Source organism: Nitrospirota bacterium (assembly GCA_013388455.1).
Taxonomy (GTDB): Bacteria; Nitrospirota; Thermodesulfovibrionia; order Thermodesulfovibrionales; family SM23-35; genus JACAFF01.
Genome location: JACAFF010000017.1, coordinates 57672 through 106004 on the forward strand (window position 1 = coordinate 57672; position 48333 = coordinate 106004).

The window sequence follows — 48333 nt, forward strand, 5'->3', positions numbered from 1 at the left end:
CGATGAGCACCTCCGAGAGGTTCAGGGATAATACCATCTATAATTTTGAAATTCAGCAGGTCATTTGCGGTCATCTTGAGTGTTTCTGCTGCCTTTGAAAAATCTTCAGGTCCGAGTTCTCCATTCTTCTTCCATAATATCGCTGCACAACCTTCGGGAGAAATGACAGAATAAACAGAATGCTCGAGCATGTATATCCTATCAGCAACACTAAGTGCCAATGCTCCTCCACTTCCACCTTCACCGATAACAATAGATATAATCGGTATCCTCAGTTTCGACATCTCTGCGAGATTCACCGCAATTGCTTCTGCCTGTCCCCTTTCCTCAGCACCAATTCCAGGGTAGGCTCCGGGTGTATCGATAAAAGTTATAACTGGCTTTTTGAATTTTTCAGCAAGCTTCATAACCCTGAGAGCTTTCCTATAACCTTCTGGATGAGGTTGCCCAAAATTTCTAAAAATCCTCTCCTTGGTACCGCGCCCTTTCTGATGTCCGATAATAATTACTGGAATGTCATTGATTTTTGCTATTCCTGCTACAATTGCAGGATCGTCAGAGAATCTCCTGTCTCCATGAATTTCTATAAAGTCACTTGTCAAAAGGTTAATGTAATCTAATGTATAAGGTCTTTCAGGATGTCTTGCTATTAAAGTCTTTTGCCAGGGTGTAAGTGAAGAATATATTTCGGAACATAAATCTTTTACCTTCTTTTCAAGCTTCTTGATCTCTCCTGAAATATCTATCTCTCTTCCATCTGATAACCTTTTGAGTTCTTCTATTTTAATTTCGAGTTCTTCGAGAGGTCGTTCAAATTCAAGATAATATCTGATCATTGACAGAATACCGCTCCTTTACCGGTTATTTCTTCTATTTTATGAATTGTATCATTATCTGGAGATATACTGAAACCAGTTGCTATTATCGCTTCAAAATCTCTTAAATGTATTCTCAGATACAGTGGATATTTCCCCTCATTCTGCGATAACAGAATATCTCTCAGTCTGATGAGGTCTGTACTATCAGGATCAGGATTTCTCAGGCTTATTTCGACTTTATGTTTAGCTTTTGTGTCTAATGTATCTATTGTTGATATCTCCGTAGATTTAATTTTTATTCCTTTTTCTGTCTTATCAAGAGTCCCTTTTACAAGTAGAGGCAAATCTTTCTGCAATATCTGTATACATGACCTGTATAATTCAGGAAAAACAATAACTTCAACATGTCCCTCTGGGTCCTCAATGGTAACATATGCCATTATTTCTGCCTTTGATTTTGTTGGAAATTTTTTTATACCTGTCACAATACCAATTATTTTAACTTCTCTTCCATCTTCAAGATTGTCGAGAGCGGATATCTTTGTCGTCCCCATCTTTTTCAACAGTTTATCGTATTTCGTCAATGGATGACCAGTTATATAAAAACCAAGTGCTTCCTTTTCATATTTAAGAATTTCATCTGTACTCCATTGTGCAACAAATTCTTCAGGTTCATCTCTATATGTATCGAAAATACTCTGTTGACCAGAAAATCTTGCAGCATAAATCTTTGAACTGCCATTCAGCATTCTATTCATGTATTCAAGAACTCTGGGTCTTGAAGTATCCAGTGAATCAAAGGCTCCAGCTTTAACAAGGCTTTCTATAACTTTTTTATTCACTCTTCTCTGGTCAACTTTTTCAAGGAAATCTGAAATTGAAGAAAAGGCTCCACCTTTATCTCTTGATTCCAATATTGAATCTATCGCTGCTGAACCAACTCCCTTGACTGCTTCAAGGCCAAAGCGTATTGAATTCCCGATCACTTTAAATTCTCTTCCGGATTGATTAATATCAGGAGGAAGTATAGATATCCCCATTTCACGACAATCTGCAATAAATCTGACAACCTTGTCTGTATTGTCCATATCTGCAGATAGAGTAGCAGCCATAAATTCGACAGGGAAGTGTGCCTTCAGATAAGCTGTTTGATAGGCAACATAAGCATATGCAGCAGAATGAGATTTGTTAAATCCATACTGTGCAAAAGATGCCATCAAATCGAATATAGTTATTGCCTTTTTTTCTGATATATTATTAGCTTTTGCTCCCTTAATAAATGCCTCTTTGAGCTTCTCCATCTCCTCAGGCATCTTTTTTCCCATCGCCTTTCTTAGAATATCTGCCTGTCCCATCGTAAAGTTTGCAAGTTTATTAGCTATTGTCATCACCTGCTCCTGATAGAGAATTATTCCATATGTCTCGTCAAGGATATCCTTTAATTGTGGAAGAGGATGTTTTACTGAAATCTTTCCCTTCTTTCTTTTGATAAAGTCATCGATCATTCCACTCGCCATCGGACCAGGTCTGTGCAATGCTACGATAGCTATTAAATCCTCAAATCTATTTGGATTGATCCTCACCAGGAGGTCTCGCATTCCCGCGCTTTCAAGCTGGAATATACCGGTTGTATTTCCTGAACTTAAAAGGTCATATGTCTTTTTATCTTCAAAAGATATATCCTTCAATGAAAATTCTTTACCATTTTCTCTGAGATACTTCAACGTCTTATCTATAACTGTGAGTGTCTTAAGTCCAAGAAAATCGAATTTGAGCAACCCGATTTTTTCAACTGAATTCATATCAAATTGGGTCATAATACTACCATCAGTAGGGTTCTTATATAGAGGCGTATACTCTGTTAAAGGCACGGGTGAAATAACAACTCCAGCAGCATGAGTTGATGCATGTCTGCAGAGCCCTTCAAGTCTTATTGCAGTATTGATGAGTTCCTGTATCCTGGAATTCGTTTCATAAAGTACCTTTAACTGAGGCTCAATCTTTAGAGTTTCTTCGATCGTAATATTTGGAGTAGCGGGAATTAGCTTTGCGATTCTATCAACCTCTCCATATGAGAAGTCAAGCGCTCTGCCGACATCTCTAATTGCTGCCTTAGCAGCCATTGTACCAAATGTAATAATCTGTGCAACATGATCCTGTCCGTATTTTTCAGCAACATAAGATATAACTTCTGACCTCCTGTCTTTACAAAAGTCAACATCTATATCTGGCATATTTACTCTTTCAGGATTCAAGAATCTCTCAAAAAGAAGATTATATTTAACTGGATCAATATCTGTAATACCAAGAAAATATGACACAAGACTTCCCGCTGCAGAGCCTCTCCCTGGACCTACAGGAATTCCCTTCTTTTTAGCAAAACTAATAAAATCCCAGACTATCAGGAAGTATGAAGAATAATCCATCTTCTTTATCATCTCTAACTCTCTCTTAAGTCTCTCTTTATATTCAGCAGGCGGTTCATTCCCAAGTTTAGTTTTCATTCCTTCAAAGGCAATTTTTTCCAGCAAATCATTTGCAGATTGACCGTTTGGCAGCTCATATCGAGGAAGCAGATTAAATCCTAACTTGAATTCAACATTGCACATCTCTGCGATTAATCTCGTATTCATTATAGCTTCTGGAATATCCTTAAAAGCTTCTTTCATTTCATGTGGAGACTTAAAATAGAATCCATCCGATTGGAACTGAAGTCTTCCTTTGTCTTTGACAGTTTTACCTGTCTGTATGCAAAGAAGAATATCATGTGCCTTTGCATCATCCCGCCTCATATAATGACAGTCATTTGTTGCCACTACTCTTATCTGTAAATCCCTGGCAAGCTCCACCAGTTTTTTGTTCACTTCTTCCTGTTCAGGGATTCCGTTGTGTTGTAACTCAATATAAAAATTCTCAGGGCCAAAAATCTCTTTGTATTCACATGCCTTCTCACGTGCTTTATCAATCATGCCCCTCTGTAAATAAAATGGCACTTCTCCTTTCAAACATGAGGTTAACCCAATCAACCCATTACAATATTGCTTGAGAAGATCTATGTCTATTCGCGGCTTGTAATAAAATCCCTCTGTATATGCCCTGGTTACAAGTGAAACAAGATTCCTGTATCCATGATTATCTTTTGCAAGAAGAATAAGATGAAAAGATGCTTCCTCAATATCCTGGGCAGGTCTTTTTTCAAACCGGCTTCCGGGTGCAACATATACCTCGCATCCGATTATGGGTTTTATTCCTGCTTTTGTGGTATTCCTGTAAAACTCTACCGCTCCGAATAGGTTTCCGTGGTCCGTAATAGCTACCGCTGGCATTTTATAAGTAACTGCCTGTTCTACAAGTTCCTTTATTCTTATTGCTCCATCAAGCAGGCTATACTCAGTATGCAGATGCAGGGGAACATAATCAGAGTGTTGACGCATAATTATGATATTAAACTTATAAACAGGTTCAAGTCAATGTAATGGAAAACTCTTTTTGACACACCCTTTGAATCAAAAGTATAATTGAGCAATGAGGTTTAGATACATTTTAATCATTGCAGCCTTAGCCATCATTATTGGCACTACAGTAGGAGCATACCTTGCATTCACTCATGGTATCCCATCCATTGAAGAGATTAAGGAATATAAACCTGAAGTAGGCACGAGGATATATTCAGATGATGATGTTCTTATTGGTGAACTTAAAGCTGAAAAAGGGATATTTGTACCAATCGAGAAAATACCACTGCATATGATTAACGCTGTTATTGCTGTTGAAGACTCCAGATACTGGAAACATAAAGGTGTTGATTATCTTGCTATCTTAAGGGCATTAGTAAAAGATATCCTTTACATAGAACTGAAAGAAGGAGGAAGCACTATTACACAACAGCTTGCGAAAGTTATATTTCTAACTCCTGAGAAGACGCTGAAAAGGAAGATCAGGGAAGCGGCTCTTGCGTTCAAGATCGAAAAAAACCTCGATAAAAAGGAAATACTTGAACTCTATCTGAATAAAATCTATTTCGGCCATGGTGCTTATGGTGTTGAGATGGCATCAAAAACTTATTTCGGGAAATCAGTCAGAAATATTTCACTGTCTGAAGCTGCAGTCATAGCAGGTCTCATAAGAGCTCCTGCTATTTACTCCCCTTACAATGACATTACAAAAGCAAGAGAACGTCAGCTTACAGTGCTTTCACGTATGGAGGACGAAGGATATATCAAAAAATCTGATAAAGATGCTGCTTTAAAACAACCCCTTTATCTCTCAAGCACACGTAAATATATAGAAGCAAATAATTATTTTATTGAATATATAAAAAGATATCTTGAAGAAAAGTATGGTGAAGAAAAAGTCTACAAGGAAAACCTTAAAGTATATACAACTTTAGATAGAAGAGCTCAGATAATTGCTGCAAAGGCAATACAGCAGGGGCTACGGGAACTTGATAAAAGAAGAGGATGGCGAGGTCCCATAGAGCATAAAAGTGACATCGATATTGAAAAAGAGTTGAAAATGAAAGATATTGTTAACACAGTTGTCACTAATTCCGGAGATATATCTTCTGGCCTTGTTCTCAAGGTAAGTAATAAAGAAGCGATTATTAAGACAAGGGGAATACTCGGAAAACTTTCTATAGATGATGCTAAATGGGCTTCAAAGGTTATTGACTCAAAAAGTGGCAAAGTCAAGTTCATGAAAGAATTCTCTCTAATAAATATTCTCCAGCCAGGAGATGTTGTTAAAGTTAGTATTAAAAACAGGAGCGGGGATGCTGTGCATCTCAGACTTGAACAAGAACCGGAAGTAGAAGGAGCTTTAATTGCAATTGAACAGGAAACAGGCTTTATACGTGCAATGATCGGTGGATACGATTTCATAAAGAGCAGTTATAACAGAGCTGCTTATGCAAAAAGACAACCGGGTTCTGCATTTAAACCAATAATTTATGCTGCTGCATTGGATCATGGATTTACACCTGCAAGTATATTCATTGATGAACCAGTAACTTATCCAGGAGGTCCCGGAGGCAACTGGACCCCTGAAAACGCAGACCGTGAATACTACGGCCCTATTACTCTCAGAGAAGCATTGACTTATTCAAGAAATGTCGTTACAGTAAAATTAGCCGAGGAAATAGGAATACAGAATTTGATAGATTTTGCAAGGAATATGGGGATAAAAGCCGATATGCCGCATGATCTTACAATAGCATTAGGTTCTCTCAGCCTGACTCCACTCGATCTTGCACTCTCTTACTGTGTTTTTGCAAATGGTGGGATGAAAATTAATCCTATTGCAATCAAGTATATTACTGATTCAAAAGGAAGAATTATAGAAAGTAATGAACCAGAGGCAGAAGAGATTTTGAACCCCCAAACAGCATTCCTCATCACTTCAATAATGGAAGACGTGGTAAAAAAAGGCACTGGCTGGCGTGCTAAATCACTCGGAAGGCCTGTTGCTGGGAAAACAGGTACTACAAACGACTATAGAGATGCCTGGTTTGTCGGTTATTCCCCTCATCTGGTTGCTGCTGTTTGGGTAGGATTTGACGACATGAGGCCGTTGGGTCATCACGAGACAGGCGCTCAAGCAGCATCTCCTATTTGGGTATCTTTTATGAAAAATTTTCTGACAGAAGAACCAGAAGAATTTCCTATTCCTGAAGGCATTATTAGTTGTACAATAGACCCTACAACAGGGCTTTTAGTAAAAGATGATTCAAAAGGGATGAAAGAATATTTCATAGAAGGCACTGAGCCTAAAAAATACACAGCATCACCTTCTATCCATCCGACGAAGGAAAAAAATATAAACCTTAATTTTGATTAGGAGGTAATTATGAAAATTTTAATCTTTGTATTGGCAATTATAGTTTTCATGAGCACTTTCGCTTATGCAGATGAGGTAAGTTATGAAAAAGCCTTTCTATCTTATAAGAAAGGAGACTATAAAACTGCTATTAGTCTATTGAAACAATACGTAGAAAAAAAACCTGATCCTTATGCTTATTATTTGATCGGTTATGCATCTTACAAGTTAAAAAAACATAAGGAATCAGTAAAATACTTTAATGAGGCATATGTAATAGATCCAAATTTTTCTCCGCAAACTGTTTTTGTAAAGGGTGAGTAAATATTACTTTATTTTACCTCTTGACTTTTCACTATTAAGCATGTAATATAAGCTACTTTTTCAATCAGGAGGCACATATGGAGGGTTTACACGAGACACTATTAATGGATGCTATCATTAATCCCGAAGTAGTACCACATAATGTCAGTCATGCAATTTTAGTATCAATACTTTTAATAGTTATAGCTCTTGCTGTAAAAGGTTCTATGCGTTTGATTCCAAAAGGACTACAGAACTTTATTGAGTTAATTCTTGAGCAGATATTTAAATTGGTAGATGATACTATAGGCCACCACTGGAGCAAAACTTTATTCCCTTTTATCTGTACAATTTTTTTGTTTATTCTTCTGGCAAATCTCATGAGTTTAGTTCCTGGCTTTACTGCTGCAACCGCAAATGTCAATACAAATGCAGCTATGGCAATCCCTGTTTTTTTACTTTACCATTTTTTTGGCTTTAAGGTTCATGGACTTAGTTATATAAATCACTTCGTCGGACCTATTCGTTCACTAAAAGGGCTTCCTCTTATGATTTTAATGTTTCCGGTAGAGGTTATTGGTCATTTTGTTCGTCCATTAACACTTACTGTCCGACTTTTTGGCAATATGACAGGAAAACATATATTACTTCTTGTTCTCGGAATCATCGCACCATGGATAATTCCGTGTGTTATTTTAGGACTTGGTTTACTTGTTAGTGTTATTCAGGCACTTGTTTTTACACTTTTGACAATCTGCTATTTCGCTGGTGCCGTCGAAGAGGCACATTAATTTCATTTCTTTAATGAAAGGAGGAAGTCAGTAATGAAAAAGACTGTTGTTGTTCTTCTTCTTGCCCTCACTATGATCTGGGTTACAGCTCCTTTATGTTTTGCCGAGGAGGCAGCAGCTACAGGAGCAAAAAGTTCTAATATCTTTTATTACGCTCTTGCTGCCCTTGGATGTGGTATTGCTATGGGCCTCGCTGCATTCGGTACAGGCATTGGGATGGGTACAGGTCTTGGTTCTGCTTGCGAAGGCGTTGCAAGAAATCCAGGTGCTTCCGGTAAGATCACTACAACACTCATCATCGGTCTTGCTATGATCGAGTCTCTTGCAATTTATGCTCTCGTTGTTGTCTTAATTCTCATCTTCGTGAACCCGTTTGGAAAGCTCCTTCAATAGTAGTACAATATAATCTAAAAAGGCAGACATTTTGTCTGCCTTTTTTTGTGCCTGCCTCCAGTTAATTTATACCCAAGTCCAGCGATAACTTTGTTAACCCAAAAAATGCAGTTGAATAATGCAGATGTTGTGAAAAAATTTATTTTTCGATTCCTTAGTGTTCCTTTAACTAATGGGTTTACGAATATTTTTGTCCATAAAACAATTAAAATAAATCCGATAATTCATTGAGTTAAAGAAATTTTTGAGCAATGTCTGCATTATTCGGCTTAAAGAGCTTTCTCCCAGAGCAAGCTTAGGATAGAAATAATAAACCTTTGGAATAGCGCTCGTTATGAATACTCAGGGTTAAATATTTGCTGCTATTTTTTATGAAAAAGTCTTTTTTTAAGAATATGACTTATTAGATAGGATGCGAGACCCCTGTGCCAGTCAAAGTCTGACTTTTTAATAAAAGGAAGAACTCCATCTCTCCTTGCAAAATCAATAATATTATCAATCTGATGATCTGAAAACTTAGAAAAAATGCTCCTCAAAATCAAACCAGACTTCAATTCGATATCAATTTTCTTTTTCCATAAAATTTCGTATTGCTTGAATAATCGCTCACTGTAATCATTGGTTTGAAAAGCCTTATAAATAGTATCTGCAGCAATCTCGGAACAGAGCATGCCAAAATAAATACCACCTCCTGTTGTTGTCTTAACCTGACCAGCTGCTTCTCCAACAATGAGAAGCCTTTGTGCATAACTCTTAGAAATCGAACCAAGCGGGATAGGACTGCACTTTATTTTATAGTCACTATACATCAGTCTGTCTAATATGTTAGGAGTTTGGAGAAATTTTTTTAAATACTCTAAAGGTTTATCCTTTACGATAAGTCCTATCCTGACAGTTTTTCCAGCGGTTGGCACTATCCATGCAAATGAACCTGGAGCAATATTTCTACCAAAATAAACCTCAACATCATCTATATCTTCCATTATTCCTTCTGTTTGTATTCCATAAAGATACTCAGAAGGTTTTTTTAGTGCGCTCTTTAGAGATGTAAACTCAAACCCTGTTGCAATCACTCCAACTCTCGAGGAGATTTCTTTCTCACTTTCTTCAGTCATAACACGAAGAACAAACCCTTTTTTGTCAATAATGGCTTCTTTTGCCTTAGTATTAAGGTACAAAGTTGCCCCTTCTTCCTGAGCCATACGGTTTATTTCAGTATCAAATAATTCACGTTCGATAGCATATGCAAATGGGATATCAGCCTCGTATCTCAAAAACACTCCTGATGGTGAAAATGCTTTAATTGAACGGATAGGTTTAAGGATTACATCCTTCTTAAATTGGAATTTCTTCAGGCATTCATTGCTTATTATTCCTGTGCAGTTGATATTTTTGGCAATAACATTATTCCTTTCGATGATACCAACATCTAAACCTTTTTTAGCTAAAAGATATGCTGTATAACTGCCTATAGGTCCTGCTCCAACAATAATAACATCATGTAAGATATCTCTTGTCATGATTTACTTAAAACCCTATTCATAATGATGTTTTATAGAACCTCTTCATCGGGTTAATATAATAATTAAATGTCTATTATTTTATCAAATTCACTTTTAAAATATTTAGCAGTCACTTCATCAAATATACAGAACTCAATCAATGTAAGACAACTTCGGGGATTTTTTCTGATGTAATCCAATGCAGTTCTGACAAGAATCATTGCACATCTGTCCTTCGGAAATCCGAATATACCTGAACTTATTGCTGGCATTGATATACTCTTTATTCCCTTCTTATCTGCAAGCTGTAAGCTGTTAATTATAGCTTCCTTCAGTTTATTATCCTCATCTCCTTCTCCCATTCTTGGCCCCACTGCATGAATTACATACTTCGCTGGCAACCTGCCTGCACTTGTAATCGCAGCATTTCCTACGGGAACAAAACCTATCCTATCGCTTTCCTCCTGTATAATATGCCCACCTTTTTTTACTATTGCACCCGCAACCCCACCTCCATGTTGTAGATAAGAATTCGCTGCATTCACTATTGCATCTACGTCTCTTTCAGTAATGTCCCCCAGCACAAGACGTAATAACTTTCCCTCAATTTTTTTCTCAGATATAACTTTCATAAAATTACCCCCTTGTTCATTATGATATAATAAATATAAAAAAATGGAGGTCTTAAATACCAGCACTTCACGGAAATCTATCAGGTCTTAAGACAAGTTACCTTCACTTACTCGAAAGAATTTACAGGAGAAAAGCATATCGTGAAGTAATAACACCTGAACTCGCCAGATTTATTACTGAAATCTCTTACGAGATAAACCGTCAGATAGGTATTCTCATTGATAGAAACGGTTCTATCACACATGTGATTATCGGTGATGCAAAAAGCATTTATATCCCGGAGCTTGCGGATTATCGTTTAGGGAGAAAACCTCTAAGAGGGCTGAGGCTGATCCATACACATCTGAATGAAGAAGCACTCACTCAGGATGACTTAACAGATCTTGCCCTTTTAAGATTAGATCTAATAGCATCAATAGGGGTTAGAAAAGGTTTCCCAGGGAATATCTATATCGCTTATTTATTACCAGATGGCACAAAACCTTTCGAGATTCTTCATTACCAAAATTTCCATGCTTTTGAACTCGAATTTTTACCTTTCATAACATCACTCGAAAGTGAAATGGAGAGGCATAGACTCTTCAGTTCGGATGATAGCAGAGAGCGCGCTATACTTGTAAGTGTTTCAACAAGACCTAAATTTGAACAGGAAGATTCAATTGAGGAATTGAAGGACCTTGCACGCTCAAGTAACGTGCTCGTTCTCGATACTTTAATTCAGAGACCCAGACAAATAAACCCAAGATATCTTATGGGTGAAGGTAAGATAAAAGAAATGATAATCAATGCTCTGAGCAAAGGAGCTACACTTCTTATCTTCGATCAAGAGCTCAGCCCCTCACAGGTAAAATCTATCAGCGAGCTTACAGAGCTAAAGGTTATTGATCGTTCACAGTTAATACTCGATATCTTCGCACGCCGTGCACATAGCAGAGATGGTAAAGTCCAGGTTGAACTAGCTCAGTTAAAATACCGCCTTCCGAGATTAACCGGTAAAGGAACTGCTATGTCACGTTTAATGGGCGGTATCGGTGGCAGAGGGCCAGGTGAAATGAAATTGGAGATTGACAGAAGGCGTGTTCGTGATAGAATTGCTCTCCTTGATAAAGAGCTGAGAACACTCAGTGAAGCAAGAAAGCAGAGGAAACAACGGAGGGTTGAACAGGGGATACCGATCATTTCAATTATTGGATATACCAATGCAGGGAAATCCACTTTGTTAAATTCGCTTACAAAAAGTTCTGTATTTGTTGAGGATAAACTTTTTGCAACTCTCGATACCTCAAGCAGACGCCTGCGTTTTCCAAAGGAACGCGATGTTATAATTACTGATACAGTTGGATTCATTAGAGATCTACCCAAGGATCTTATGTCTGCTTTCAGGTCAACTCTTGAAGAACTTGAGGATGCTGATCTGTTTCTGCATCTTGTTGATGTATCTAATCCCCGCTTTGAACAACATATCGAATCTGTTGAGAACATTTTAAAGGATCTTAATTTAAATCTGAAACCTCGTCTTCTCGTTTTTAATAAAATTGATAAATTGAATTACGAAGAAGCAAGAAATTTATCAATGCGATATAATGCAATATCCATCTCTGCACTCGATCCAGGAACATTCTCTTCCCTGCTTAATGCAATACAGCATCATATATGGGACATTAAAACTCAATCCGAATCTTATGCTGAAGTCATACAGAATGACTATGTCACAAGTAAATAGGGGATATAGATGATTATAGAATTCACACCAAAATGGATAGCATGGGAAATAACCAGAAGATGTAATCTAAAATGCATCCACTGTAGATCTTCATCAGAAATAGAAGTCAATGCACATCCTGATTTTTCCACAGAAGAAGCATTTAGAATCATAAATGATATCACAAGTTATGCAAAACCTGTTATAGTGCTTTCAGGAGGCGAACCTCTGCTCAGAAAAGATGTATTTGAGATTGCACGCTATGGTACGGATAAAGGACTAAGGATGTGTCTTGCTACAAATGGAACTCTTGTTGATGATTCGGTCTGTGATAAGATTAAGTCTTCAGGAATGAAGATTGTATCCCTTAGCCTCGATGGTTCAAATGAAAAAACTCATGATGATTTCAGAAATCAGAAAGGTGCATTCGAAGGAACTATTCATGCCGCAACACTATTCCGTAAATACGGCATCGAATTTATTATCAATTCATCTTTTACAAAAAGAAATCAGGAAGAAATACCAAAGGTATATAAACTTGCAAAGAACATCGGTGCCACTGCATGGTATATGTTTATGATCGTCCCAACTGGCAGGGGTGAGGAGATAATGAACGAGCTTATATCAAAGGAGGATTATGAAGAGATTCTCGAATGGCATTATCACATGGAAAAAGACGAAAAGGATATACTTGTAAGACCTACTTGTGCACCACATTATTACAGAGTAGTCCTTCAGAAATCGAAAGAAGAAGGGACTAAATTCGAAAGGAGGACTTTAAAATTTTCTACAGGCGGTGCAAAGGGCTGCATTGCTGGACAGCTCATAGCACTTATTGATGTTGATGAAAATGTTCTTCCATGCAGCTATTTCCCGAAATCAGCAGGAAATCTTAAAAATCAATCTTTCAAGGATGTTTGGGAAAATTCACAACTTTTCAAAGAACTTAGAGATTTTAAAAGTTATAAAGGCAAGTGTGGATCATGCGAATACATTACAGTATGTGGCGGGTGCCGGGCAAGGGCATATTCAATATATGGAGACTATCTGGAAGAAGAGCCTTTTTGCAGTCATATTCCTCTAAAAATGAAAATTAAGAAAAATGGAGGGAATCATGAATGATACATTTCTAAAAGCCTGTCGAGGCGAAAAAGTGGAGTATACACCTGTATGGCTCATGCGTCAGGCAGGAAGGTACCTTCCTGAATACCAGGCTATCCGATCACATATCGATTTTCTCACTCTCTGTAAAACTCCCAGTCTTGCAGCTGAAGTTACATTACAGCCAGTCAATCTTCTTGGAGTTGATGCTGCAATATTATTTTCCGACATCCTTATCCCAGTAGAATCTATGGGCATGAAGCTTGAGTTTTCTGAAAAAGAAGGTCCTTTACTTAGCGAACCAATCAGGAATAAATTATCAGTAGAGCGATTGGTTATTCCAGACATCGAGGAAGATCTCTCTTTTGTTTTAGAGACTATCAGAATTCTCAGAAAAGAGCTTAAAAATAAAGTCCCTTTAATAGGATTTTCTGGTGCACCTTTTACGCTCGCTACTTATATGATCGAGGGTGGGACATCAAGGAATTTCCTTCATACAAAAAAATTGATGTTTCAGCATAGTAACGTATTTGATTATCTTATGGAAAAAATTGCTACAACCATTACTGCTTATCTCTCTGCACAGATACATTCTGGTGTTCAGGCGGTACAGATTTTTGATACATGGGCAGGGATTCTGTCTCCTGTCGATTACAAGACATATGCTCTTCCATATGTAAAAAAAGTTATTTCCGAGATTAAAAAAGAAGGAGTACCGATAATCTATTTTGTAAATGACTGTGCGGGAATTCTCAGGGAAGTTAAGAAAGCAGGCGCTGATGTTATAGGCATAGACTGGAGGATTGATATTGCTGATGCAATCAAAAAACTCGGTAAAAAGCTTGTTGTGCAGGGAAACCTCGATCCATGTTCATTATTCCTTTCAAGAGAAAAACTTGAAGACAGAATAAAAGATATTTTATGGAAAGGTGAAAATGCAAAAGGTCATATATTCAATTTAGGACATGGTGTATTACCTCAAACGCCTGCAGAAAATGTGATTGCGATGGTAGAGATGGTCCATTATTATGGAAGGAAAAGTTAATAATATTAAAAAAGAAACTATAGGTGTCATGCTACTTAATCTTGGCGGTCCTGATTCTCTTCAGGCTATTAAGCCCTTTCTCTATAACCTTTTTTCAGATAGACAGATTATACGGCTTGGGCCTTCCTTCATGCAAAAACCATTAGCATGGCTAATATCTTCAATAAGGTCCAAAAAAACCGAAAAGATGTATCGCATGATAGGTGGTAAATCACCAATACTTGATATAACAATGGCTCAAGCAAAAGCACTTGAGGAAACACTGAATAAGAAATCTTCAAACAATCAACTATCAACTATCAAAACTCAAATTTCTTTTAAGGTATATGTAGGAATGCGATACTGGCATCCACTGATTGAGGATATCATCTCTGAAATTCATAGAGATGGTATAAGGAAAATAATCGCTCTAAGCCTTTATCCTCAATATTCTATAGCTACATCGGGTTCTTCTCTATCAAAATTTGATGAGGCAACAAAATTTTTTAATATGGATACAATGACCATTCCATACTGGAATAAACATCCGCTATATATTGAGGCTCTTATAGATATGATAAAAAAAGGGATAGAATCATTCAGCCCATCCTTCCCCCCTAAAGGGAGAGGGATTGATGAGGAAGATATCCATGTTCTTTTCAGTGCACATAGTCTACCCAAAAAGATTATCGAGCAGGGGGATCCTTATGAGCAACAAACTAAAGAAACCATTCAAGAAATAACAAAACTGATACCTCTGAAATGGCATCTCAGCTACCAGTCTAAAAGTGGACCTGTTGAATGGCTTGGACCTTCTACCAAAGAGAAATTACAGGAACTTGCCCAAAAAAAAATTAAGAATATACTTGTCGTTCCAATAAGTTTTGTTTCTGACCATATCGAGACTCTCTTCGAAATAGATATCCTTTATAGAAATTTAGCTGAAAAACTTGGTATGAATTTCAGAAGAATAGATTCACTAAATACTTATCCTAAATTTATAGACGCACTTGCTGGAATCATAATTAAAAAATTGATTGATTCTGGCTAAATTCAGCCTATACTTACCTTGACTTTAGTTAAATATCTATGGTAAATGGTAAAAATCGAAATTTATTTTTTTATTACCTATCTGCTTCAATTTTGTAGGAGAAAGCTCTGTAAATATAAAGGCTTTTAAAGGTGGCATACATCCTCAAGATAAAAAAGGATTTACATCAAATAAACCTATAGAAGAACCAAACCAACCAGAGAGAGTTGTTATTCCGCTGACACAGCATCTTGGTGCATCGTGCAAACCACTTGTGTCAATAAATCAGGAAGTAAAAAAGGCGATTTAATCGGAGAACCTGGAGGTTTTGTCTCAGCTCCTGTCCATTCATCAGTATCAGGAAGAGTATTAGCAATAGGAACATCTTTTGCAATATATGAAGCTGTCCGGTATGGAAAACCTTTGATAGAGCGAACTATTACTATAACAGGAGAAGGTATAAACAACCCAAAAAATCTTTTAGTAAAACCAGGTACTCTCAGCTCTCATCTTATCGAAAATTGCGGTGGCTTAAAAGATAAAAATGTGAAAGTCATATCAGGTGGCCCAATGATGGGTTTTGCCTTAGCTTCACTTGAAGTGCCTGTTACAAAAGGCGCATCAGGCATAGTTGCTTTAACAGCCAGTGATATTATACATACAAGAGATTTTGGACCATGCATAAGATGTGGTAGATGTATTGAAGCTTGCCCTATGGGACTCATGCCTTCAATGATGAGTATTTATGCTGAAAAAGGATTCTATGAAGGAGCAAAGGAATATAATCTCTTTGATTGTTTCGAATGCGGTACATGTGCATTTGTATGCCCTTCGAAAAGACCAATTGTCCACTTATAGACAGAGGGTTTAAAACCGAGATATTTGGTATTCAAAAGAAAAAGCCAATTAAAACATGACAATCAGGGATATCATAAAAATAACATTGAATCTCGTCATAGTATATATTATCGGTGGTATAATCCTTGCTGCTGTTTATGCCCGAACTTCTCCAATTATATATAGGAATACTGTAAAGGAAAAAGAAACAGCATTGAAAAAACTTATGCCCCGGGCTGATTCGATACAAAGGATGGGTGAATGGATTACTCATGAAAAACATGCTGAATATTTTATTGCAAAAAAAGATAAACAGATTATCGGATACATTATTGAATCTTTTGGTAAAGGTTACTCAAGCTATATTGATACACTCATTGCTGTTGATACAGACTTAAGGGTTTTAAACATAAGTATCCTCGGCCATGCTGAAACCCCTGGACTTGGAGACGAGATTGAGTCAGAAAGTTTTAGAAACCAGTTTGCAGGAAAAGATATAGAACATTTGAAAGTATTAAAGACAGATACAAAAGATTACATTCAGGCAATATCAGGAGCAACTATCTCAACCAGAGCTGTTGCAGAAGACGCTGTAACGAATGGAGTAAATTTTTTAAAAAAAACATTAAATGAATAGAGTAGAAAAAATAAACTATATTGAACTTCTGAAAAATGGAATATTTAAAGAGAATACAATCTTTAAACTTGCACTCAGTCTATGTCCTTCTATTGCAGTAACAAATAATCTCAGAAATGGCTTTTTAATGGGGACCGCTGTTCTTTTTGTCCAGGTGATGGTAAACATCACAATATCCCTCATGAGGAATATTATTCATCCAAGGATACGTCTTCCTGTTTTTATGCTTGTGATTTCAGGTTGGGTGACTGTAACTGATATGACAATGGCAGCATTTACACCTGAAGCTTACAAACAGATGGGGCTTTATATACAATTAATAGTTGCCTTTGCCTCAATACTGGCTCGCGCTGAGATGTTTGCAAGTAAAAACAAGTTTGTTCCTTCCATGTTTGATGGAATAGGTATGGGACTAGGATTTCTATTTGCACTCACTATAATAAGCCTATTCAGAGAACTCCTTGGAAAGGGCTCAATATGGGGTTATTCTGTAATAAGCGGAAAACCATTATTGATAATGATACTGCCTGCAGGAGGTTTTTTTGCTGTTGGTTTTCTTATGGGTTTATATAACTGGATAGACATAAAATACGGTAAAAAATATGAACGCTGATACTGGAAAAATCTTTGAACTTATTGTTTCAGCATCTCTGATTAATAATTTTGTCTTCACCCGTTTCCTCGGCCTCTGTATCTTCTTTGGGGTTTCAAAAAGAATGGAAACAGCAATCGGCATGAGCATCACTTTCACTGCTGTTATGATGATCAGTGCTGCTTTGAGCTGGCTTGTCTTCAATTATGTGATGCTACCTCTTGATATTACTTTTTTAAAAATCATTATATTCATCGGAATCGTTGCTGGTTTTGTCCAGGCATCAGATACTATCATGAGAAAAGTTTCTCCTGTGCTTTATTATAAACTCGGAATCTATCTCGCTCTAATATCAACGAACTGCATTATTTTAGCTGTTCCTTTAATCAACGCTGGAGAAAGATATAACTTAATCGAAAGTCTTTCATTTGCACTCGGTTCAAGTCTTGGCTTTGCTCTTGCACTTATCATCATGGCCAGCATTCGTGAAAAGCTTGAGCTTTCAGATATACCGGCACCATTCAGAGGACTTCCGATTGCATTTATAGTAACAGGATTGATCGCCCTTGCATTTGCAGGGTTTTCGGGTTTAATAAAAGTCTAATATGATTTTACAACTGTAAGGCTATGACAAAAATCCAGGATGTTTTCACATATGTATTTCAGTTCTTGCAGCTTGCTGATATATTTAATTCAGCTATTCCACTTGTTGGCGTTGGTGGTGGTATTGAAGCTAAAGAGCATGTTCATTTTATACAAGTTCTGAAATCATCTTTAATTTTTCTTGGAGGGATCAGCCTTTTATTCGGACTTGGACTTGCTTTGGCTACAAAAAAATTTTCTGTCAAGATTAATCCACTTGTCGAACAGGTAAAAGATGTTCTTGCAAAAACACACTGTGGTGCTTGTGGTTTCGCAGGTTGCGAACAATATGCAGAAGCTGTAGTAAATAATCCTGATGTTCCACCAAATCTTTGCACACCAGGTGGAAAGAAAACTGCAGAAGCAGTTGCTCTTATAACAGGAAAGAAACCAATAATGAGGGAGCCTGTATATGCAAGAGTATTATGTAAGGGTGGTTTGAGTAAATCTAAAAAAAGATTTATTTATGAAGGAGTTCAGGATTGCAGAGCTGCAATCCTTGCAGGAGGTGGTGACAAGGCATGTATATACGGATGCCTCGGTTATGGGACATGTGTAAAGGTATGTCCCTTCGGAGCTATAACTATGACCAATGATCAACTCCCGCAAGTTGATATTAGTAAATGCACTGGTTGCAGAAAATGCGAAGCAGCCTGTCCAGTCAAAGTAATTGAAGTAATACCTGCATCAAAAAGTGTTCTTGTAACCTGTCATTCCCATGACAAAGGCCCTGTTATAAGAAGTAATTGTCAAACAGGCTGCATTACATGCGGTATTTGCGTAAAAGTATGCCCTTTTGAAGCCTTATCCATAGAATCCAACCTTTCGAAAATTAATCTCGATAGATGTAAAGTTTGTGGATTATGTGTTCGGAAGTGCCCGACAAAAGCTATTTCAGACTTTATTCCTGAAAGACCAAAGGCTAACATAAATGATAATTGTAATGGTTGCCATATCTGTTATGACATATGTCCTGTTGATGCAGTTTGTGGAGAACCAGGCAAAAAACATTCTATTGACCGGGCTAAATGTATAGGGTGCGGAATCTGCAGCGGTAACTGTCCGGTTCAGGCAATAGAAGGAACATTCAATTCCCCAGTAGTGTCAGATGTAGTTGGGAAAATTTCCCGGGCAGCATAAGAAACCCTCCTGGTGATATTGAAGAAAACCTCATTCTTTGATATAGTGTAAATAGCCATTCAAACGTTTTCAAAAATAAAAAAATTATGATTAATAAATTATTAAATTATCTTAGATCTAATCATATTATCAAGAAATATAACTTCTCTGATGAAGAAATATATGAATTTGCAGATTATATTAAGAATGAAATCACATCCCAGCTCGAAAATATCGTTAGAACAGTTGAGGACGTCATAAGTATTGAACCTACCCTCGACTGGAAAGAGATTTTAGCTAAAGCAACAAAAATTATTGTGAATTTTCTACATGCAGATGCAGCGTCAATCCGAATTTTTGACCCAGAGACTGATAGGCTTCTTGCATTAGGCTCGTATCAGTATTCTGAGACAGGAAGATTAAAGAGTATTCCTGTTGAACAATCTGTTGCAGGTAAAGTTATAAAAAGCGGAAAAAGTTATCTTGTACCAAATATAATGACGGAGCCTGATTATAAGAACAAGGATATTGTTAAAGAGTATGGATTTAATTCTCTAATGGCTATTCCAATCAATATTCCCGGCTTTCTTTTTCGTGAAAAAAATATACAGGGAACAATACAAATTTACTATAAACAAATCAATAAAGATTTTGATCCCCTCGAAGTTGTTAATGCAGAAATGCTTGCAAGAAGAATAAGTCACGTTCTTGCAAGAAAACGCATCCTTTATCTTCAGAAACTGAACATGCAAAAAGAAAAAATCGTTGAAAAGATTTTTGTCAAGCTCAGCCACAGGGAAGGGATTAAGATGAAAGATGTCTTCACAATGATGATTCCAGAACTGGTCGACATCCTACAGATTCAGAGCTGCTCTCTATTTTCAATTTCATCGGATAGAAAATATGTTCAGTTAGAACTTGAATATCCACATGGCCAGGAAAGTTATGATATTAGCCGTTTATACTCAATAAAAGATCATCCATATTTTTCTGCATTAATCAATGAAACAGAAAAAAGAGGGGATTACATGTATGATAGAATCGATTCATCATACATCCTTATTAAGGATCCCTTGAAGAGCAGACTATCTAATGACGAATTAAAAAGATACGCTTCAAAATATAATGTAAATTCAGTGCTTTTAATACCACTAAGAGCAAAAGATGAGATAAATTATTTCCTTTTATTCTATGCAAAAGACCGACGACAGGAATTTACCGAGCACGAGATTGAACTTCTCAGCTTTTTCGGTAAAGAGATTATGAAAGCTCTCAGGATCGAAAAACTGGATGATGTTCTTCATGATTTTAAGAATCCAAGTATCGCTATAGCTGGCTTTGCAAAAAGGGCAAAAAAACTTTTAGAAGAAAAAGATATAAGCAGTGTAAAAGATAGAATTGCCGAGTATTTGGACATTGTTATTCAAGAGGGTATTAGAATGCAGGAACTTGCTATCTTACCAACCATTGAAGGTCGTGAACGCACTGTTGATCTTACTGAAATTTTACTTATTCGTTTCAGGATAAATGAAGAAGCTATCAATGAACAGAAAAGGAAAAATATCAGACTTGTTAAGGATGAATTACAATCAGGATTATATATTTACTGTTTTCCATTCGGATTAGAGAGGGTTCTCGATAATCTGCTCGATAATGCAACAAAAGCCATACCAGAGCAAGGCGGTGAATTATCGATTAAGACTTATAAAAATGGTGATATGGCATGTTTCGAGATTCGCAACACCGGAAAGATACCAGAAGAAAGCATCGAACAGATTAGAAAAGGTGAAGTGAAAGGCAGAGGTTTAAATATTATATACCGATTTATTAATGCAATTCATGGCGAACTTGAAGTTTTTACAGACGATAATACCACTACTTTCCGGGCATCAATCCCAATGTACAAAAAATAACAATATTAGGGCGTGGATGTAGAGAAGGGAGTAGCGAGAGCAATGAAAATAATCGAAAAAAAGACAATTTTTGAGGGCAAGTTTCTTAGATTTGTAATTAACACTTATATTGACGCTTCTGGTGTGCAAAGGAAGTGGGAGTCTTTTGAACGCGTTAATTGTGCAGGTATTGTTGTCATAGTCCCGATAACAGACGACAAACAATTCTTACTTACGAAACAGTTCAGACCTCCTATTAATGGATACGTTATAGAATTTCCTGCTGGGCTGAATGATAAAGGAGGCCATCTTGAAGACGCAGCTCGCAGAGAATTGCTCGAAGAAACAGGATATGATGCAAAAGAATTGATTTTTCTCACTGACGGCCCCATGTCATCAGGTGCTTCTGGAGAAATACTTACTGCATATCTTGCGCGAGGACTGGAATATAAAGGCATACAAGGCAGGGATGAGGCTGAAGATATTGAAATTATTAAAGTGCATATGAGTGAGCTTGATAAACGATTATCTGAATTTAGGGCAGAAGGAATTTATATTGACCTCAAAATCTATGGTTTAGTTGAACTTGCAAAAAAGTTTTTGCCAATTCATTAACAATAGAGAATTGCATACGGGCATCAAAAGCCACAAATAATTGTGTTATTATAAAATTCATGCATCCTATACTAATAAAATTTGGCCCGGTAACTATACATACCTATGGTTTTTTCGTAGCCCTCGGGTTTCTGTTAGGTCTATTATTAGCGGTTAAGGAAGCAAAAAGACATGGTATCTCTGAGAATAAAATCATAGATCTTGGCTTTTATATCCTGCTTGCTTCAATCCTCGGATCAAGGCTTTTTTTTATTATGTTGAATGCATCTCACTATCTTAAAAATCCTTTAGATATTTTTAAAATATGGGAAGGTGGTCTTGTATTTTATGGAGGAGTTCTTTTTGCTATACCAACTGTTATCTGGTATGTAAAAAAACATAATCTTAGCACTTGGGATATTGCTGATTTATTTGCACCTTCGATTGCTATCGGGCACGCATTTGGCAGACTTGGTTGCTTCTCTGCTGGATGCTGCTATGGAAAAACTGCTGAATCATTGCCGTGGGGTATCATTTTTACTGATCCAAATTGTCTTGCTCCAACTAATATCGCATTGCATCCGACACAGCTTTATGAATCTGGGGGAGAGTTTATTAATTTTCTCATCCTTTTACTTCTTAAAAAGCATAAATCATTCAAGGGCCAGCTTTTCATGACCTATCTGCTTCTTTATTCCATTTTAAGGTTTATGGTGGAATTCTTCAGAGGGGATGTCGAGCGAGGATTCATCTTCGATAACCTCTCTATCGCTCAGGGAATCAGTGTAGTAATGTTTTTAATTGTAATAGCAGGAATGATAGCCTTGAAACGAAGGAACAATCAGGTTTAGAGCGGTAAGTATGCCTTTGGATTCAGATCCAGTCCTGCAATATTTCCTGCCTTAAAATGGTGATATCCTGCTGCTGCAATCATAGCAGCGTTGTCAGTACATAGTGAAGCTGAAGGTAGAAATAGCTCTACTTCCCTTTTATCACACATCTCTTTCATTTTTTCACGTAACTCGCTGTTTGCAGCAACTCCTCCTGAGATAACAACCCTTCTGAGCCATGTTTTTTTTATTGCCCATTCAATTTTTTTGACAAGCACATCAACTACTGATGCTTGAAAAGATGCGGCTATATCCTCAAATCTCACCTTTTCACCCTTTTCTAAAAAATTCAGTACCGCAGTCTTCAATCCGCTGAAACTGAAATCAAAAGAATTTGGAAGGTAAGCTCTCGGGAAATCGATTGCTTCTGGATTTCCTTCCTTTGAAAGCTTATCAATTACAGGGCCTCCCGGATATCCAAGACCAAGCAGTTTTGATACTTTATCATATGCCTCGCCTGCTGCATCGTCTCTTGTCCTGCCAAGCTCTTTATATTGTTGAAACCCATCTACGTGATATAGCGATGTATGGCCACCAGAAACAATCAAAGCCAAAAAAGGAAAAGATGGTTTGTGCTCTTCTAAAAACGGAGTGAAGATGTGACCCTCAAGGTGGTTTACTGCAATAAGCGGAATATTTTGCGAATAACAAAGCGCCTTTGCAAAAGAACATCCAACTAATAAAGAGCCTATCAGTCCAGGCCCATAACAAACAGCAATACAGTCTATATGCTTAAATGAAACCCCAGCACATTTTAATGCTTCATTGGCTACTGGCCAGATCATTTCTATATGTCTTCTGGATGCAAGCTCAGGGACTATACCTCCATACTTTTTATGTATATCTGTCTGATTAGAGATAATATTTGATATTATCTTTATTCCATCCTCAACAACCGAGGCAGATGTATCATCACAAGAAGTATCTATCCCCAGAATAAGCATAATTTTATAATGGTTTATCTATATTTTCAGGATGTATTATGCATTAAAAAAATCAGAAAATGCAGAATAGTTGAAAATTATAAGGGCAATAGAGAATGATAAGTAAAACCTTTCCTAATTAAAGAATGACAGATTATACCCGACCGGATTCTATGGCGCTCTTACTAACAGTAAAACACTTATCTTCAACTAATTTTCTTATAGTTTCTATTTTAGCTTTGGGATTTTTCCCGAGAGTAATCCTTACCATTGTGTTGTCATCGCTTGCTAATTTATCAAGCACATCTTCTGGAGTATGAGGATTTAATGCAACGCTATTTCTAACCATATAATTATCATCTTTCGCTAATTTTCTGAGCGCATCCTTGGAAGTATTCCTGTTTTTTGCAACAGCACTCCTGATAATCCAGTTTACATCACCGGAAAGAGAATCAAGAATCTCAGGCTGTGTATCCGGATCATTAGCAGCCTGCCATTTTGTTTGGAAATCACCCATTTTCAACCTCCTTAGAATTTCAAAATTAAGATATATTAGATTGATATTCACATATAATCTACATACTTTGTTTACTCATGTCAACAAGATAGCTAAACCCAAATCTGTCACACCCCGAAAGTACTCAGGACTCACAATAACATGCTATATAATGCTTCTGTAAGCTTATCACTGGATTTAGGCTAACTTCTTCAAACTTCGATATGTTATATTATGTAAATTACCAAACGGATAAAGAAACTATGAAATTTAAGCATATTAACAGATTCATCCTGTTTTTTCTCCTGTTCCTCATTATAAGCTGTGCAACTAATCCAGTTTCAGGACAGCGTGAGCTCATGTTCGTTTCCGAGAATCGGGAAATCGAAATGGGTAAAGAGCTTTATCCAAATGCACTCTGGGGTGATTTAGGAGGAGGTGGTGAATACAAAGATGAAAAATTGAAACCTTATCTCGAAAATATTGTTTTAGGTATAAATCAGGTATCACACAGACCGCATCTCCCTGTTTCTTTTGCAATTCAGAACAGTTCGGTTCCTAATGCCTGGGCTATCCCTGGCTATGTTGTGATTACAAGAGGACTACTTGCTTCACTCGACAATGAGGCGGAATTTGTCTTTGTAATGGGACACGAAATGGGACATATATCAGCAAGACATTCAGCGAGTCAGATCACATATGGAATGCTTCAGCAGATAGGCCTTGGGGTTCTCAGCATAGCTTTAGGAGGATCAAAATATGGAGAACTTGCAGTTGGCATCGGTGCAATCGGAAGCAGTCTGCTACTATTGAAATACAGCAGAGACGACGAACTCGAAGCTGATGGTTTAGGCATTGCTTATATGACAAAACTCGGTTATGATCCTAAAAATGCAATCAGTGCTCATAAAAACCTTGAACGTGCCTCACAGGAGTATTTGCAATCATTAGGAAAAAATTCTTCAGAGAGGGGCTTTTTTGAAGATCTTCTGTCTACTCATCCAAGGACTTCTGTAAGAATTGATGAAATTCAGCATATGATAGATATCAACAAGCCATTTCAAATTAAAGGGGATGGGACTCAAAGGGAAAAATTTCAGAACATCACAACAGACCTCAGGAATAAAAATAAAATCTACAGAAACTTTTATGACAAGGCATTATATGCTTACCAGAAAAATGACCTGTCTGAAGCCGAAAACCTTATATCACAGGCAATAGAATTGGATCAGAGCCAACCCGCATTCCACAGCCTTAAGGGATATATACTGATGAAAAAAAAGGAGTATTCCTTTGCAAAAAGCTCATTTGATAAGGCAATTGAACTTGAAACAGACTATGAACCTTCACTTCGCGGTATTGGTATCTTGTTGTATTATCAAAGAAAATACTCAGAAAGCATAACATATTTTAAAAAAGCAATATCTCTTTACCCACAGGATATTCAGGCAAACTATTTTCTGGGAATGATTTACTATGAAAAACAGAATTACAGGGAAGCCATACCTCATTTAGCCCTTTTTGCGCAGGCTCAATCAGACCATAACGAAATACACGGAATTCTTGGCATATGTTATGAAAAGAACGGGGATATCCGTTCTGCTTATAACGAATATTCAAAGCAGGTGCGCATAGCACCAAAAAATGAAATGGGGGAATATGCCTCTCAACGAATCACTGCATTAAAACCACAAATTGAACCTGAAAAAAAAGAAGACAAAAAAGAAGACAAAAAGAAAAACAAGAAAAAAGATAAAAAAGAAGATAAGAAGCAATAGAATTATTAGGGCTTATATTCATAAATATTCAAGTCGTCAGGAAGTTTAGGCATAAAAAATCCATCTTTTAATCCAGAATTTATCTTAACATCTTTCAGTGTCAGCTCAATGCTGTTTGAATGTATATCATAGATTATTAAAGATTGTATAGGAAATTTGTTATCAGATAGATATATTTCAACAGATACTATTCCTCCCATCATTTTTTTGGGTTTAAGAAGGAGCTTTCCATTTTGTCCTGTTACAGCAAATTCCTCCTCTATATTTCCAAAACCACTCAGCAGGGCAATTGGTGCCTGGCCATATGTCTGTCTGTCAAATTTACTTCTGAATGCCTGTTTTTCCTTTTTCTGATAAATGATAATATCATTATTAGTGATATAAACTTCCTGAGCATCTTCGCCCGTATAATACCATTTCATTTTCATCGGCATCTTTATGAAAAATTGCCCCCTGAATGTTTTACTGCTTTTCAAATCTTTAATATGGCTTTTCTGTATGAAACTACCACTTATATCCCTGATATCTTCATAAGCCTTTTGAATCTTTTCAATCTCATTAGTGGCTGACTGAGAAGAAATGGGAAGGATGGTCATCAGATTAAAAACAATAATTATTACACTAATCATCACGTATTTATAACCGCTTTTTTTCATTTTTAACCTTCCTTTAGTTTCATGCATCTTTTTTTACGATAACATATAAAAATTAACTCTCAACAGCAATCTTTAGCTCTTTTAAAAAAGACTTTGTGAGATAAATCATTTTCCGTTTAGGAAGAAGAATTCCTCTGCCTTTTGCAAGAATTCCAGTAAACTTTTCGAGGCTTGTTACCATTACAACACGCTCGTTTTCTTCAAAAATAAACTCATGATATGCGGATAATCCCCTTTTTTTTGCTAACCAAACTATATGTTTATAAGGTACAATCTCTTCTACAGAAATATTAACTTTGATAGGGAAAAAAAACGGTCTAAATCTACAAAATATTTCTTTTCCCTTTGTAAGCTTTTGACTGGTTGTGCTTACATCATACATAACAGTATTCCATTTTTTCCAGCAGGTAAGATCAATAAAGTTTTCCCAAACTTTTTCAATCGGGGCATTAATCTCTATAGTCTCTTTTATAATCATAAACGTCGTAACTTTTTTATTATAAACATTTCTATAAATCTGTTGTATAACTTAAAGCCGATGGAAAAAAAGGAGTTTCTGAAGGATTCTGCTGATAAAAGAAAGGTTGTAATATATATGATAAAGAAGCATACGGGAGCGACAAACAGGGACACATCCCATTTTCTTGACACTCAACTTAAAAATTAGTAATATTTTTCATGCCGAGGATTAGGCGGGCAGTCGCAGCAGGATTTCCACACCATGTAATACAAAGAGGAAACAATCGCGAAATTGTTTTCTTCGATTCAGAGGACCGAAAAAAATATTTATCACTACTTAAGAAATACTCTGTTAAGTGGAAATCTCCAATAATATCATACTGCCTCATGAGTAACCATATTCATCTTTTGACGATACCGGAGTCTGATGAATCATTGTTTAAAATGATGCAGGGTCTTACCCTCTGCTATACGCAATATATAAACAGGATGTATCAGCGGACAGGAAGACTATGGGAAAGCCGTTACCACTCATGCATTGTTGATAAGGAGAAATATTTATGGGCTGTTGCCCGATACATCGAGCAAAATCCAGTACGCGCAGGGATAGTCGAGAAAGCTGAAGATTATCCTTATTCCAGTGCACAAGCCCATGTAAACGGGGGCAAGGATTCTGTTTTGGGAAAAGACCTCTTCAGTAATGATCAGAGAGAAAACTATATACTCTTATTGCGCTCTGAGATACCTCGAGAAGAAATAGATCATCTGCGATACGCAACAAGAACTGGAAGACCTTTTGGTAATGAGGTATTTGTAGTCGAGATGGGAAAGAAGCTTGAAAGAAGGCTATTAAATCGCCCCCGGGGAAGACCAAAGAAGGAATTACCCTGAAAATGGGATGTGTCCCTGTTTTATTCTGGCGGTTTATTGATTCAGGTCCATGTAGCGCTGCGTATAATATGGCTTTGGATGAGGCAATAGTTACTAATGTAAGGAAAGACCTCTCACCTCCTGTTTTGAGAATATATGAATGGGACAGGCCATCGGTAAGTATAGGAGCTTTCCAGAAGACAAGCGATATAGATTTTGACTACTGCGTTAAAAATAATATTCCCATTGTCAGAAGGTTAACCGGCGGTCGTGCAATTTTACATAAAGATGAGATTACTTACAGTTTTTCAGCAAAAACATTAAACGGCATATTCTCCAAAGGTCTGTTCGATAGTTACAAAAAGATATGTCTGGCTCTTAGCCATGCATTCACTGAAATTGGCCTTGTAACTCAATCAAAATTATGCAAAAAAAATCTGAAACAACATATCCAAACGATACGCAATCCTTTATGCTTTCATTCAATATCCTATGGAGAAATCATGATAAATGGAAATAAAATTGTAGGTTCCGCACAAAAGCGATGGCCTGACGGTATGCTCCAGCAGGGTTCTATCCCTCTTTTGATTGATAATAGCGAAATGTTAAGAATATTCAGACTTAGCAATTCACAATTAAAACAAAAAACTATAAATGGTCTGAAAGAAATATTGCCAGAGCTACATTATATTGATTTAAAAAATGCAATTTATTCCGCTTTCGAAAATATCTTTAACATTCAGTTTATTATTTCATCACCCTCACAGGAAGAAATTTCTTTTGCAAAGGAACTCGAAGAGAAAAAATATAACTCAAAAGAATGGACTTTTAAACGATAGGAAAATTCATCTAATGATATAATTTAATATATGTACGTTTATCTCAATGGTAAAATCGTTCCTTCTAAAGAAGCTGTTGTTTCTGTGTTTGACCATGGTTTCCTTTATGGAGATGGAATATATGAAACAATGAGGGCATATGATGGTATTATTTTTAAACTTGATGAACACTTAACACGCCTTTTTCGCTCTGCATCGCTGATCAGCCTTTCAGTTCCATTAGATGTTTCATCATTAAAAACTGCATTATATGAAACACTTATTGCAAACTCTTTGAAAAATGCATATATTCGACTCACGGTGTCAAGGGGAAGTGGAGCAATAGGACTTGACCCCGACCTATGCCCCAAACCTACTATGGTAATCATTATGCAGCAACTGAAAGAATATCCTCAATCATTATATAAAAATGGGATAAACCTGATTATTGCTGAGACAAGAAGAAACCATAAAGATGCAATAAGCCCCCTTATAAAATCACTAAACTTTCTCAATAACATACTTGCTAAGATAGAGGCAAAAAGAGCAGGTGCATATGAAGCTCTTATGTTAAATGCTGCTGGAGAACTGACCGAAGGGACTATTAGTAATCTTTTTTTCTATAAAGATAATGTGCTATGTACCCCATCGATTGATTGCGGCATTCTTGATGGTATAACGAGGGGTATTATTATAGATATCGCTAAGAACAAGGGTATTCATGTCAAGGAGGACAGGTTTACAACAGGAGATATTTATTCTGCGCAGGAAGTTTTTATCACAAATACCACACTTGAGGTAATGCCTGTCTTAAGCGTAGATGAATATTCTTTTAAACCCGGGGATATAACAAGGCTTCTTCGAAATGCTTACAGAAAAGAAGTAAAATCTTATCTGAAAAAAGAGAAAACAAAGAAGCCTTTGTTTCGATAACATAATATCTGAGTATCTGTTTTACAGATGTCTTTCTATCTGATCCTTTACCTCCACAAATTCATACTCGAATTTCCGGGGTTCCCTCCCGAAGCATGTTCCCAGGCTTTCAAATATAGCAATCTCTTTTAAATCAACTGACCTCCTTTTTATCAATTCCTCAGTTGGCTGATAGTAAATCTTTTCTCCATTTACATTAACAACAGTATTGCCAACTTTTCCTTCAAGCAATAGGAATACAGCCGCTGCACCTGCTTTATAGCCAAAATTTACATCAAAAGCAGATGAATGCCCTGAACGCACAAGATGTCCTGGAGTTACCTCTCTTACTTCTGGTATTTCGTAGACTCCGGGAGCAAACATCCCTGTTCTCTGCATGAAATCTTTTACTTCGGGGTCTTTTTTCATTCTATTTTCAAGCTGTTGTCTTACATACTTTCCTGCACCTGCAAGTTTCTTATGACCGAATGCGTCTACGCCGGCACTCTCATCATAAAGCAAATCGCCGGTTGCAGTTTTAATTCCTTCTGCAACAACAATAATATATGTGCCTGCCTTTACATCGCTCCTTTCGATCCTTGCAAAAAAAGTGGTCTTCATATGTTCATATACAACGTCAAAGTCAACAGGTATTTCAGGGATAAGAATACAATCTGCTTCAGCCCCGATGCCACCACGGAGGGCAGTATGTCCAACATATCTTCCAAAAACTTCTATAATCAGTATGCGGTTATGACTCATTCCAGTCGTTTTTAAGTCTCTCGTGAAAACCGCTATTCTATTGACTGCTGAATCACCGCCTACACTGTAAGATTGCAAATCAAGATCCATTGTTTTCGGGACATGCACACATGGGATATCCCTTGAAGTAAGGTCTACAACAACACTGCCTGTATCATCTCCTCCACTGATTATCAAACCATCAATCTTGAATTTCTTAAGACCTTCTTTTATCCGTTCATATTTATTAGGATCGGTTATCTTGCTAATCTTTACTCTTGAATGTCCAGCTTCAGAACCAGCAAGAGACGCTTCAATACGACTCACCCTTTCTGCATTGAGTAGAACAACATCATCGAGATTAACAAGATTATAAAGACCTGCATAACCATGAGGAATAACAACCGATTCAATTCCAAGTGCATATGCCTCTCTGGCTATGCCTTTGATCACTGCATTAAGTCCTCCGCAGTCTCCGCCACTGGTTATAACTCCGATTCTTTTGATTTCATCCATACTATTACTCCTTTCTGTATTTATGTTTGTTAAGAAATCCTAAATGGAATGAATTTTTTAATTATAAGCTTTTTTAGAGATAAGGTAAATCAAGTTTAGTTCTTCTATTTACCTCAAGACATTAATACCATATTAATCATTTGCTATCTTTATAAAAAATACCATCATTCAATATCAAGAAGGCCCTGCTCTTATGTTTGGAACTGCAGGCCTACCTCAATTCTCATGAGATTTTACACAGTTACGGATGCAAAAGAAACAAGAAAACATGACCTCTTTGTTGGTGTTATAATAAAATATAGGGTTACTGCTGAGAAAAAAGAAGTCACGGTTGCAAAGATAGCTATCATAGAGCTTGGCATCTGTGCAATACTCCTCGGCATTCTCTTTAAAGGACAGAACGTAGCCTTTTTTGTCGTGTTAACATTCGCGATTGCGGCAAGTGCAAATTTTCCTGCACTTTTAATGTCAATAACATGGAAAAAATACAATACAAAAGGAGCGTTAGGCAGTATGTATAGAGGCCTTATAGTTGCAACAGTTCTGCTTATACTGATTCTAATTGTATGGGTGGATATTATTCATAAGAATGAAAAAGCTGCAGTAGAAAAAGAGATAAAGGCTATAGAAGATTCATCAAAAACAAAGTCAAAGATGCCAAAGCCCATATTCCCTTTGAAGAATCCGGGTATTTATTCTAAGGGGGCTGCTTTTCTTGTCGGAATCCTCTTGTCACTTATAAGCCGTGAAAAAGAGGCTGAGGCAAAATATGAAGATGAAAAACTCAGATCTTATATTAGGAATAGGAGCTGAAGAATAGACTTTTCAAATTTCCATATATTACATACTGACAAAAAGGAGGAACTATAAAGAATGTCACAGAAAGGTATTGACGTATTACTTCCAGAGAAAAGAGCTTTTCCACCATCGAAGGAATTCAGTGAGAGGGCTCATATAAAAAACATCTCTGAATACGAAAAGCTTTATAAACGTTCTGTTGAAGACCCTGAAGGATTCTGGGCTGAAATGGCAGAAAAACAGATTACATGGTATAAAAAATGGGATAAAGTCCTCCAATGGAATTTTGACAAACCCGAAATTAAATGGTTTATTGGTGGAAAACTAAACGTTGCTTATAATTGTCTGGACAGATTCATGAATACACCTATAAGAAACAAAGCTGCTCTGATATGGGAAGCAGATGACGGTGAATACAAAACATATACATACCAGCAACTTCTATACGAAGTTAACAAATTCGCCAATGTATTGAAAAAGCATGGAGTTAAAAAGGGGGATAGGGTAACGATTTATCTGCCAATGATACCTGAACTTCCCATTTCAATGCTGGCATGTGCCAGAATCGGTGCGATTCATAGTGTTGTTTTTGGTGGATTCAGCTCTCAGTCATTGAGGGACAGGATACAGGATTGTAAAGCATCAATCCTTATTACTGCAGATAGAGGCGTAAGGGGTGGCAGACTTGTGCCTTTAAAGTCAAATGCTGACCAGGCATTACAAGAATGTCCAACAGTAGAGACGGTTATTGTAGTAAAGAGAAGCGGTTATGTTGATATGGAGCCACAACGTGACTTCTGGTGGCATGATGAGATGAATGATCCGGACGTCTTAAGCTTTTGTGAACCTGTCGAAATGGATGCCGAAGACCCTCTTTTCATTCTTTACACTTCAGGGTCTACAGGAAAACCTAAAGGTGTCCTTCACACAACAGCAGGATATCTACTATACACAAATCTTACTTTCAAATGGATTTTTGATTATCATGAAGAAGATATTCACTTTTGCACTGCAGATATAGGATGGGTAACCGGCCACAGTTATATTGTATATGGCCCTCTCAGCAATGGGGCTACAAGTCTGATGTTTGAAGGTATTCCTACATATCCTGATGCCGGTCGTTTCTGGAAAATTATTGATAAATTCAAAGTAAGCATATTCTATACAGCTCCGACAGCTATAAGAGCCCTCATGAGGGAAGGAGAACACTGGGTAAACAGTCAAGACCTTTCCTCATTAAGATTATTAGGAACTGTTGGAGAACCAATAAATCCTGAGGCATGGATGTGGTATCACCTCCACGTTGGCAAATCAAAGCTACCGATAGTTGATACCTGGTGGCAAACTGAAACAGGTGGAATTTTAATTACTCCTCTCCCAGGAGCAATGACCACAAAACCAGGGTCAGCAAGCAAGCCTTTCTTCGGAATAGTTCCGAAGGTTCTTAAAGAGGATGGCTCTGAAGCACAGGTCAACGAAGGAGGGCTACTTATAATCGAGCGCCCTTGGCCAGGCATGTTGCGCGGCACATATGGAGACCCTGAAAACAAAAGAATAAAAGAAATCTATTTTACAAGATTCCCGGGGAAATATTTTACAGGTGATGGTGCACGAATTGATGAAGATGGAGATTACTGGCTTATGGGAAGGATTGATGATGTTATTAACGTATCCGGGCACCGTATTGGGACAGCAGAAGTAGAATCAGCACTCGTAAGTCATCCAGCAGTTGCAGAAGCAGCAACCGTTGGATATCCTCATGAAATTAAAGGCGAAGGCATATATGTTTATATAACGTTAAAGGAGGGCTATGAACCTTCTCCAGAACTTACGAAGATGCTTATAGGGCATGTTAGGCACGTTATTGGTCCTATTGCAACACCTGACAAATTGCAATTTACGCCAGGGCTACCGAAGACCAGAAGCGGCAAAATCATGCGGAGAATTCTGAGAAAGATTGCAAGAGGAGACACCGAAGATCTTGGTGACACCTCAACTCTTGCTGACCCTTCTGTAGTCGGACAGCTTTTACAGGGTAAACTATAATTTGCATACAGGATAATTGGATATGTCAGTAAAAAACCTTGAGTTTTTATTTAATCCTCACCGAATAGCTGTAATTGGTGCAAGTGAAGAAAAAAAATCTGCTGGACATAACATCTTTAAGAATTTACTCGGGCAGGGTTTTAAAGGATCTGTATATCCAGTAAATCCTGCGCTCGAGTCTGTTCAGGGTGTAGAGGCATATCCTGCCATCACTTCAATTCAGCGCGATATTGATCTCGCTATAGTTGCTGTTCCACCATCTGACATACCGAATATCCTGAATGAATGCGGGGTTAAAGGAGTAAAAGCCGTTATCATTATCAGTCCTGATTTTAAGAGCAAAATCGAAAACGTGCAATCTCTTGAAAAAAATATTCAAGACATATCTCAAAAATTTGGTTTCAGAGTATTGGGACCTGATTCTCTTGGTTTTATCAGACCACGTTTAAGACTGAACGCAAGCCTTTTCCCACAGATTCCGCCAGCAGGTAATATTGCTTTCATAGTTCAAAGTGTAACGCTCTCAACTGCACTTCTTGATCTTGCTGTCAGCAAAAACATAGGATTCAGTTACTTTATATCTGTAGGAACAAAAATAGATATCAAATTCGCCGACCTGATCGATTTTCTTGGTGTTGATCCAGAGACAAGAGCAATTATCCTGTATATCGAATCAATCAAAAATGGTAGAAGGTTTATGACCGCTGTGCGAAGTTTTGCCTCAAGTAAACCAATTATGGTCGTTAAACCCGGAAAATTTGATGTTTCAGCTCAAATTGCACTCACACATTCAGGATTTATGGCTGGAGAGGATAAGGTCTATGAAGCAGCGTTTAAAAGAGCTGGAGCGATCAGGGTCGACGAGATTCTCGACTTATTTTATCTGGCTGAATCTCTTTCAAAACAACCCAGGCCAAAAAGCAAACGTCTGGCGATCGTAACAAACTCGGGCGGCCCGGCTGTCATTGCAGTAGATTCTTTATTAAAACTTGATGGAGAACTTGCAAACCTTGGACATGAGACAATACAATCACTAAAAACACATTTTTTATCTGCAAAACATTTTCAAAATCCTATTGATCTTTTTTTTGAATCATCACATGATGATTATTCTGCTGCTGTAAAAAATTGTCTTAAGGATAAAGAAGTTGATGGACTACTGGTTATACATACGCCATCCTATGCATCCGATACTGATGAAATCGCAAAAGCTCTGGTTGAAGCAGCTAAAGAATTTCCATATAAGCCGATATTCACTGTATTGATGGGAGATGAGCATGTATCATCTGCAAGAGAATATTTGAATCAACAAGGCATACCTACTTTTATATCTCCTGAACAGGCAGTGAAAAGCTTTATCTACATGTACCGCTATGATTACAATCTAAAACTTCTTCTTGAAACTCCAGAAGTTATCCTTAAGGATTTTGAACCTAATGAAGACAAGGCTGAAGAGATAATCAGACATGCATCAGAAGAAAAAAGACTTCTTTTAAACTTAAATGAAGTTAATGAGGTCCTCCGGTCATACGGTATCCCTGTAATTCCTACAAAAACAGCATTTGTCGAGGAAGAAGCTATCAGTATATCTGACTCTTTTGGTTATCCCGTTGTTCTGAAAATAGACTCGCAGAAAATTTATCACAAACTTGAATACGGAGGCGTTATCTTAAATCTCAAAGATAGAGATGCTGTCAAAGATGCATTCAGAAGGCTCAAAAAACTGGCAGAAGACTTAAAAGATCCAAATGCTCCTATACTCATTCAGCCAATGGTAATCAAAAAGGGATACGAACTTGTTATAGGTGCGAAAAAGGATCATACCTTTGGCTCCGTAATCATATTCGGGACAGGAGGGGAACTCGTTGAAGCAATGGAAGATTATTCAATAGGGTTACTACCTTTAAATCAGACATTGGCAAGACGTATGATGAGCGAGACAAAAATTTACAAATACCTAAATACTCAAAAATCATATCAAAAGATACTGCGTTATCTCGAAGAGATTCTCGTCAGGTTTTCTCATTTCATCATTCACTTCCCACATATCAAGGAAGTAGATATTAATCCGTTCTTTATAACTGAGAATGAAGGATTCGTTCTTGATGCAGGCATATTGCTCGAAGCAGACGTTCTTGAAGGATTCCAGTCTGTAAAAGGAGATTTCTGCCCGCCGCATCTCTCAATCTGTCCTTATCCTGACCAGTTTATAGAGATATTCCGACTGAAAGACGGGACTCCGGTAATCATACGCCCTATCCGTCCTGAAGATGAACCACTAATTGATGAATTATTAAGAACCTCTTCCGAACAGACACTGATGCTGAGATTCTTCCGAAAAACCCCTGATATTCCTCATGAACAACTCGTAAAATATTGCCACATAGATTATGACAGGGAAATAGCTTTTGTGGCTACCATAAGGGAAGGAGAACGCGAAAGGATCATAGGCGATGTAAGAATGAGCAGGCAGCCGGACCTTGAAAACGCAGAAATGGCTGTGGTTGTAGGGGATCGGTGGCAAGGTCGGGGAGTAGGGAAGATACTCTGTCAGCACTGTCTGAAGATAGCCAGAGAATTGGGTATAAAAAGGATGTGGATGGAGATATTGCATATCAATCCACGGATGCTTCACAGAGCAGAGACTTTAGGATTTAAAAAACATTCATCCAATGATGATTCAGTCAAAGTTGTCCTGAAATTATAGAGATAAACTAAAATTATTATGAACAAAAACAAGCTCAACTAACCTTAACATAAGTTTCGATAATTTAAAATTAAGGAGTAGAGGGTGAAAAGGTTGTCTTTTATCACAATGTTGTTTTCAATTATTCTTTGTTTGTTTGATTATAATGGAAACCTCTGGAACAGAGTTCCCCAAATAACAGTTAAACAAAATTTGGGAAGCGGCATTGAGGGACTTTTCACAATTTACCGTTATCGCTGGAGTAATGATGATACAACTGCTGTCTCTAAGACTCGGATAGATACACAAAAGCACTCGTTACTCGACTTCTCTTATTTATACCTTGTAAAACCAACAAAGGGGGGTTCTACTCAGCCCCCCTATCTTTTTCTGCGTAGAAAATCCCTCGGTTTTCCTGCTGCTTTAGGTGGACCGACAAGTCCATCTTCTTCCATCAACTCCATGATTCTTGCTGCTCTGTTATAACCTATTTTAAGACGCCGTTGAATTGATGATATGGATACTTCACCGAGCATCTCCCCAATCTCTATTGCTTTCAGATAAAGCTCATCTCTCTCTACTGATTTCTCTTCATCATCTCCTTCATCGAAACTGGTTACTATTTGCTCCATTATTGAATAATCAGGGGTGCCCTGGGCTCTAATGAATTCAGTAACAGCCCTGGTCTCTTCTTCAGTAATCAAAGCACCATGCACCCTGATCAATTTTGCGCCAGGTAACATAAAGAGCATATCCCCCTTCCCAAGCAACTGTTCTGCTCCCTGAGTATCAATGATTGTTCTTGAATCTACCCTCGATGAGACATGGAAAGAAATTCTTGCAGGGAAGTTTGCCTTAATAATTCCTGTTATTACATCAACCGATGGCCTCTGAGTCGCAAGTATAAGATGTATACCTGAAGCCCTGCCCATCTGTGCAAGTCTTGCAATCGAATCCTCTACATCATTAGGAGCCGTGAACATCAGATCAGCAAGTTCATCTATAATAACTACGATATAAGGAAGTCTTTCTTCATCAGAAGCTTTAAGATTAAAACTTTCAATATTTCTCGCTGCCTTTTCAGCAAGAAACCTGTATCGCCGCTCCATTTCAAAAACCATCTTTTTGAGCGAATCAGCAGCTTCTTTCGGATTTGTTATTACTGGCGATATAAGATGTGGTATTTCTTCATAAGCTGAAAGCTCAAGAAGCTTCGGATCCACCATTAACATTTTTACCTCTGAGGGCGTTGCTTTATAAAGAATACTCATGACCATGGAATTGATTGATACACTCTTCCCCGAACCTGTGGCACCAGCAACAAGAAGATGTGGCATTTTCGAAAGGTCAGCAATGACCGGTGAACCATAAATATCTTTTCCGAGTCCGATTGTAAGTTTAGACTTGCTCTTTTGAAAAATATCTGATGACAAAATCTCTCTCAAAAAAACAGTATCTCTTTGTTTATTTGGAACCTCTATTCCAATAACTGCATTCCCCGGTATTGGAGAAACCCTTACGCTCTGAGCTTTGAGCGCAAGCGCAAGATCATCAGACAGAGACACAATCCTGTTTATCTTCACTCCAGGTGCGGGCTCAAATTCATACATTGTGACTATTGGGCCAGGATGCACCTGTGTTATCTTTCCTTCTACACCAAAATCTTCAAGTTTCTTTTCAATGAGTGATGAATCATATAAAAGGTCTTCTCTGGGAGGTCTGCTTGATGAAGCATCAGGCAATTTTAAAAGCTCCAGAGAAGGGAGTTCATATGATCCAATCTTTCTTGTAGTTTCTAACTCAGGCAAAGGTTTTGACATACTCTGTGATACTGATAACTGCTCTGGCTCCCGAATAATTATATCCTGTTCTCTGATCTCATCTTCTATTGTATCCTCAACCTTTTTTCTATCCTTTGATACTTTCTTCTTTTTCTTTCTTTTTAGTGCAAGGGCTGTCACTGAAACAGGACTCAATAATATAATCGCAGTTAAAAAAAGTGAAAGAGAAAAGATGTAAGCACCTGGTATATAAGCAAGTTCATTGGCAATATAGGTTATTCCTTTGCCTATCAGACCACCAATTCCATCTGGATAACTTTCAATAGTTATGAAAAAAGCTTCGGAAATCAGTGAAAATAACATAGCTGATGAAATAATAAAAAGAATTACTCCAAGCAAGTATATTTTGTGTCCTTCCTTTCCAAGAAGTCTTTTGATTCCATAAATGATTATAAAAACTGGTATAAAAAAAGCTGAGAATCCAAAAAAAATTATCATCCAACCTGATATATTAGCACCGATAACACCACCAAGATTTCTGTAATGTTCAAAGGGCTCTATTGTTCTAAAAAAAAGAACCGGATCTTTTATATTGTGTGAGACAAGGCTTATTAAAAGATAGATACTGCCCATTACTGATATAACTCCAATTACTTCTTCTTTTATGCGTTTTATCCTTTCAACCATATTCCTGCTATTATAACAACTGCAAGGATAAACCTGTAATAAACAAAGATATTCATTGGATACTTTTTAAGAAATCTCAACAAGAACTTGATGGCAAGAAATCCTGTAATGCTTGATGTGATAATACCTGTTAAAAAAAGTTCAGGGTTATAATTTAAATGACTTGAAAATGCCTTATATGAATGTAATAATGTTGCCCCAGCAATAATAGGTGTTGAAAGAAGAAATGAGAATTTTGCAGATGCATCCCTATACATTCCTGAAAAAAGTCCTGCTGCAATAGTAATCCCTGAACGAGAAACTCCCGGTATAATTGCGAAAGCCTGTGCAATACCTATAATAATAGCTTCTTTTAATCCTATCTTTTCTATTTCTTTATATTTTATTGCTTTTTCTGCAATGAGCATTAAGATACCAACAATGATTAGAGTAAAAATTATTATTATTGGATTTCTCATTTTGGCCTCAACAAAATCATTCAGAAGAAACCCTGCAATACCTGCTGGTAATGAACCAATGAAAATGAGAAAAAAAATTCTCTGCTTTTTTGTGATAAAATTCAGCCAGTCTTTCCAGAAACATGCGAGAACAGCTAATAAAGTTCCTGCATGAAGTGCAATATCAAATGTGAGTGTGTCAACTTCTCCACTCCAGTTAAAAAACCATGGGAATAATATCAGATGTGCTGTACTGCTTATTGGTAAAAATTCTGTAATACCCTGAACAATGCCAAGCATAAATGCTTCGATCATAAAAGTTAAATTTCCAGAATGATCGGCATGATCATCGGCCTCCTGTCCATGGTATCTCTGAGATATTTCTTTAATGTGCTTCTGAGTTTAGCCTGAAGTAGTGAAGTGTCAGATAGAAGTTCCTTATCAAGTCCCTTTATGGTGTTTGAAAGAAGCTCTTTAACATTATACAATACATCCTGAGATGCATCTTCAAATACAAATCCTCTCGATATAATGTCAGGGCCTGATATAATATTACCATTCAGTTTTTCTAATGCTAATAGAATCAATACAATACCGTCATGCGCAAGTCTCAATCTATCCCGCAGCACCATTTCTTCAACATCACCGATTCCTTTTCCATCCATGAATATACGGCCAGAATTCACCCTCCCATTCTTTTTAGCTTCATTTTCACTGATTTCAAGAATATCTCCATTTTTCAGGATGAAAATATTTTCATTTGGTATATCGAGTTTTTTTGCAAGCATCGAATGATAGACGAGATGCCTATATTCTCCATGAATCGGCATAAAGTATTTAGGTTTTATAAGGTTTATCATAAGTTTGAGCTCTTCTTTTGAAGCATGCCCGGAGACATGGACTTCTGATACCTTTTCGTAAATAACTTCAGCACCACGTCTGAATAGGTGATTAATAATCTTGCCTATAGACCTTTCATTGCCTGGGATCATCTTCGCTGACAGAATTACAGTATCTCCTTCTTTAATCTTAATTTGCTTATGCTCATCTGTTGCAATCCTTGATAGCACACTCATCGGCTCACCCTGACTTCCTGTTGTGATAATAACTATCTCATTATCATTAAGTTTTTTAAGATCTTCGAGTCTGAGCCATGTATTTTGAGGTATTCTAAGATATCCAAGATCAAGTGCAATCTGGGCATTTGAGACTATACTCTTTCCGCAAAGGATAACGCGCCTTCCAAATTTTACAGCTACATCAATTGCCTGCTGAATTCTATGAATATTTGATGCAAAGGTGGCAATTATGATTCTTCCCTTTGCATTAAAGAAAATATCCTCGAATGCGCGTCTTACTTCTTTTTCAGAGTATGTAAATCCTCCTTTTTCGGCGTTAGTGCTATCAGATAAAAGGAGGAGGGTTCCTTTCTCTCCATACTCTGAAAATTTATGGAAATCCATTAACTGTCCGTCTACAGGAGTCGGGTCAAGCTTGAAATCACCTGTATGGACAATAAGGCCTAAAGGTGTCTTAATTCCGAGTCCAACACCGTCAACAATGCTGTGAGTAACTCTCACGAACTCAATGGAGAAAACTCCAAGATTTACAACCTCCCTTGGTCTTACTGGAATAAGTACAGAATTTTCAAGATGATATTCTTTAAGCTTTTCTCTTACAAGGCCAAGTGTCAAAGGAGTTCCAAAAATAGGGACATTAATCTCTCTGAGCAGAAAAGGAAGCGCACCTGTATGGTCTTCATGCCCATGTGTGAGAACTACTCCTCTTATCTTGTTCTTATTTTCTAAAAGATAGGAAAAGTCAGGGATAACAAAATCAACACCAAGCATATCCTCTTCAGGAAACATTAGGCCTGCATCAACAACAATAATGTCGTCCTCGTATTCAAAGACAGTCATGTTGAGGCCTATCTCCTCAACACCTCCGAGAGGGATAACAGAAAGCGTATTTTTCACTTGTTTATTATATCAGATTTTCAGCAGTGTTATTTAACGGAATGTTTCACGAAAAAAATAAGCCTCACTTCAGATGAGCATTAAAGGCTACTAAACTTTAGTTATGATACTTTTATCAAATTCTTTTCTTAAAAAAAGATAAATTATACATTTTTCAATTTTTTTGATATAATTTTTTTTGTTGACAATTGATTGCTAAGGAAAGAACGATGCTAATCCTGAACAAAAGATACACTGAAGTTAACTGATGAATTCCTAAAAATAGGAGGACATTGTGAGAAGGATTATGTTTGCAGTAATTTGTATAGCCGTTTTTATATGTGTCAGTAATTATGCCATGGCAATACCGTCCAGCCCTCCCCCTCCTGGCAAGGTCTGGATTGAACAAGAGGGAGAATGGATTTTGGTCAGTGCACCACCAGGAGATGGTCCTTATATATGGAAAGATGGGAAATGGATAATAGATCCAACCCCGCCACCTTCCAATTCTGAGTGGATTCCAGGGCACTGGACATCAAATGGATGGGTAAAAGGTCATTGGGAAGTCGTCCCTTCGCCTGGGCCTGGAACTCATTGGGTCCCAGGTCATTGGGAGCATGGTAAATGGATAGCAGGACACTGGGCTGGCAAACCGAAAAGCGGGGAACATTGGGTACCAGGTCATCGCGGTCCGGGAGGACGATGGATTCCCGGACACTGGAAATAAGTTTTTTTATCAGCTAAAAGAGCCCTCAGCTTTACCATGGGCATAGATTTCTATATTTTATAAATATAAGAAGGCAAAGTGTTTATTAAAAAAACAGGTCTGCTGGTCGGAATGATATGCTTATTATGGTTATTTACAGTCCTGACTGCTGATTGCTTTGTCGAGAATAGTACTACATATACTGATAATCGCGGGAAACAGGTAAATTTTCCATTAGGAGATATATCTTTTGCTGACCAAGCAGTTTCTTTCATAAAAGGGACACCATCTTTAGCAGAAAAATATTGCAAATCTGATCAGGCACTGGGGCCACCAGATTATGTACATGATAACCAGACACCACCGAGTTATGTCACCATAGGATGCGGCGGGACGTTAATTGTGAGATTTGCAGATAATGTTTTAGTTGATGTTAGTGGCCCGGATTTATATGTTTTTGAAATAGGACCTGATGTTGAACCGACAGAACTTTCGATATCAAAAGATGGAAAAAATTGGATAAAGATCGGAAAAATTTCCGGAGGAACAGCAGATGTAGATATATCAAAACATGTAAAATCCGGAGAAGTATTTCAATATGTACGACTGACAGACCTTAAATCAGCATGTGGCGGAGCCTATCCTGGAGCAGACATTGATGCAATTGGAGCAATAGGCTCTGCAGTGCAAATAACACTAGACACGTCTGTTTTATTTGATTTCAATAAATATATATTGAAACCTGAAGCCCAAAAAGAGCTACACAAAGTGGCAAATAAAATAAAAGAGTTCCCAGGCTCAAGAGTAATAATTGACGGCCATACAGATAGCATAGGTGCAACAGAATATAACCAGAAACTATCAGAAAACAGGGCGAGAGCAGTTCGGGATCATCTATTAACAAACGAGAAATTGAAAAATATTGATATAAATATTAATGGATATGGAGAATCAAGACCAATAGCGACAAATGACACGGAAAAAGGCAGAGAAAAAAACAGAAGAGTGGAAATAATAATACTCCCAAATAGTAAAACCCAAATCCAGCGATAAGGAGGTGTCATTCCGAGCGGAGCGAGGAATCTCGCCGTTCAAGAAAAGATTGCCACGCCCCGAATGCTTTCGGGACTCACAATGACAAACTATCCAAGGTTTCTATCATCTTATCGCTGGATCTGGGTAAAAAATAACTGTAAAAAGAAAGAAGGGACAGTTTGACGACCAGAGGGGGGAACTCTGGCAGAGGGAAGGAGGGAAAATCAAACTGTCCTTTATGGTATATTTTAATTTAATACACAAATGTGAAGAAAGTATGAAGAAAATATGAAAATTTACCATCTATGTATATCAGCCATATTATTCATCCTGTTTGTATCCTGCGTCCATTATCAAAAAGAAATCGGGATGTGGCGGGAAATAGGAAAAACACCAACTCTGGAATTCATGGAAGATGGTTCTTTCAGGACAGTCGATAATATGGGAATGACTGTCAGCGGGAAATACTTTCTCGATAATAATGGGAATGCAAAGTTTGAAATAATTCATCAGGGAGTTTCCATCGAGACAATAACTGCAAGAATTACGATAAAGGGGGATAAGATGACCATTAAATTCACGGATACAGGTGAGGTTGAGATATATAGAAAAGAGAGATGAACTTGTAAATTATAGCTTTATAGATTCCCCCGCCTTTTATTTCTTTGCCTTTTCTCGCATATCCTCAGCAACCTCTTTTATTTCAGTAAGATCACGCTGCATTTCGCTCCAACCGTACCATAAAGCATAGTCGGGATTAGCATGGAAAGTCCCCTGGAATGTTCTCATTCTGTGCTTCAGGAACATAATAAACAGTTTCTGTTCAATTACAGTCGGCGCATCATGGAATGTCAGCAAATCAGGAGAGGCATGAATATATTTCAACGGCTTTTTTAATATTCCATCTTTATAAAGATCAGTAACAATACGCAGAGCCTTTGCCATCAACCTATCAGCTTCTCGTATCATTTTATCACCCTTTTCAAGTTCGGCTGTTGCAAATCTTGATGAATGGCATTTTGTGCATACATTAATCATTCTGTCTCTCTCATGTTGCCAGTCTTCTTGAGTTAATCGCACAACATCTGCTGATTTGACAATAGCAAGCCTTGCTGTTGGATTACCATTTGGATCGAGCACTCCAAGACCCTTGAGGATGGTGGTTCGATCAGATGCCCATTCTTTGTCCTCTGGCATCGGAAGCCTCACAGCAAGAAAGCCCCATGCAGTTCTTACCGCATGATTACCATCTTGCATATGGCACATCTGGCAGGTAGGAGCAGCAACACTTTCAGGAAGTATCCCGTTCTGCTTCAGTAGAAAACGAACACCATGCTTGGAAGATGAATACATCTCCCACTGGGGATGGTCAATACCCATATGACACGTCTGACATGCCTGTGGTTGCATTGCCTCTTTAACTGAGAAGGTATGCCTCGTGTGACAGACATCACAAGAAGCGATACCGAAGCCACCTATTTCTTTCAGTCCCTTTATTTCTTCTTCTGACTTTAAGCCAATACGATGGCATCCACCACAGCCCTTTTTCCCTTCCATCAGGGTCATAGGTTGCCAGTGTGCAGTTGGCATAGCCCATTGGGCAGCCCATGCATATGCATGTTTTCCCTTTTTAAATTGATGAACCTGCAACTCATGGCATGAGGCACAAACATCAGGAGTTTGACTCTTTACATTTGCAACATCCTGAGCAGACTTATGCTTATCCCCATGGCATGTATCACAGCTTACATTGTTCTTACTGTGCTTACTGTTCTCCCAATCAGAGACTATATTAGGCTGTAACTTTTTGTGACATTCAATACATTGCTGAGCAAAAACAGCATACGGCAAAAGAATAATCAGACAGATTATAAAAAAAACTCGTGCTCTAAAATTATTCATAATTCCCCCTTACAATTTATTGATAATATAAAATTATATCAAAACATCTTCCTTTAACAAATCAAACTGCGCTGTAATCTTGTTTTCAATAACACATTGAAGCATTTCGAGTTCATCAGCCTCGAACCATGTAATATTACAAATCTTACAGTGATCAATTTCGATCAGATATGCAAGGCTGTAAAAAGTCCTTAACATAGGGTTCTTACATTTCGGGCATAAAGTTAAAGCTCTCGCAATCACATCTTTTCCTTTCAATTTCTTTATGGTAAATTTCTTTTGGTTATCTGCTATTATAGCTCTTGCCAGTAATTTTATCCTCTCAGCGCATTCTTTTTCTTTTCTAACTATTATTCTTGGAATCCTGGTATCTTCGACCAGGGTTCCTCTACAGAATATACACTGATATACTTTAGTCCTTTCATAAGGTATCTCAATAAGTGGTTGTCTGCATAAAGGACACTGGAATGCTGAGGGCTCTCGTTTACTCTTATTAATCTGGTTTTTGAACATTAAACCAAATAAAGGATTTTCTGAAGCTCTTTCAACCCCTGTCTCTTTGTCAGACTTAATCCACGTCATAGGTAAGAGCCACGACAAAGTAAAAAGTTCTTCGGCTGTATATGGCCCTTGCCATTGATTTTTTTGATCAAGAGCATAATATTGTTTATACATACCTGTTGAAAATACTGGAGTTTTTGACTCTGAATTGAGTCTTCTATCCATATCAGCCATGCTTACATGCACCATATTTAACAAAATCTCTATTCTCTTTTTTATAGGTGGATGTGTTGACATTAGGTTTGACCAGAATCCCTCGTATTCATCCAGTTCATTTTTCTGAGGGTTTATTATACAAAGCATTTCGAGCCCACTTCCTATCAGCCCTGCTCCCCTCCAGTTACGTCCGATTAGATGTAAAGCCTCCGCCATAGCCAATGGGTTACGCGTCATCCGAACCGAGGCTGCATCTGCCCTGTACTCACGTTCTCTGGATATAAGCATACTCAGAATCTGACTAAACTTTACCAGTATCCAGAAAAAAAGAAACGCAGGGTGCAATCCACGTTTATCTTCTTCTCCTAAGTCCTGAAGTTTATCAAGCATAGCAGCATACATTCCAAAAAGACTGGTTGCAACAGTAGTTTCCATACAATCACCAGAGAGTATATGATATGCTTCATGTGCCACTACTGCTTCTGTCTGTGACCTTGTTAACCTTGAGAGCAAACCCTCGGTTATTGCAATAGCTGCGTTCCCTTTCAAATCTGCTACTGCAATTGCATTCATAGAAAGTGTTGGAATAACCATACAATGAATTTTTTTTTCATAACCAGTCACAACATGTATTTCATCTACAATGTTTTTAAGACGCCTGTGTATTCCATCTTCAGGATCAGGAGGGATTGCTTCGAGATTATTCATTACTGTCTGCACAGCATCTGCTGCAGAAAACCAGAAATGGATCGCAGCTATAATTAACGAAAAACCAAATATCCCCAGAAGATAAAAAGGATTGACGAATAAAAAGATGGAACCAGTTTTCATAAAATAAACCGGGAAAAGGAGGAAAATTCCCTGGATTAATGCTGTTGTTGCAAGGAAATACATAATTAAGAGAATAAGAAAGAAGATCCCTATTCTCCATGTCTTCTGTTTTTCTATATCAATATAGGTTAACGGCATAATTTATTCATCTGGGAATAAATGAAGGCAGAATTTTATCCGCTTCTCCTGCATTGAAATATTCTGCCTTGCTAAAATGAAAAAGCGAGGCAATAATATTATTCGGAAATATTTCAATTTTTGTAGCAAAGTTTGCAACAAGGTCATTATAGAGTTGTCTTGAGAAAGCAATTTTATTCTCTGTAGAGGTTAACTCTTCCTGCAACTCCATGACATTTTCATTGCTCTTCAGCACAGGATAGTTCTCTATTACAGCAAAAAGATGGCTTAAAGCCTGTGTAAGGATATTTTCAGCAATGGCTTTTTCATGGATCTTGACAGCCAATACTGCTTTTGTTCTCGCAGCAGTAACTTTTTCAAGCACATCTCGTTCAAACTCCATATAACCTTTAACAACAGTTATAAGATTCGGAATAAGGTCATGCCTGCGCTTCAACTGCACATCAACCTGTTTCCAGGCATTTTTTACTTCGTTTTTAAGTGCAATAAGCGTGTTATAAATATAAATTGTCCAGATTAAAAGTAAACCAATAATGATACTTAGAATCCAGATTACCATAACTGCTCCTTTTGTTTTCTTGAAGTTTATTATATCCTAAACTTAATGATAATGACTGTTTGTTATATAATTCATTTACAATTCAAAAGGAGATTTAAATGGAAGATTTAAAGCATTCAGAAACATGGAGAGTTTTTAAAATTCAATCAGAACTCGTGGAAGGGTTTGAGACTCTTAGTGACATTAAATCAGCCGTTGCAATTTTCGGTAGTTCACGGATGAAATCCGGCTCTTTTTATTACAAAAAAGCTGTTGAACTCGGGAAGAAACTTTCAGACACAGGGTTTGCTGTAATAACTGGAGGAGGGCCGGGGATTATGGAAGGAGCAAATAAAGGAGCAAAACAGGGGAAAAGTAAATCTATCGGACTAAATGTAGAAATCCCGTTAGAGCAACATCCAAATAAATACCAGGATTTGACTTTGACATTCCGCTATTTCTTTATAAGAAAACTCATGTTTGTCAAATATTCTCAGGCTTTTATTATTTTCCCGGGTGGTTTTGGAACCATGGATGAACTGTTCGAAGCACTCACACTTAAACAAACAAAAAGGATTGGTGAATTTCCTATCATCCTTTTTGGTAAAAAATACTGGAAAGGCCTTATCGATTGGATAAAGTCTACCCTTATCAAGAATGATGCTATTTTAGCTCAGGACCTCAATTTAATTTCGATTGTAGACGATGTTGACGAAGTATGTGAAATCCTGGAGAAATACAGGATTACACCTTTGAAATGATTAAAATCTTGGATGTTCTTTCCGGTAATTTTGTGGTAGTTCCTTGAGCCCCTCTGTACTCCATATACCAATTTCTTTTTCCCTTGCTTCTTTCTGTGCAACTCTGAACTCCTCGACGTATTTTACATTTGGTGGAAATGTATAAAGCACTGCATAACCACTCTTCAACATCAAAAGATTCACATTTTTGTTATCCTTCGTCCAGATGTAAGCAAGAAGACGATTATACTGATCTCTCTTTTCTATGTCGTATTCCAGTCTTATCTCCCAATCTGATGAATCCAACAGGTTCTCCAGATATCTCTTTGCATTTTCTCCCCATGGTTCTTGCCCCATCTCAGGGGCATCAATGCCTATAAGTCTAATCTTTTCCTGTTTCCTGTCAACTTTAACACTCACAGTATCACCATCATAAACTTTTATAACTGAAACGTAAGGTTCTTCCGATTTGCTTTTAAGAGGATACTTTTCATTTATAAGATAGAGCACAGCAACCAGAATAAAAAATATCAGAGCAACAAGATTTAAGCCTTTTCGTTTCTTCTTTACCTTCATGTTATATTATACTTTTTAATCCATTTTCTTTTTTATGATGGTAAGAAGTTTATATAGAATTAAGGTAATGGCCTAAAATACCTGTAAAAAGAGAAGGCTTCGGATATCCTTAATAAATCGTGACATTTAGAAAGGAGATTCAACTGAAGCCTATGAAAAAGAGAGACTTATCAAGAATTTTGTGTCTCCTTGTAGAATTTGATATTAAAAAGTTGCAAAAGGTCATATGCCTTTGCCCTTAGTATAGGAACCGGATTTTTCCACTTTCCCTGTTTCA

The 48333-nt window shown here is 37.4% G+C and carries 41 protein-coding genes and 2 pseudogenes (1 of these 43 cut by a window edge); 27 read left to right on the forward strand and 16 right to left on the reverse strand.

All coding sequences use genetic code 11. The annotated features are described in order from the left end of the window. Positions 1 to 836: the 5' portion of an acetyl-CoA carboxylase carboxyltransferase subunit alpha gene (locus HXY53_04190; protein NWF75769.1), read on the reverse strand. 145 nt of this gene lie to the left of the window's left edge; only the first 836 of its 981 coding nucleotides appear in the window; it begins with the start codon at positions 834 to 836; the stop codon falls past the left edge of the window. Next, positions 833 to 4252, reverse strand: coding sequence for a DNA polymerase III subunit alpha (locus tag HXY53_04195; GenBank protein NWF75770.1), 3420 nt, complete (start codon positions 4250 to 4252; stop codon positions 833 to 835). Before HXY53_04195 ends, HXY53_04190 begins: the two co-directional genes overlap by 4 nt. Positions 4253 to 4343: 91 nt before the next feature. Between HXY53_04195 and HXY53_04200 the strand changes: the two genes are divergently transcribed. From HXY53_04200 to atpE, 4 genes are all read left to right on the forward strand, one after another. Next, complete coding sequence (locus tag HXY53_04200; GenBank protein ID NWF75771.1) at positions 4344 to 6653, forward strand: PBP1A family penicillin-binding protein; 2310 nt, start codon at positions 4344 to 4346, stop codon at positions 6651 to 6653. A 9-nt stretch (positions 6654 to 6662) separates the two neighbouring features. Beyond that, positions 6663 to 6956 (forward strand): tetratricopeptide repeat protein, encoded by a 294-nt coding sequence (locus HXY53_04205; protein ID NWF75772.1) that lies wholly within the window; start codon positions 6663 to 6665, stop codon positions 6954 to 6956. 104 nt (positions 6957 to 7060) lie between these two features. Beyond that, positions 7061 to 7726 (forward strand): F0F1 ATP synthase subunit A, encoded by a 666-nt coding sequence (gene atpB, locus HXY53_04210; protein NWF75773.1) that lies wholly within the window; start codon positions 7061 to 7063, stop codon positions 7724 to 7726. Between the two features lie 33 nt (positions 7727 to 7759). After that, positions 7760 to 8119 (forward strand): ATP synthase F0 subunit C, encoded by a 360-nt coding sequence (atpE, locus tag HXY53_04215; GenBank protein NWF75774.1) that lies wholly within the window; start codon positions 7760 to 7762, stop codon positions 8117 to 8119. 362 nt (positions 8120 to 8481) lie between these two features. Here atpE and HXY53_04220 read toward each other — a convergent pair whose 3' ends face one another. Both HXY53_04220 and HXY53_04225 read right to left on the reverse strand, forming a co-directional pair. Further along, positions 8482 to 9639 (reverse strand): geranylgeranyl reductase family protein, encoded by a 1158-nt coding sequence (locus HXY53_04220; protein ID NWF75775.1) that lies wholly within the window; start codon positions 9637 to 9639, stop codon positions 8482 to 8484. Between the two features lie 65 nt (positions 9640 to 9704). Beyond that, positions 9705 to 10253, reverse strand: a complete 549-nt coding sequence (locus tag HXY53_04225; GenBank protein ID NWF75776.1) for a macro domain-containing protein — start codon at positions 10251 to 10253, stop codon at positions 9705 to 9707. 56 nt (positions 10254 to 10309) lie between these two features. Here HXY53_04225 and hflX point away from each other — a divergent pair, with 56 nt between their 5' ends. The 12 genes and pseudogenes from hflX (at position 10310) to lgt (ending at position 22275) form a co-directional block, all read left to right on the forward strand. Next, positions 10310 to 11977, forward strand: a complete 1668-nt coding sequence (gene hflX / locus HXY53_04230) for a GTPase HflX (protein NWF75777.1) — start codon at positions 10310 to 10312, stop codon at positions 11975 to 11977. Between the two features lie 15 nt (positions 11978 to 11992). Continuing rightward, positions 11993 to 13078 carry a radical SAM protein gene (locus tag HXY53_04235; protein ID NWF75778.1) on the forward strand — a complete coding sequence of 362 codons (1086 nt, stop codon included), beginning with the start codon at positions 11993 to 11995 and terminating at the stop codon, positions 13076 to 13078. Continuing rightward, the gene (hemE, locus tag HXY53_04240; protein NWF75779.1) at positions 13071 to 14102 is read left to right on the forward strand and encodes a uroporphyrinogen decarboxylase; all 1032 of its coding nucleotides are present in this window, start codon (positions 13071 to 13073) and stop codon (positions 14100 to 14102) included. Before HXY53_04235 ends, hemE begins: the two co-directional genes overlap by 8 nt. Beyond that, complete coding sequence (gene hemH, locus HXY53_04245) at positions 14086 to 15132, forward strand: ferrochelatase (GenBank protein ID NWF75780.1); 1047 nt, start codon at positions 14086 to 14088, stop codon at positions 15130 to 15132. The genes hemE and hemH overlap by 17 nt, the downstream gene beginning before the upstream one ends. A 115-nt stretch (positions 15133 to 15247) precedes the next feature. Continuing rightward, a pseudogene (locus HXY53_04250) lies at positions 15248 to 15969 on the forward strand (SLBB domain-containing protein). A 55-nt stretch (positions 15970 to 16024) separates the two neighbouring features. Then, positions 16025 to 16585 (forward strand): RnfABCDGE type electron transport complex subunit G, encoded by a 561-nt coding sequence (locus HXY53_04255; protein ID NWF75781.1) that lies wholly within the window; start codon positions 16025 to 16027, stop codon positions 16583 to 16585. Beyond that, positions 16578 to 17198 (forward strand): electron transport complex subunit RsxE, encoded by a 621-nt coding sequence (rsxE, locus tag HXY53_04260; GenBank protein ID NWF75782.1) that lies wholly within the window; start codon positions 16578 to 16580, stop codon positions 17196 to 17198. Before HXY53_04255 ends, rsxE begins: the two co-directional genes overlap by 8 nt. After that, positions 17188 to 17781: an electron transport complex subunit RsxA gene (locus HXY53_04265; GenBank protein ID NWF75783.1), complete on the forward strand. Its 594-nt coding sequence runs from the start codon at positions 17188 to 17190 to the stop codon at positions 17779 to 17781. Before rsxE ends, HXY53_04265 begins: the two co-directional genes overlap by 11 nt. Before the next feature lie 23 nt (positions 17782 to 17804). Beyond that, complete coding sequence (locus HXY53_04270; GenBank protein NWF75784.1) at positions 17805 to 18959, forward strand: Fe-S cluster domain-containing protein; 1155 nt, start codon at positions 17805 to 17807, stop codon at positions 18957 to 18959. 86 nt (positions 18960 to 19045) lie between these two features. Next, positions 19046 to 20851, forward strand: coding sequence for a GAF domain-containing protein (locus HXY53_04275; GenBank protein NWF75785.1), 1806 nt, complete (start codon positions 19046 to 19048; stop codon positions 20849 to 20851). A gap of 42 nt (positions 20852 to 20893) precedes the next feature. Continuing rightward, positions 20894 to 21445 (forward strand): NUDIX hydrolase, encoded by a 552-nt coding sequence (locus HXY53_04280; protein ID NWF75786.1) that lies wholly within the window; start codon positions 20894 to 20896, stop codon positions 21443 to 21445. Between the two features lie 59 nt (positions 21446 to 21504). Continuing rightward, entirely contained in the window at positions 21505 to 22275 is a 771-nt protein-coding gene (lgt, locus tag HXY53_04285) for a prolipoprotein diacylglyceryl transferase (protein ID NWF75787.1), read from the forward strand. Here the strand turns inward: lgt and tsaD are convergent. Together tsaD and HXY53_04295 are read right to left on the reverse strand one after the other, a co-directional pair. After that, the gene (gene tsaD, locus HXY53_04290) at positions 22272 to 23258 is read right to left on the reverse strand and encodes a tRNA (adenosine(37)-N6)-threonylcarbamoyltransferase complex transferase subunit TsaD (GenBank protein ID NWF75788.1); all 987 of its coding nucleotides are present in this window, start codon (positions 23256 to 23258) and stop codon (positions 22272 to 22274) included. The two genes, lgt and tsaD, sit on opposite strands and share 4 nt — an antisense overlap. A gap of 133 nt (positions 23259 to 23391) precedes the next feature. Beyond that, a complete protein-coding gene (locus tag HXY53_04295) occupies positions 23392 to 23754 on the reverse strand; it encodes a HEAT repeat domain-containing protein (GenBank protein NWF75789.1) in 363 nt (120 codons plus the stop codon). Between the two features lie 242 nt (positions 23755 to 23996). On the opposite strand from HXY53_04295, the gene HXY53_04300 reads away from it, so the two are divergent. Next, complete coding sequence (locus tag HXY53_04300; protein ID NWF75790.1) at positions 23997 to 25511, forward strand: M48 family metalloprotease; 1515 nt, start codon at positions 23997 to 23999, stop codon at positions 25509 to 25511. A 5-nt stretch (positions 25512 to 25516) separates the two neighbouring features. On the opposite strand, the gene HXY53_04305 is transcribed toward HXY53_04300, so the two are convergent. Together HXY53_04305 and HXY53_04310 are read right to left on the reverse strand one after the other, a co-directional pair. Continuing rightward, the gene (locus HXY53_04305) at positions 25517 to 26167 is read right to left on the reverse strand and encodes an outer membrane lipoprotein carrier protein LolA (protein ID NWF75791.1); all 651 of its coding nucleotides are present in this window, start codon (positions 26165 to 26167) and stop codon (positions 25517 to 25519) included. A 52-nt stretch (positions 26168 to 26219) separates the two neighbouring features. Continuing rightward, complete coding sequence (locus HXY53_04310) at positions 26220 to 26645, reverse strand: SRPBCC domain-containing protein (GenBank protein NWF75792.1); 426 nt, start codon at positions 26643 to 26645, stop codon at positions 26220 to 26222. 200 nt (positions 26646 to 26845) lie between these two features. On the opposite strand from HXY53_04310, the gene HXY53_04315 reads away from it, so the two are divergent. The 3 genes from HXY53_04315 to ilvE are packed head-to-tail and all read left to right on the forward strand — an operon-like array spanning position 26846 to position 29247. After that, positions 26846 to 27517 (forward strand): transposase, encoded by a 672-nt coding sequence (locus tag HXY53_04315; GenBank protein NWF75793.1) that lies wholly within the window; start codon positions 26846 to 26848, stop codon positions 27515 to 27517. Between the two features lie 2 nt (positions 27518 to 27519). Beyond that, the gene (locus HXY53_04320; protein NWF75794.1) at positions 27520 to 28335 is read left to right on the forward strand and encodes a lipoate--protein ligase family protein; all 816 of its coding nucleotides are present in this window, start codon (positions 27520 to 27522) and stop codon (positions 28333 to 28335) included. A gap of 30 nt (positions 28336 to 28365) precedes the next feature. Beyond that, positions 28366 to 29247, forward strand: coding sequence for a branched-chain-amino-acid transaminase (ilvE, locus tag HXY53_04325; GenBank protein ID NWF75795.1), 882 nt, complete (start codon positions 28366 to 28368; stop codon positions 29245 to 29247). Positions 29248 to 29268: 21 nt separating this feature from the next. Here ilvE and HXY53_04330 read toward each other — a convergent pair whose 3' ends face one another. Beyond that, a complete protein-coding gene (locus HXY53_04330; GenBank protein ID NWF75796.1) occupies positions 29269 to 30474 on the reverse strand; it encodes a 6-phosphofructokinase in 1206 nt (401 codons plus the stop codon). Between the two features lie 202 nt (positions 30475 to 30676). Here HXY53_04330 and HXY53_04335 point away from each other — a divergent pair. The 3 genes and pseudogenes from HXY53_04335 to HXY53_04345 all read left to right on the forward strand — a co-directional run bounded on the left by HXY53_04335 (position 30677) and on the right by HXY53_04345 (position 36034). Continuing rightward, a pseudogene (locus tag HXY53_04335) lies at positions 30677 to 31303 on the forward strand (hypothetical protein). Between the two features lie 53 nt (positions 31304 to 31356). Then, the gene (acs, locus tag HXY53_04340; protein NWF75797.1) at positions 31357 to 33327 is read left to right on the forward strand and encodes an acetate--CoA ligase; all 1971 of its coding nucleotides are present in this window, start codon (positions 31357 to 31359) and stop codon (positions 33325 to 33327) included. Between the two features lie 22 nt (positions 33328 to 33349). After that, entirely contained in the window at positions 33350 to 36034 is a 2685-nt protein-coding gene (locus HXY53_04345) for a bifunctional acetate--CoA ligase family protein/GNAT family N-acetyltransferase (protein NWF75798.1), read from the forward strand. 359 nt (positions 36035 to 36393) lie between these two features. Here HXY53_04345 and HXY53_04350 read toward each other — a convergent pair whose 3' ends face one another. Genes HXY53_04350 through HXY53_04360 form a run of 3 tightly spaced genes read right to left on the reverse strand, consistent with a single transcriptional unit; the run spans position 36394 to position 40894 of the window. Beyond that, a complete protein-coding gene (locus tag HXY53_04350) occupies positions 36394 to 38481 on the reverse strand; it encodes a DNA translocase FtsK 4TM domain-containing protein (protein NWF75799.1) in 2088 nt (695 codons plus the stop codon). Then, a complete protein-coding gene (locus HXY53_04355) occupies positions 38466 to 39233 on the reverse strand; it encodes an undecaprenyl-diphosphate phosphatase (GenBank protein NWF75800.1) in 768 nt (255 codons plus the stop codon). Before HXY53_04355 ends, HXY53_04350 begins: the two co-directional genes overlap by 16 nt. A gap of 5 nt (positions 39234 to 39238) precedes the next feature. Beyond that, complete coding sequence (locus tag HXY53_04360) at positions 39239 to 40894, reverse strand: ribonuclease J (protein NWF75801.1); 1656 nt, start codon at positions 40892 to 40894, stop codon at positions 39239 to 39241. A gap of 274 nt (positions 40895 to 41168) precedes the next feature. Here HXY53_04360 and HXY53_04365 point away from each other — a divergent pair, with 274 nt between their 5' ends. The 3 genes from HXY53_04365 to HXY53_04375 all read left to right on the forward strand — a co-directional run bounded on the left by HXY53_04365 (position 41169) and on the right by HXY53_04375 (position 43235). Then, positions 41169 to 41600 (forward strand): YXWGXW repeat-containing protein, encoded by a 432-nt coding sequence (locus tag HXY53_04365; GenBank protein ID NWF75802.1) that lies wholly within the window; start codon positions 41169 to 41171, stop codon positions 41598 to 41600. A 78-nt stretch (positions 41601 to 41678) separates the two neighbouring features. Further along, positions 41679 to 42632 (forward strand): OmpA family protein, encoded by a 954-nt coding sequence (locus tag HXY53_04370; protein ID NWF75803.1) that lies wholly within the window; start codon positions 41679 to 41681, stop codon positions 42630 to 42632. Positions 42633 to 42902: 270 nt separating this feature from the next. Beyond that, positions 42903 to 43235 carry a hypothetical protein gene (locus HXY53_04375; protein NWF75804.1) on the forward strand — a complete coding sequence of 111 codons (333 nt, stop codon included), beginning with the start codon at positions 42903 to 42905 and terminating at the stop codon, positions 43233 to 43235. A 36-nt stretch (positions 43236 to 43271) separates the two neighbouring features. Here HXY53_04375 and HXY53_04380 read toward each other — a convergent pair whose 3' ends face one another. Genes HXY53_04380 through HXY53_04390 form a run of 3 tightly spaced genes read right to left on the reverse strand, consistent with a single transcriptional unit; the run spans position 43272 to position 46761 of the window. Then, the gene (locus tag HXY53_04380; protein NWF75805.1) at positions 43272 to 44516 is read right to left on the reverse strand and encodes a cytochrome C; all 1245 of its coding nucleotides are present in this window, start codon (positions 44514 to 44516) and stop codon (positions 43272 to 43274) included. A gap of 33 nt (positions 44517 to 44549) precedes the next feature. Further along, positions 44550 to 46202 carry a M48 family metalloprotease gene (locus HXY53_04385; protein NWF75806.1) on the reverse strand — a complete coding sequence of 551 codons (1653 nt, stop codon included), beginning with the start codon at positions 46200 to 46202 and terminating at the stop codon, positions 44550 to 44552. Positions 46203 to 46209: 7 nt separating this feature from the next. After that, on the reverse strand, positions 46210 to 46761 hold the full coding sequence (locus HXY53_04390) for a LemA family protein (protein ID NWF75807.1): 552 nt from the start codon (positions 46759 to 46761) through the stop codon (positions 46210 to 46212). A gap of 98 nt (positions 46762 to 46859) precedes the next feature. Here HXY53_04390 and HXY53_04395 point away from each other — a divergent pair, with 98 nt between their 5' ends. Then, complete coding sequence (locus HXY53_04395) at positions 46860 to 47501, forward strand: TIGR00730 family Rossman fold protein (GenBank protein ID NWF75808.1); 642 nt, start codon at positions 46860 to 46862, stop codon at positions 47499 to 47501. Here the strand turns inward: HXY53_04395 and HXY53_04400 are convergent, their stop codons facing one another. Continuing rightward, a complete protein-coding gene (locus HXY53_04400) occupies positions 47502 to 48056 on the reverse strand; it encodes a thermonuclease family protein (GenBank protein ID NWF75809.1) in 555 nt (184 codons plus the stop codon). It lies immediately after the preceding gene. Between the last annotated feature and the right edge of the window lie 277 nt (positions 48057 to 48333).

Excerpts from the sequence above, each read along its gene's own strand:
- HXY53_04195 (NWF75770.1), bottom strand. The coding sequence starts at position 4,252 with ATGCGTCAACACTCTGATTATGTTCCCCTGCATCTGCATACTGAGTAT.
- HXY53_04200 (NWF75771.1), top strand. The coding sequence starts at position 4,344 with ATGAGGTTTAGATACATTTTAATCATTGCAGCCTTAGCCATCATTATT.
- HXY53_04205 (NWF75772.1), top strand. The coding sequence starts at position 6,663 with ATGAAAATTTTAATCTTTGTATTGGCAATTATAGTTTTCATGAGCACT.
- atpB (NWF75773.1), top strand. The coding sequence starts at position 7,061 with ATGGATGCTATCATTAATCCCGAAGTAGTACCACATAATGTCAGTCAT.
- atpE (NWF75774.1), top strand. The coding sequence starts at position 7,760 with ATGAAAAAGACTGTTGTTGTTCTTCTTCTTGCCCTCACTATGATCTGG.
- HXY53_04220 (NWF75775.1), bottom strand. The coding sequence starts at position 9,639 with ATGACAAGAGATATCTTACATGATGTTATTATTGTTGGAGCAGGACCT.
- HXY53_04225 (NWF75776.1), bottom strand. The coding sequence starts at position 10,253 with ATGAAAGTTATATCTGAGAAAAAAATTGAGGGAAAGTTATTACGTCTT.
- hemE (NWF75779.1), top strand. The coding sequence starts at position 13,071 with ATGAATGATACATTTCTAAAAGCCTGTCGAGGCGAAAAAGTGGAGTAT.
- hemH (NWF75780.1), top strand. The coding sequence starts at position 14,086 with ATGGAAGGAAAAGTTAATAATATTAAAAAAGAAACTATAGGTGTCATG.
- HXY53_04255 (NWF75781.1), top strand. The coding sequence starts at position 16,025 with ATGACAATCAGGGATATCATAAAAATAACATTGAATCTCGTCATAGTA.
- rsxE (NWF75782.1), top strand. The coding sequence starts at position 16,578 with ATGAATAGAGTAGAAAAAATAAACTATATTGAACTTCTGAAAAATGGA.
- HXY53_04265 (NWF75783.1), top strand. The coding sequence starts at position 17,188 with ATGAACGCTGATACTGGAAAAATCTTTGAACTTATTGTTTCAGCATCT.
- HXY53_04270 (NWF75784.1), top strand. The coding sequence starts at position 17,805 with ATGACAAAAATCCAGGATGTTTTCACATATGTATTTCAGTTCTTGCAG.
- HXY53_04275 (NWF75785.1), top strand. The coding sequence starts at position 19,046 with ATGATTAATAAATTATTAAATTATCTTAGATCTAATCATATTATCAAG.
- HXY53_04280 (NWF75786.1), top strand. The coding sequence starts at position 20,894 with ATGAAAATAATCGAAAAAAAGACAATTTTTGAGGGCAAGTTTCTTAGA.
- lgt (NWF75787.1), top strand. The coding sequence starts at position 21,505 with ATGCATCCTATACTAATAAAATTTGGCCCGGTAACTATACATACCTAT.
- tsaD (NWF75788.1), bottom strand. The coding sequence starts at position 23,258 with ATGCTTATTCTGGGGATAGATACTTCTTGTGATGATACATCTGCCTCG.
- HXY53_04295 (NWF75789.1), bottom strand. The coding sequence starts at position 23,754 with ATGGGTGATTTCCAAACAAAATGGCAGGCTGCTAATGATCCGGATACA.
- HXY53_04300 (NWF75790.1), top strand. The coding sequence starts at position 23,997 with ATGAAATTTAAGCATATTAACAGATTCATCCTGTTTTTTCTCCTGTTC.
- HXY53_04305 (NWF75791.1), bottom strand. The coding sequence starts at position 26,167 with ATGAAAAAAAGCGGTTATAAATACGTGATGATTAGTGTAATAATTATT.
- HXY53_04310 (NWF75792.1), bottom strand. The coding sequence starts at position 26,645 with ATGATTATAAAAGAGACTATAGAGATTAATGCCCCGATTGAAAAAGTT.
- HXY53_04315 (NWF75793.1), top strand. The coding sequence starts at position 26,846 with ATGCCGAGGATTAGGCGGGCAGTCGCAGCAGGATTTCCACACCATGTA.
- HXY53_04320 (NWF75794.1), top strand. The coding sequence starts at position 27,520 with ATGGGATGTGTCCCTGTTTTATTCTGGCGGTTTATTGATTCAGGTCCA.
- ilvE (NWF75795.1), top strand. The coding sequence starts at position 28,366 with ATGTACGTTTATCTCAATGGTAAAATCGTTCCTTCTAAAGAAGCTGTT.
- acs (NWF75797.1), top strand. The coding sequence starts at position 31,357 with ATGTCACAGAAAGGTATTGACGTATTACTTCCAGAGAAAAGAGCTTTT.
- HXY53_04345 (NWF75798.1), top strand. The coding sequence starts at position 33,350 with ATGTCAGTAAAAAACCTTGAGTTTTTATTTAATCCTCACCGAATAGCT.
- HXY53_04350 (NWF75799.1), bottom strand. The coding sequence starts at position 38,481 with ATGGTTGAAAGGATAAAACGCATAAAAGAAGAAGTAATTGGAGTTATA.
- HXY53_04355 (NWF75800.1), bottom strand. The coding sequence starts at position 39,233 with ATGATCGAAGCATTTATGCTTGGCATTGTTCAGGGTATTACAGAATTT.
- HXY53_04375 (NWF75804.1), top strand. The coding sequence starts at position 42,903 with ATGAAAATTTACCATCTATGTATATCAGCCATATTATTCATCCTGTTT.
- HXY53_04380 (NWF75805.1), bottom strand. The coding sequence starts at position 44,516 with ATGAATAATTTTAGAGCACGAGTTTTTTTTATAATCTGTCTGATTATT.
- HXY53_04385 (NWF75806.1), bottom strand. The coding sequence starts at position 46,202 with ATGCCGTTAACCTATATTGATATAGAAAAACAGAAGACATGGAGAATA.
- HXY53_04390 (NWF75807.1), bottom strand. The coding sequence starts at position 46,761 with ATGGTAATCTGGATTCTAAGTATCATTATTGGTTTACTTTTAATCTGG.
- HXY53_04395 (NWF75808.1), top strand. The coding sequence starts at position 46,860 with ATGGAAGATTTAAAGCATTCAGAAACATGGAGAGTTTTTAAAATTCAA.
- HXY53_04400 (NWF75809.1), bottom strand. The coding sequence starts at position 48,056 with ATGAAGGTAAAGAAGAAACGAAAAGGCTTAAATCTTGTTGCTCTGATA.